Origin of the sequence: Streptomyces sp. NPDC059679 (assembly GCF_042734105.1) — a bacterium.
Classification (GTDB): domain Bacteria; phylum Actinomycetota; class Actinomycetes; order Streptomycetales; family Streptomycetaceae; genus Streptomyces.
Window position 1 is genome coordinate 1 of the sequence record NZ_JBHWES010000030.1, and the last position, 57,671, is coordinate 57,671.

The 57,671-nt window shown below is 73.4% G+C and carries 45 protein-coding genes and 3 pseudogenes (1 of these 48 running past the window's edge); 32 read left to right on the plus strand and 16 right to left on the minus strand.

The features are described 5' to 3' along the window. Nucleotides 1-133: 133 nt before the first annotated feature. Nucleotides 134-775, minus strand: coding sequence for an NAD(P)-dependent oxidoreductase (locus ACFV2X_RS28740; protein ID WP_385621771.1), 642 nt, complete (start codon nucleotides 773-775; stop codon nucleotides 134-136). 2 nt (nucleotides 776-777) lie between these two features. Beyond that, entirely contained in the window at nucleotides 778-1,719 is a 942-nt protein-coding gene (locus ACFV2X_RS28745) for an EamA family transporter (protein WP_385621773.1), read from the minus strand. A gap of 46 nt (nucleotides 1,720-1,765) precedes the next feature. On the opposite strand from ACFV2X_RS28745, the gene ACFV2X_RS28750 reads away from it, so the two are divergent. Next, nucleotides 1,766-2,263, plus strand: a complete 498-nt coding sequence (locus tag ACFV2X_RS28750; protein WP_089505435.1) for a MarR family winged helix-turn-helix transcriptional regulator — start codon at nucleotides 1,766-1,768, stop codon at nucleotides 2,261-2,263. 82 nt (nucleotides 2,264-2,345) lie between these two features. Here the strand turns inward: ACFV2X_RS28750 and ACFV2X_RS28755 are convergent, their stop codons facing one another. The 3 genes from ACFV2X_RS28755 to lxmK are packed head-to-tail and all read right to left on the minus strand — an operon-like array spanning nucleotide 2,346 to nucleotide 5,685. Beyond that, nucleotides 2,346-3,326, minus strand: coding sequence for a hypothetical protein (locus ACFV2X_RS28755; protein WP_385621775.1), 981 nt, complete (start codon nucleotides 3,324-3,326; stop codon nucleotides 2,346-2,348). A 38-nt stretch (nucleotides 3,327-3,364) separates the two neighbouring features. Beyond that, nucleotides 3,365-4,537: a T3SS effector HopA1 family protein gene (locus ACFV2X_RS28760; protein ID WP_385621777.1), complete on the minus strand. Its 1,173-nt coding sequence runs from the start codon at nucleotides 4,535-4,537 to the stop codon at nucleotides 3,365-3,367. After that, the gene (gene lxmK / locus ACFV2X_RS28765) at nucleotides 4,534-5,685 is read right to left on the minus strand and encodes a class V lanthionine synthetase subunit LxmK (protein WP_385621779.1); all 1,152 of its coding nucleotides are present in this window, start codon (nucleotides 5,683-5,685) and stop codon (nucleotides 4,534-4,536) included. Before lxmK ends, ACFV2X_RS28760 begins: the two co-directional genes overlap by 4 nt. A gap of 333 nt (nucleotides 5,686-6,018) precedes the next feature. Between lxmK and ACFV2X_RS28770 the strand changes: the two genes are divergently transcribed. Next, the gene (locus ACFV2X_RS28770; RefSeq protein WP_179284966.1) at nucleotides 6,019-6,189 is read left to right on the plus strand and encodes a hypothetical protein; all 171 of its coding nucleotides are present in this window, start codon (nucleotides 6,019-6,021) and stop codon (nucleotides 6,187-6,189) included. An 86-nt stretch (nucleotides 6,190-6,275) separates the two neighbouring features. Here ACFV2X_RS28770 and ACFV2X_RS28775 read toward each other — a convergent pair whose 3' ends face one another. Then, nucleotides 6,276-6,746, minus strand: a complete 471-nt coding sequence (locus ACFV2X_RS28775) for an XRE family transcriptional regulator (RefSeq protein ID WP_385621781.1) — start codon at nucleotides 6,744-6,746, stop codon at nucleotides 6,276-6,278. 164 nt (nucleotides 6,747-6,910) lie between these two features. Between ACFV2X_RS28775 and ACFV2X_RS28780 the strand changes: the two genes are divergently transcribed. After that, the gene (locus ACFV2X_RS28780) at nucleotides 6,911-9,643 is read left to right on the plus strand and encodes a LuxR C-terminal-related transcriptional regulator (protein ID WP_385621783.1); all 2,733 of its coding nucleotides are present in this window, start codon (nucleotides 6,911-6,913) and stop codon (nucleotides 9,641-9,643) included. Here ACFV2X_RS28780 and ACFV2X_RS28785 read toward each other — a convergent pair. Both ACFV2X_RS28785 and ACFV2X_RS28790 read right to left on the minus strand, forming a co-directional pair. Next, nucleotides 9,591-10,937: an MAB_1171c family putative transporter gene (locus tag ACFV2X_RS28785; RefSeq protein ID WP_385621785.1), complete on the minus strand. Its 1,347-nt coding sequence runs from the start codon at nucleotides 10,935-10,937 to the stop codon at nucleotides 9,591-9,593. The two genes, ACFV2X_RS28780 and ACFV2X_RS28785, sit on opposite strands and share 53 nt — an antisense overlap. Next, nucleotides 10,930-11,517, minus strand: coding sequence for a ParH-like protein (locus ACFV2X_RS28790; protein ID WP_385621786.1), 588 nt, complete (start codon nucleotides 11,515-11,517; stop codon nucleotides 10,930-10,932). Before ACFV2X_RS28790 ends, ACFV2X_RS28785 begins: the two co-directional genes overlap by 8 nt. A gap of 257 nt (nucleotides 11,518-11,774) precedes the next feature. Between ACFV2X_RS28790 and ACFV2X_RS28795 the strand changes: the two genes are divergently transcribed. The 9 genes and pseudogenes from ACFV2X_RS28795 to ACFV2X_RS28835 all read left to right on the plus strand — a co-directional run. Continuing rightward, nucleotides 11,775-12,284: a cupin domain-containing protein gene (locus tag ACFV2X_RS28795; RefSeq protein ID WP_385621788.1), complete on the plus strand. Its 510-nt coding sequence runs from the start codon at nucleotides 11,775-11,777 to the stop codon at nucleotides 12,282-12,284. Between the two features lie 396 nt (nucleotides 12,285-12,680). Next, nucleotides 12,681-14,021 (plus strand): beta-ketoacyl synthase N-terminal-like domain-containing protein, encoded by a 1,341-nt coding sequence (locus ACFV2X_RS28800; RefSeq protein WP_385621789.1) that lies wholly within the window; start codon nucleotides 12,681-12,683, stop codon nucleotides 14,019-14,021. Between the two features lie 130 nt (nucleotides 14,022-14,151). Beyond that, entirely contained in the window at nucleotides 14,152-20,718 is a 6,567-nt protein-coding gene (locus tag ACFV2X_RS28805; RefSeq protein WP_385621791.1) for an SDR family NAD(P)-dependent oxidoreductase, read from the plus strand. A 66-nt stretch (nucleotides 20,719-20,784) separates the two neighbouring features. Continuing rightward, nucleotides 20,785-22,227 (plus strand): polyprenol phosphomannose-dependent alpha 1,6 mannosyltransferase MptB, encoded by a 1,443-nt coding sequence (mptB, locus tag ACFV2X_RS28810; RefSeq protein ID WP_385621949.1) that lies wholly within the window; start codon nucleotides 20,785-20,787, stop codon nucleotides 22,225-22,227. Further along, nucleotides 22,224-23,537 (plus strand): glycosyltransferase 87 family protein, encoded by a 1,314-nt coding sequence (locus ACFV2X_RS28815; RefSeq protein WP_385621793.1) that lies wholly within the window; start codon nucleotides 22,224-22,226, stop codon nucleotides 23,535-23,537. The genes mptB and ACFV2X_RS28815 overlap by 4 nt, the downstream gene beginning before the upstream one ends. 45 nt (nucleotides 23,538-23,582) lie before the next feature. Then, on the plus strand, nucleotides 23,583-24,557 hold the full coding sequence (locus ACFV2X_RS28820; protein WP_385621795.1) for a YbhN family protein: 975 nt from the start codon (nucleotides 23,583-23,585) through the stop codon (nucleotides 24,555-24,557). Nucleotides 24,558-24,921: 364 nt separating this feature from the next. After that, entirely contained in the window at nucleotides 24,922-27,609 is a 2,688-nt protein-coding gene (locus ACFV2X_RS28825; protein ID WP_385621797.1) for a YfhO family protein, read from the plus strand. Between the two features lie 28 nt (nucleotides 27,610-27,637). Next, complete coding sequence (locus ACFV2X_RS28830; RefSeq protein ID WP_385621951.1) at nucleotides 27,638-28,603, plus strand: glycosyltransferase family 2 protein; 966 nt, start codon at nucleotides 27,638-27,640, stop codon at nucleotides 28,601-28,603. A 29-nt stretch (nucleotides 28,604-28,632) separates the two neighbouring features. Further along, nucleotides 28,633-28,986, plus strand: a pseudogene (locus tag ACFV2X_RS28835) (GtrA family protein); the annotation flags it as partial. A 560-nt stretch (nucleotides 28,987-29,546) separates the two neighbouring features. Here ACFV2X_RS28835 and ACFV2X_RS28840 read toward each other — a convergent pair. Beyond that, nucleotides 29,547-30,197: a response regulator transcription factor gene (locus ACFV2X_RS28840; protein WP_358642913.1), complete on the minus strand. Its 651-nt coding sequence runs from the start codon at nucleotides 30,195-30,197 to the stop codon at nucleotides 29,547-29,549. 1 nt (nucleotide 30,198) lies between these two features. Then, a complete protein-coding gene (locus ACFV2X_RS28845; RefSeq protein WP_385621800.1) occupies nucleotides 30,199-31,464 on the minus strand; it encodes a sensor histidine kinase in 1,266 nt (421 codons plus the stop codon). A 291-nt stretch (nucleotides 31,465-31,755) separates the two neighbouring features. Here ACFV2X_RS28845 and ACFV2X_RS28850 point away from each other — a divergent pair, with 291 nt between their 5' ends. From ACFV2X_RS28850 to ACFV2X_RS28905, 12 genes and pseudogenes are all read left to right on the plus strand, one after another. Next, complete coding sequence (locus ACFV2X_RS28850; protein ID WP_385621803.1) at nucleotides 31,756-32,667, plus strand: ABC transporter ATP-binding protein; 912 nt, start codon at nucleotides 31,756-31,758, stop codon at nucleotides 32,665-32,667. Further along, the gene (locus tag ACFV2X_RS28855) at nucleotides 32,664-33,455 is read left to right on the plus strand and encodes an ABC transporter permease (protein WP_385621806.1); all 792 of its coding nucleotides are present in this window, start codon (nucleotides 32,664-32,666) and stop codon (nucleotides 33,453-33,455) included. Before ACFV2X_RS28850 ends, ACFV2X_RS28855 begins: the two co-directional genes overlap by 4 nt. 54 nt (nucleotides 33,456-33,509) lie before the next feature. Continuing rightward, entirely contained in the window at nucleotides 33,510-34,085 is a 576-nt protein-coding gene (locus tag ACFV2X_RS28860; RefSeq protein WP_385621808.1) for a GNAT family N-acetyltransferase, read from the plus strand. A gap of 47 nt (nucleotides 34,086-34,132) precedes the next feature. Then, complete coding sequence (locus ACFV2X_RS28865) at nucleotides 34,133-35,629, plus strand: ABC transporter substrate-binding protein (RefSeq protein WP_385621810.1); 1,497 nt, start codon at nucleotides 34,133-34,135, stop codon at nucleotides 35,627-35,629. A 50-nt stretch (nucleotides 35,630-35,679) separates the two neighbouring features. After that, nucleotides 35,680-37,482: an ABC transporter permease subunit gene (locus ACFV2X_RS28870; RefSeq protein ID WP_385621812.1), complete on the plus strand. Its 1,803-nt coding sequence runs from the start codon at nucleotides 35,680-35,682 to the stop codon at nucleotides 37,480-37,482. Beyond that, nucleotides 37,479-38,758, plus strand: a pseudogene (locus ACFV2X_RS28875) (MDR family MFS transporter). The gene ACFV2X_RS28870 and the pseudogene ACFV2X_RS28875 overlap by 4 nt, the downstream one beginning before the upstream one ends. A gap of 123 nt (nucleotides 38,759-38,881) precedes the next feature. Next, complete coding sequence (locus ACFV2X_RS28880; RefSeq protein WP_353594285.1) at nucleotides 38,882-38,962, plus strand: putative leader peptide; 81 nt, start codon at nucleotides 38,882-38,884, stop codon at nucleotides 38,960-38,962. Nucleotides 38,963-39,179: 217 nt separating this feature from the next. Then, the gene (ssuE, locus tag ACFV2X_RS28885; RefSeq protein ID WP_385621815.1) at nucleotides 39,180-39,734 is read left to right on the plus strand and encodes an NADPH-dependent FMN reductase; all 555 of its coding nucleotides are present in this window, start codon (nucleotides 39,180-39,182) and stop codon (nucleotides 39,732-39,734) included. A gap of 69 nt (nucleotides 39,735-39,803) precedes the next feature. Beyond that, nucleotides 39,804-40,928 (plus strand): LLM class flavin-dependent oxidoreductase, encoded by a 1,125-nt coding sequence (locus ACFV2X_RS28890; protein ID WP_385621817.1) that lies wholly within the window; start codon nucleotides 39,804-39,806, stop codon nucleotides 40,926-40,928. 154 nt (nucleotides 40,929-41,082) lie between these two features. Further along, nucleotides 41,083-41,289 carry a hypothetical protein gene (locus ACFV2X_RS28895; protein ID WP_385621818.1) on the plus strand — a complete coding sequence of 69 codons (207 nt, stop codon included), beginning with the start codon at nucleotides 41,083-41,085 and terminating at the stop codon, nucleotides 41,287-41,289. A 90-nt stretch (nucleotides 41,290-41,379) separates the two neighbouring features. Beyond that, a complete protein-coding gene (locus ACFV2X_RS28900; protein WP_385621821.1) occupies nucleotides 41,380-41,853 on the plus strand; it encodes a DUF1348 family protein in 474 nt (157 codons plus the stop codon). A 127-nt stretch (nucleotides 41,854-41,980) separates the two neighbouring features. Continuing rightward, nucleotides 41,981-42,373, plus strand: coding sequence for a VOC family protein (locus ACFV2X_RS28905; protein WP_385621823.1), 393 nt, complete (start codon nucleotides 41,981-41,983; stop codon nucleotides 42,371-42,373). A 63-nt stretch (nucleotides 42,374-42,436) separates the two neighbouring features. On the opposite strand, the gene ACFV2X_RS28910 is transcribed toward ACFV2X_RS28905, so the two are convergent. The 5 genes from ACFV2X_RS28910 to ACFV2X_RS28930 are packed head-to-tail and all read right to left on the minus strand — an operon-like array spanning nucleotide 42,437 to nucleotide 47,672. Next, on the minus strand, nucleotides 42,437-43,195 hold the full coding sequence (locus ACFV2X_RS28910) for a DUF6182 family protein (RefSeq protein ID WP_385621825.1): 759 nt from the start codon (nucleotides 43,193-43,195) through the stop codon (nucleotides 42,437-42,439). Beyond that, nucleotides 43,192-44,430: a hypothetical protein gene (locus ACFV2X_RS28915; protein ID WP_385621827.1), complete on the minus strand. Its 1,239-nt coding sequence runs from the start codon at nucleotides 44,428-44,430 to the stop codon at nucleotides 43,192-43,194. Before ACFV2X_RS28915 ends, ACFV2X_RS28910 begins: the two co-directional genes overlap by 4 nt. Continuing rightward, nucleotides 44,427-45,287 (minus strand): SAM-dependent methyltransferase, encoded by an 861-nt coding sequence (locus ACFV2X_RS28920; RefSeq protein WP_385621829.1) that lies wholly within the window; start codon nucleotides 45,285-45,287, stop codon nucleotides 44,427-44,429. The genes ACFV2X_RS28915 and ACFV2X_RS28920 overlap by 4 nt, the downstream gene beginning before the upstream one ends. Next, nucleotides 45,284-47,041 carry a GH3 auxin-responsive promoter family protein gene (locus tag ACFV2X_RS28925; RefSeq protein WP_385621831.1) on the minus strand — a complete coding sequence of 586 codons (1,758 nt, stop codon included), beginning with the start codon at nucleotides 47,039-47,041 and terminating at the stop codon, nucleotides 45,284-45,286. The genes ACFV2X_RS28920 and ACFV2X_RS28925 overlap by 4 nt, the downstream gene beginning before the upstream one ends. Further along, complete coding sequence (locus ACFV2X_RS28930; RefSeq protein WP_385621833.1) at nucleotides 47,028-47,672, minus strand: hypothetical protein; 645 nt, start codon at nucleotides 47,670-47,672, stop codon at nucleotides 47,028-47,030. The genes ACFV2X_RS28925 and ACFV2X_RS28930 overlap by 14 nt, the downstream gene beginning before the upstream one ends. Nucleotides 47,673-48,281: 609 nt before the next feature. On the opposite strand from ACFV2X_RS28930, the pseudogene ACFV2X_RS28935 reads away from it, so the two are divergent. Further along, a pseudogene (locus ACFV2X_RS28935) lies at nucleotides 48,282-50,207 on the plus strand (BTAD domain-containing putative transcriptional regulator); the annotation flags it as partial. 29 nt (nucleotides 50,208-50,236) lie between these two features. On the opposite strand, the gene ACFV2X_RS28940 reads toward ACFV2X_RS28935, so the two are convergent. Further along, complete coding sequence (locus ACFV2X_RS28940) at nucleotides 50,237-51,064, minus strand: methyltransferase domain-containing protein (protein ID WP_385621836.1); 828 nt, start codon at nucleotides 51,062-51,064, stop codon at nucleotides 50,237-50,239. A 28-nt stretch (nucleotides 51,065-51,092) separates the two neighbouring features. Between ACFV2X_RS28940 and ACFV2X_RS28945 the strand changes: the two genes are divergently transcribed. The 7 genes from ACFV2X_RS28945 to ACFV2X_RS28975 form a co-directional block, all read left to right on the plus strand. Beyond that, nucleotides 51,093-52,577: a PLP-dependent aminotransferase family protein gene (locus ACFV2X_RS28945; RefSeq protein ID WP_385621839.1), complete on the plus strand. Its 1,485-nt coding sequence runs from the start codon at nucleotides 51,093-51,095 to the stop codon at nucleotides 52,575-52,577. A 24-nt stretch (nucleotides 52,578-52,601) separates the two neighbouring features. Next, a complete protein-coding gene (locus ACFV2X_RS28950; protein ID WP_385621842.1) occupies nucleotides 52,602-53,714 on the plus strand; it encodes a CapA family protein in 1,113 nt (370 codons plus the stop codon). 28 nt (nucleotides 53,715-53,742) lie between these two features. Then, nucleotides 53,743-54,516 (plus strand): DUF2127 domain-containing protein, encoded by a 774-nt coding sequence (locus ACFV2X_RS28955; protein WP_385621845.1) that lies wholly within the window; start codon nucleotides 53,743-53,745, stop codon nucleotides 54,514-54,516. Between the two features lie 89 nt (nucleotides 54,517-54,605). Beyond that, a complete protein-coding gene (opcA, locus tag ACFV2X_RS28960) occupies nucleotides 54,606-55,544 on the plus strand; it encodes a glucose-6-phosphate dehydrogenase assembly protein OpcA (RefSeq protein WP_385621954.1) in 939 nt (312 codons plus the stop codon). Between the two features lie 143 nt (nucleotides 55,545-55,687). Continuing rightward, nucleotides 55,688-56,785: an LLM class flavin-dependent oxidoreductase gene (locus ACFV2X_RS28965; RefSeq protein WP_385621847.1), complete on the plus strand. Its 1,098-nt coding sequence runs from the start codon at nucleotides 55,688-55,690 to the stop codon at nucleotides 56,783-56,785. Between the two features lie 86 nt (nucleotides 56,786-56,871). Next, complete coding sequence (locus ACFV2X_RS28970) at nucleotides 56,872-57,531, plus strand: FMN reductase (RefSeq protein ID WP_385621849.1); 660 nt, start codon at nucleotides 56,872-56,874, stop codon at nucleotides 57,529-57,531. Between the two features lie 25 nt (nucleotides 57,532-57,556). Further along, a protein-coding gene (locus tag ACFV2X_RS28975) for a tetratricopeptide repeat protein (protein WP_385621851.1) crosses the window boundary here: on the plus strand, nucleotides 57,557-57,671 show its beginning. The gene runs 311 nt beyond the window's last position; the window shows 115 of its 426 coding nt (coding positions 1-115); the start codon lies at nucleotides 57,557-57,559; the stop codon falls past the right edge of the window.

A 57,671-nucleotide genomic window follows, 5' to 3' on the forward strand; every position in this document is an offset into this window, starting at 1 on the left:
TTAATCTCCCACCCCGTTCCCCCCCCCCCACCACCCGCACCCAAACAACCCCCCCCGGGGGCCCCCCCCCCGCGGGGCCCCCCCCCCCCCCCCCCCCCCCGGCGGGCTTTCCCGCGAGAGCGGGAGAGCCCGGTCAGGGCTGTGCGACGGTGAATCGGGTCCGGTGGTGCCGGGGGTGCTCGGCCTCGTCCAGCAGGGCCACCGCGAGGTCCTCCATGGAGATACGGGATATGCCGTCGGCGTCGACCAGGAGCTCGTCGGTCCCCAGCCGGTAGGTGCCGGTGCGCTCGCCGGGTTCGAGCAGGGCGGCCGGGCTCAGATAGGCCCAGTCCGCCTCGGACTCCGCGCGGCACACCTCGAGTTGTTCGGCGCAGGCCAGCGCGATGCCCCGCCAGGCGGCCGGGAAGTCCGGGGCGTCGACGACCAGCGTGCCGCCGGTGCCGGGCACGGTCAGGGTCGCCGCGCCGCCGACGACCAGCAGCCGGACGCCGCCGCTCGCCACCCCGGCGAGCAGCGCCTTCGTGGCGGTGACGAGCTCGTCCTCGCTGCCGGGCGCGGGGCGGGTGGCGGTGATCACGAGATCCCGGCCGGTGGACAGCCGGACCACGTCGTCGACGTCGGCCGCGTCGCCGACCCGGGCCGTGGCGCCGGTGGGCAGATCGCCCAGCCAGCCCGGGTTCCGTACGACCGCGGTGACCTCATGGCCGCGGGAGAGCGCCTCGGCCACCACCCGGCTGCCCACGCTCCCGGCCGCTCCGAAGACGGTGATGCGCATTGTTATCGGTTTCCTTTCGGCTCGGCCGTCCGGCGGACGGCGAGATCGCTGAGCGGGCGGGCCTGCCGTACGCGGCCGTGATCGGCGCGGCGGGCCGGATGGGTCTGGGCCATGACCATGGCGGCGAGGACCACCGCCCCGCCCAGGGCCTGCCACGCGGTGAGTCGCTGGCCCAGTGCGAGCCAGCCGAGCACGGTGGCGACCAGCGGGCTGAGCAGCCCGAGGAAGGTGACGTCGGTGGGGGACAGGGCGCGGATGCCGCGGAACCAGAGGGTGTAGGCCAGGGCGGCGCCGACGAGGGAGAGATAGCCGTAGCCGGCCAGGTTCCCGGCGGTCAGCGTCGTGGGGGGCGGCCCTTCGGCGAGGAGGGCGACGGGAAGCAGCAGCAGTCCGCCGGCGACCAGTTGCCAGCCGGTGGTCGCCAGCAGCGGCGCGGGGGAGGTCCACCGCTTGCTGAGGACGACCCCGGTGGCCATGACGAGCGCGCCACCGGCCGCCGCGGCGACGCCCAGGGCGTCCAGGCGCGCGTCCGCCCGCAGGACGAGCAGGCTGACGCCGGCCACTCCCGCCACCCCGGCGAGCGCGGTGCGCCGGGACAGCCGCTCGCCGAGCAGGCCGGAGGCGAGGACGGCGACGAGAAGGGGCTGCAGGGCGCCGACGGTGGCGGCGACCCCGCCGGGCAACCGGTAGGCGGCGACGAACAGGAGGGCGAAGAACACCCCGATGTTGAGGGCTCCGAGCACCAGCGCGCGCCACCACCACGCCCCCCGCGGCAGCCGCCGCGTGAGCAGGACGAGCAGCAGGCCGGCCGGCAGGGCGCGGACCACCGCGGCGAGCAGGGGGCGGCCCGGGGGCAGCAGTTCTGTGGTGACGAGGTAGGTGGTGCCCCAGACGGCCGGTGCGAGCGCGGTCAGCAGGACGATCCCGATCCGATTACTTAGCACTAAGGAAAAGTATCTCACTGCTAAGAGATTGGCTAATCTGGGGGTCGTGACAGATCATGTGGACCTGGTGTTGGAGCAGTGGGGTGCGGAGCGCCCCGATCTGGATGTGTCGCCGATGGCGGTCATCGGGCGCCTGAAACGCCTCTCACGGCTGATCGACGCCGAGACGCGCCGTACGTTCGGCGCCCACGGGCTCGACCCCGCGTCCTTCGACGTGCTCGCCACGCTGCGCCGCAGCGGGCCGCCGTACCGGCTGACCCCCGCCGCGCTGATGCGGGCGGCCATGGTCACCTCGGGCGCCATCACCCAGCGCCTCGACCGGCTGGAGGCCCGCGGCCTGGTGACCCGTACGCCCAGCGAGTCGGACGGCCGGGTGGTGCATGTCGCCCTCACCGACGAGGGTGGCGCGCTTCTCGACCGGGTCCTGCCGGACCACCTGGCCACTGAGCGCCGGTTGCTCACCGCGCTCGGCCGGGCCGACCAGGATGCCCTCGCCGATACGCTCCGCAATGTCCTCGAGTCGCTGGGCGACACCAGGGAGTGAGCGGGCCGAGCCGGCTGAGCAGTGGGCTGAGCGGGCGCCGCACCCCTCGTGGCGGCCGCCGCGTGGATCGCCCGACGGCAGGTCAGCTGATGCGGATGCCGAGCGAGTAGGCGGTGAGCGACGAGGGGTCCGACGCGAGGTGGTCCTTGGCGGCCGCGCTGAAACTCGGCGTCTGGGTGGTGGCCGGTTCGAGCTTCCAGAGCAGGTTGCCCGCGCCGTGGTAGTGCACCTCCGCGCCGCCGCCCGTCAGCGCGTACCCGGGAGCCACCGAGGCCACGGCCGCCGGGTGCGCGGTCTGGGTGGAGTCGGACCTGGAGATGCCGGTGAGGACCCGGCCGACCGGGAGGTTTCGCTTCAGCGCGATCGCGTACACCCGGAGATTGGCCGGATCGGGGGCCAGATGGTCCTTCGACCGCGCCTTCCACGAGGTCTCGGTGGCGGGGAAGGAGGCCGTGGCCAGATTGCCCTGGCCGTGCCACTCCACCTTGAAGCCGCCGCCGACCAGCACATAGTCGTTCGACGACGGAATTCCGGCCTCGGCCTCCGGGTGCGGGGCGGTGCCGCTGTCCGCGCGCGACACATACACCGACCGCAGCAGCTCGTCGCGGCTCATCCCGGCGATCTTCAGGCCGATGACGTACGACACCAGCTCATGCGGCTGATCCGCGCGATGGTCCTTCGAGCCGACGGTCCAGCCCGACAGGTCGTCGGTGGGGTACGAGGCGGTCAGCAGCGCGCCCTCGGGGTACTCCAACGCGGTGGCGCCACCCCCGATGGCGATCATGTCTCCGTCGCCGACCAGCACGGTCTCGTCGATCCAGTGCTGCTGGGGCGGACTGCCACGGTGCGAGAACACCGACACCGTCACCAGGCCCGAGGCGTCCTGGAAGGTGTTCAGCCGCGTCCCGACGGTGTTCATCACCCGTCTCGGCCCTGTCGGCGAGGCCGTGGGTGTGGCCGTGGGTTCGACCGAGGCCGCGGCCGCTCCACCGCCCATGGCGCCGAGGGCGGAGGCCCCCGCCACGGCCGACACCGCCCTCAGTAAGTCTCTTCTGCTCCGCATCGGTTCTCCGCTCGTCGAAGGTCACGTATCACATGGGGTCAGGACGGAAAGGACGCCGCCCGCGAGGTCAGCAGGGTGGCGGTGAGCAGGCCGGGGGAGGAGCGGTTGCGGGCGGGCTCTTCGGGGTCGGCCGCCGCGCCGCGCAGCGAGGCCGCGATCTCCCGGGCCAGGTCGGTGCGTTCGCGGTCCGCCGCGTACTGTACGACGCCCTCTGCGACCGCCGCCGCGCGGTGCTGCCCGAAACTCTGCCCGCCCCACCCGGGCCGGGTGTCCCGCGGCTCCCAGGCGACGGCGAGGCCCGGGAGCAGGCGTTGCGCGAAGACGGAGGTGTCCGCGCCGATGCCCGGCAGCCGGTGCACGGCCGCCGCCAGCGGGAACACCACGTCCGCGAGGTCCGCGTCGAGGTAGACCACGATGGCGTCGCGGCGCGGATACGCCCACGGGCGCGAGAGGACCTTCGCCCGGTACGGCACCGACCGCGCGGCCAGCTCCGCCAGCAGGGCGCCCCACACCCGCGGGGCGGCGTCCGGGTACCGCAGATGGACATACATCCGCAGCAGTTCGCGGTCCGCCCCGTCCGTCGGCCGCCCGTGGACCCCGTCCACCAGCAGGAACCCCGGTGACAGGGCCGGCCGTACGGCGGGCAGTTCCGCGACCACCCGCGCGCCCGCGACCGGGGCCGCCCCCTCCGCCGACGCCACGGGCTCCGAGGCCTCAGCCGCCGACGTCGCAACAGCCGGTATCGCAACGGCTGATGGAGCAGCCTCGTGGGTCACCCGGGCCGGGCCCCGTACCGCCTCCGGCGGCAGGCTCACCCGCACCCGCCCCAGCTCCACCGTGAGCAGGCCGCCGCCGCGCGGCGCGGTGGTGTGCACCACCGCCTCGGCGGGGGTGTGCGCATGTGGTGTCGCGGCGATCAGACGGGCCTCGAAGGCGTGGTCGCGGCGCGGCAGTCGGGCCGGGGCGTCGGGTGCGAGCCCCGTTCCCGCGTGCCATCGCTCGTACAGCGCGGTGGCCAGGGCCAGCCGTACCTCCCGCGCGGTGTCGCCCGGGATACGGCGATCCGCAAGCCATACGTCCGGCACGCCGTCCGGCCGAAGGCCGGGCAGGCGCAGATCGGTCAGCGCGGCGCGCAGGGCGGGCGACAGCGGGCCCGGCCCGGTCCGCCCTGTCGCGTCCGTGGTGTCTGTGGTGTCCGAGGTGCCCGTCATGCGTCGTTCCCCAGCCCGAGTACGTCGACGAACCGCCGGGGCGCGAGCAGCGCGCCGCGGCCGATGCCCGCCGTCCCCCGCTGGACGGCTGTCAGGCGGGCGCTGTGCGTGGCGGTGGCGAGCACCCGGTCGAACAGATGCCACCCGGCGTAGGCCACGGCCCGCTCCGCGAGCCCCGGCTCGGCCGTCGGCCGGGCCTCGCGGTACCCCCGCCAGAACGCGGCGATCAGCGGCCGTACGGCGCCGAGTTGGTCGGCGCCGCCGCGTACCAGGGACGCGTGGGTGCCGCCGTCGGCACCGGCCGCGTCTTCCTGGCCATCGGGTTCGAACTCGGTGAACATCAGCGTGGCCGCGCGGAACAGCCACTGTCCGACGAAGCCGCCGATATCGCGGGCCGGATCGGCGAGGCGGAACTCCTCCCAGTCGCACAGATGCAGCTCGTCCCCGTGCAGCAGAAACTGATCCAGCCTCAGATCGCCGTGGGCCGGTGCCGGCTCGGCGGCGCCGGAGCGCTCGCCGAGCACTCGCAGCGCGGTCTTGAGGTCGTCGTCGTGCTGCAGCAGCGCCCAGAAGGCGAGCTCGGCCGCGCTGCTGCGGGTGTACTCCGCCACGGTCAGAGTGGACAGCCGGGAGGCCAGGCCGCGCCCGTGGTGGGCCGCCGCCGCGGGCACACCGGCGGGGTGGAAGCCGTGCAGCTCTCCCACCGCCCGCCCGGCGCGGCGCGCCAGTTCGGCGTCGAACCGGCCTTCCTCCGCCAGCGCCGCCCCGGACACCGCGCCCTCCAGCAGGGCGTAGACCATGACCAGCGCCTCACGGTCGCCGCCGAGGAAGACCGGGGCGCTCCAGCTGAACGGCCCGGCCGCGGCCCGCACCACCTGGAAGGCGTACGCCCGGTCGAAACGCGCCGTCGCGTCGGGCGCCCGCCGGTCCAGCCGTTTGACGAAGACCTGCTGGCCGTCCTCGGTGCGGCCCGCCCAGTTGTCATTGCGGCCCGGATGGCTGACGAGCCCGTCCGGCACCAGCGGTGGGAGGCCGAGCCGCCTCAGCGCGCGCGCCACTTCGGGCGCCTCCGAGAGCGGTACGGGGGCCAGATCGTGCCGTGAGGCGTCCGGTGCGCCGTACACATCCTCCGGAATCGTCGCTGTCATATGCGAAACGCTAGGCATGGCCGCGAACAGGCGGAAAGTGGCAGGACTTCGCCTGGCAGACCTCCGCACGGACAGCCGCGGAGCCGTGCCAGGGGCAGGAATCTGTCAGTTTCGCGCCGTGGCGGGCGCCCCCGGCCGGCGCCGCCGGGCCGACTGCCCTCGGCCCCTCGGGGTTGGGCCAGTTTCCTGCGGGTGCCCGGGCCGACCGACGGCTGCTGGGATCGAGGGGACGGACGGGAGGCGGGCCGGGGGGAGGGCCGGGGGCCGGACCCGCACCCGTCCGTGCGTACTCGACACCGCCCGCGCCATCAACGACCCGAGGAGTCAGCAGTCATGAGCGCCATCGACCTGATGGGCGGCTACGCCGCCTACACCACGCCCGACGCCGCCGTCGCGGAGCTCGCCACCACCCGGACCGTCCACGACCCGGACGCCTCCGCCATCACGACCATCATCATCACCACCACGCTCTCGCTGCTGACCACCATCACCAAGGGCGACTGACCCGAGAGGCCGAGAGGCCGAGAGCCGGAAAAACCAGGGCCCCGCCGACGTTCGCGTCGGCGGGGCCCTGCCGTGTCACGCCGCCGTCAACCGCGCTCGCGGCGCCGCTTCGCGCTGCCCTTCTCCGCCTTCGTCTCCGCCGCGGCCTCCGCCTCGCGCCGGGCGATCGCGTCGATCACATCGCTGATCGTGCCAAGACCCTCGGGGGAGAGGTTCACCGCGCGCAGCGCCACGTCCCGTACGCCCGCGTCGCGCAGCGCGCCGAGCAGTTCGAACTCGCGGGCGATCTCCGCGCCCTGCTCGTCGTCGAAGAAGTAGGCCGGGGGGACCTGGAAGAACTGTGCCAGCGCCTCCAGATGGCGCTTGGTCGGGTTGTCCCGCCGCCCGGTGCGCAACTGCCACAGATAGGTGGCCGAGAAGGTCTCGCCGGTGGCCTCGCGGCAGGCTCGGGCCACTTCCTCATGGCTGTGCTGCTGGCGGTCGGGCCGGCGCACGACCTTGAAGAGAGTGTCGATCTTGTCGGCCAGCGCCGACGGCGTGGGCTCCTCCCCTGTCACGGCGCACCCCTCTCGTTCGCGCCCGCCGTGGCTCTTCGGCGGGCGACAGCAGACATAGGTCCTCAACGCGTCGCCATTCATTCTAGTTGACAGGTCGTCCAGCTGGTGTGCAGGATTTTCCACATAACATTCATCTCAGCTCACACACCTCCGTGGAGCCGTCCATGACCGATCCGCCCGACCGCGAGATCTTCGGACGGGACCGTGAGATCTCCGAACTGCTGGCGCTCCTGACGGACACGGCCACACTGGGTGTGGTGCTCTCCGGCGGGCCCGGCATCGGCAAGACACGGCTGGCCCGAGCGGTCGCGTCCGCGTACGCGTCGGTGAGCGGGGCGGAGACGATCGGCTTCGACGGCTCCGCGTACGAGGACCCCGGCGCGGCGCTCATCCGGCTCGTCGCGCGCCTCCGTGAGCGCCCAAGGGCCGTCAGGGGCGGGGGACCTGGCGGCGTCGGCGCGCCGCCGCTCATCCTGGTCGAGGGCTTGGCCGAGAGCTTGGCCGAGGGCTTTGCCGCGGCCGATCACGGGGGCGTGCGGGCCGCGGTGGCGCGCGCCGGCGTCAGGCTGATCGTCACCGCCCGCGAGCCCCTGGCCGCCGCGGCCGCTGCGTCCTCCGCGGGCTTTGCGGCCCGTACGGTCGGGCCGCTGCCCGTCCCGTTCGACTGCTCGGCGCTCGACCTCGACAGCATGTGCCGCATCCCGTCCGTGCGGCTGTACGTGGCCTCCTTACGCGCCCTGAACCCCGCGTTCCGCGTCCAGCACGACAACCAGGAGGCGGTCGCCCGTACCTGCGCGGAACTGCGCGGCATCCCTGGCGCCCTGGTGCTGGCGGCGCGGATCGCCGCCCTGGAGGGGCCCGAAGTGCTCTGGGCCGCGCTGGACGGGCGCTTCGACCCCGGCCCCGAGGGCCCCGCGGGGGCCGGTGGCGACAGCGGCAGCCTCGCGCGGCTGCTCGACGCGTACGGCGGCCCGGCCCCCGCCACGCCCTCGCCCCGCGCGGCGGCCACGGACCCGGACGCGTCCGTACGGGCGCGGCGCCACCCCGAACTGGGCGACGCCGAACGACGGCTTCTCGCCTGCTCCCGGCTCTTCAGCGGCGGGGCCGGGCCCGAGGCGCTGAGACGGATCGCCGGCGTCCCCCTCAACGCGTTCCCGGCTGCGCTCGAGACCCTGCTCGGCCGCCATCTGCTGAGCGTGTCCGCGCTTCCGTCCGGCCGTCTCGACGGGTTCACCCGCACCCGGCTGCACATCCCCTTCGAGCCATCCCTCCCCATCGCCGGGCCGGATTCCGCCCCCGCCCACGACAACCCGCGCCTCTCGCACGCCCGTTACTACGCCGAGCTGGCGCGCACCGCCGCCCGCCGCATCGCCGAAGGCGACCAGTACGCCGGGATCACGGCCTTCCGCAGCGAGGAGCGCAACATCCGCTGCGCCCTGGACACCCTGATCGGCGTCGGCGCGGCGGACGAGGCGATCGCCCTGGTCGACCATGCGCGTACGTACTGGTACGCCTCGGGCGCGCCGTTCACCTGGGCCGAGCGGCTGACCGCCCTGCCGGAGACCCCGGCCGATACGCCCCGGCGGACCCGGCTCAACCTGCTGCTGGCCGAAGCGGCGATCCGGGCCGGGGAGCCGGAGGCGGCCCTGGCCCTCCTCGGCCAGGCGGACGCGGACCGGGCCGGCGTGGTGGGGAGGGCGGAACGGGGGGACGAGGCCGCCGACGATGCCGAAGAGGCCCTGCTCGCGGCCCGGTTGCTGCACCTTCGAGGCATCGCCGAGGCTCCGCACCGGCCGCGTGAGGCGCTGGCCGCCCTGCACACGGCGGTCGCGGGCCACCGGTCGCACATCGGCGACGGACACGCTCTCCACCGGGTCATGCTCGACGCCTCGCTCGCGGAATTCCTGCACGGCAGCCCGGCGAAGGCCATGGCCCTGGCGGTGGAGGCGCTGTCGGGCGGAACCCGCCGCCGCGACGCGCTGGTCTCCGGCACCGCCCTGCTCCAGCTGAGCGTCTTCGCCGCCGCGCGGGGTCGGGAGGCCGAGGCGGACGGCTACTTCGACCGGGCCGTGGCCGGTCTGCGTACCCTCGGCGCCCCCGCCGTGCTGGGCGCCCTGCTCTCGGTGCTGGGCACGCCCCTGCTGCCCAGGACCACGGCCCGCGCCGCCGACGTGGTCAGATGCCTGGGCGCCTGCCACGCGGCGCGCGGCGCCGGCGGGCTGCTCGACGAGCCCGGATACCCGGACTTCACGGTGGGGCGGCTGGAGGGGCATATGCGACGCCACCTGGGCGAACGGGGCTTCCTCGAGGCTCTGTCGGACGGGGCCGGGACGCCGCTGCCCGACTTGGTCAAGGAGTTCGCGGCCCGTTGCGGTCGCTTACAGCCGGCGCCGGACCCCAACCCGGGCCGGAACTCGAACGTGACCCGGAACCCGAACGTGACCCGGGACCCCTTGATGTCCGCGACCTCCGACCGCGACGCGGCCACGGCGCCCAACCGCTCCCTGGCCACGGCCCGTCCTGAGCCCCGAGCATCCGCGAAGCCGCGCCCCCGCCCGGACCGCACCGCCCATCCGTACGCGGGGCCGCCCGACGCCGACCGGCCGACGTTCCCGCCCGCGCCCGGGTGCGGCGGCCCGCCGCCCGGTGATCCGCTCACTCCCCGGCAGTCCCAGGTCTCCGCCCTGATCACACTCGGGCTGAGCAACAAGCAGATCGCCCGACGGCTGCAGATCTCGGAGTGGACGGTGGTGAATCACATCAGGGAGACCATGCGGAAACTGGGCTGTTCCTCGCGGGTCGAGATCGCCAACTGGGTGCACCATACGACGGACGCCTCCGCGCTCAGCCCTTCCGCCCCGGCGCCGACGCGGGTGCCCGCTCCCGCCCCCGGCTGAGCCGGAGTTCGGCGGGCACCCGGGAGCGTACGGGCCGTTCGCCCGCGGACCGGGCGAACGCGTCGGCCACCCGTACCAGCCAGGCCGCCTCGGCGTCGACCGTGCCCCGGATCGGCAGAACGGCGGGACCGGAGAAGGGACCGGAGGCGGGGCTGGAAGCGGGACCGGGAGCGTTGCCGGTCGGGTCCGGGTCGCCGGGGCGTACGCCGCTGCTCGCCGCCACGATCGCCGCCGCGACGGCGGCGGCCTCCGCCTCCGCGGTGCGGGCCACCTCGGCCTCGACGCCCACGCCCATGTCCTTGCAGGGGCCCTCGCGGTCCGCAGCCGTCCCGGCCCCCTCCGCCGCGCCCCGAGGCGCGGCGTACGGGTGCAGCGCCAGGTAGCCATCGCGGATCTCGATCACCCGGCGGTACAGCGCGAACTCCGCGCTGCGCGGCGGCAGCCACGACAGCCGGCGGGTCCGGGTGCGCAGGGCGATCCCGGGGGCGGCGGCGTGGAGCGCCGACCAGAGCGGTTCCAGCGCGCGGTAGCGGCGGTACGCGCGCAGCCAGCGGGCGGGCGCCGTCACGGCGCCGCGCCACCAGGCGGCGGTCGCGCCCAGGCAGGCCAGCACCAGGCAGGAGGCGGCCAGCACCATGGCGACCGGGTCCGTGCCCGCGCCCTGACGGCCGGTGCGCGCCATGTTCTCGACGCCCGTCAGCCCCCACAGCGCCCACAGCCCGCCGACGCACGCGCTCGCGGTGACCAGCCGCAGCCCCGTACGGAACGGGCCCGGGCCCGAGCGCCGGATCTGGGCGTGGACCGGCAGCGCGAACAGGGTCAGGCTCCACAGGCTGTACAGCGTGAAGAGCACGTCGAACGCGACCAGCCCGGCCCTGCCGCTCGCCCCGGGGGCGACCACCTCGCCCGCCTCGACCACCGCGCGCGAGGCGAGGAAGCACACCGCGGCCACCGCACACACGGCCACCGTGACCCGCACATGCCACCGCGGCGGGATGTGACGGGCGTCGGGCAGATCGAGGGCCATCGCCGCCAGCGCCAGCCAGGCGAGCGCGGCCATCTCCAGTTCACGGCCGACGAAATGGGGCCACGCCTCGGCCGCGGCGGGCAGTACGTGGCCGGCCGCCGTCACCGTCGCGGGGGCGAGGACCGCCATCGCGGCGCCCATGCACACCCCGAACAGGCACAGTTGGCGGGTGCCCGGGGCGAACCGGCGTCTGCGCGCCAGCCGGAGCTCGTACCAGCCCACCGCCATCGCCGCGGCGGCGGGCAGGTAGCCGAGCAGGTCACCCATGGCCGTGGTCGGGTTTCGGGGTCGGCGCTGTCCCGGCCCGTCCGCCCGGCGGCGCGCCACGTCCGCCCGGCGGCACGAGCCGTTCCGGCGGCGCGCCGACGAGCGAGCCGAGCGGGGCCTGGCCGGGGCTCGACGTGCTCGGCCCCCGGTCGTTGCGCAGGGCCCGCTGCAGAATCAGGGAGGCCAGGAACTCGGCTTCCTGCTCCTGCGGCTGGGTGTACACGGTCCGGCCGAGCACCCGGCGCACCAGGGAGCCCGACAGATGGGGGGTCAGCAGGCCGAGCGAGGCCGGGTCGGCCGTGCCATCGTGGCCCCACAGCAGATGGGCGGTCTCGTGCAGCACGATGTGCTGCCGGTGGAGAGCGGTCGTATCGGCCGCGTAGAGGATGTAGTCGGCCCGGTCGGTGGTCGCGAGCAGACCGCAGGGGAGGGAGTGGCGTACGGTGACCGGCAGCAGTTCGATCGGGCGCCCGCGCCGCTCGGCCAGCAGCGCCACGAAGGCGGCCGGGTCGAAGGGGCTCGGCAGTTCGAGACCGTCGGCGACCCGGCGGCTGCGCCACCATAATCGCGCTCGGTTCACCGGCCGCCCACCAGCGCACGCATAAGCCGCCCCCTTCAACTGCCCCGCGATTGCGGGGCACTGGCGACTGTACCGGCATCCGGCGGATCCACAAGCGCGAGAAGTGGCCTTACTCCCGACCGCCGCGCGCGCCACTGGGCGTGGCGCGCGACGCCGTTAAATCCGCATGCTAAATTCCAGTTATCAGCGGAACCGTGCTCGTGAGGTATGCGTCTCACGGTCTTGTGGGAGGAACGGGAAGGAGCGGTGGGAAGCCGATGCCGGCGGTGTCTGGTGTGCTGGGAAGGCTGTCGGAGCTGATGCGCGAGGTGACTGCGGACCGGGGCGGGGCGCTGTGGCGGCTCGCCGCCGAGGGGCGTCAACTCGACTCCAACGTGATCCGGTTGCCCGCCGAAGCCCGGGTCGACTTCCATGTGGAGCCGGACCTCGACGTGCTGCTGTACGTGGCCGACGGCAGCGGGTGGCTCGACGTGGCGGATACCCGGCAGGAACTGGAGCCGGGCTGTGTGGCGTGGCTGCCGCACGGCGCCCGCCGCGCGCTCTCCGCCGGCGCGGACGGCCTGGTCTACCTCACGGTGCACCGCCGCCGCCCCGGCCTCGCCATCCGCGCCGCGGCCCGGGAAGCCGCGGTCCAGGAAGCCGCGGCCCCGGAAGGGGGCGAGCCGGCCTGCCTGCTCCACCGGGTCTGTACGGAGTGCGGCCGCCTCGCGCAGGAGCGCGACGCCCGCTACTGCGCCCGCTGCGGCACCCGCCTGCCGACGGACTGACGCGCCCGCCGTCTTCTTATCGGCGCGACCGGAGGGGCATGGCGGCGGCCGGGGGTGGCGGCGCCCTGCCGGGGCGGTGGCGCCCCTGATCGCGACGGTGTGCCGCACGACCGCCGGGCGCGCGAGGCGGAGCGGGGGAGGTGGGGCTGTCCGCCGTTCTGCCGGTGCGCCGTCTTCGGGATTCAATTCAACGGCGTACCAACTTCCCGCGACCTGTACCACCTTGTGTTTCGGCGCTCCCTTTCTCTTCCCGACGCCGCGGCGTAGCGTTGTCTATTCCACAAAACGTTGAAGCGTGATGTGGCTCTCTCTCGGCCGACGGAGTCAAGAACTCGCGGCTGACCCCCATCGCATTGGATTCACAGACATGACTGTGCTCAGCTGCGGCAGGGCGTCATGAGCCCGCCGAACCCTTCCCTCGAAGTCCGCGGAAGCCCCAGGGGCGCCGTGGTCACCGGCCTGGGATTCTGCCTGCCGGGCGACGACGGACCGGCCTTCACCGCCGGTCAGGTGTGGAACGTCGCCTCTCGGGGCGGCTGCTGTCTCGGGCGGAACGGGAGGTATTACGGCTCGGTCGACCTGTCCGACGGCAGGTTCGCGGAGCGCGTCCCTGATATCCCGGAATTCTTCTCCCGCCACTTCACCGACGCGCACCGATTCGGGCTGGTGTCGCTGGTGGAGGCGTGCGCGGATGCCGAACTGGACATCCACGCCGGCGACCTGGGGGAGGCGGCCCTGCTCGTCGGGCGAGGCGGGGTCGACAGCAACGTCGAGAGTTATCTGGCGGCGCTGCGCGCCGACCCCGCGCACACCGCACCACTCGAAGCGCTGGAACTGTTCATCGCGGGCGGGCAGGCCGGCACCGCCTCCGATGTGGCCGTGGTGCAGGGGGCGTTGACCCGTACCACCGGCCCGTGTTTCACGGTGGCCTGCGGCTGCGCGTCCGGATCCGTGCAGCTCGGCCATGCCCGGCGCATGATCGCGGCGGGCGAGATCGAACTCGCCGCGGTGACCGGCGTCGACGTCTTCAACAGAGAGGTCATCCGGACGGCGGAACGCCTGCTGGGGGGCGCCCGACGCGCCTATGAGGCGCTGGGCGGCGAGCCCGGCACGCTGGGGCTCACCCCCTCGTCCGACGCCGCGATGCGACCGTACGACCGGCGTTCCGAGTGCATCAACTACGGCGAGGGCGCGGCGACCGTCATCGTGGAGAGCCGCGAGCGCGCCCACCGGCGCGGCGCGCACATCTATGGCCAGGTGCTCGCCACCGCCCTCACCCGCGACGGGCTGGCGAACCCACTGGGAGCCGATGACACCGGCGCCCAGCTGGCGGACGCCGCGCGCCGGTGCCTGGGGGAGCGGTGGCGGATCGAGCAGGTGCCGTACATCCACAGCTGTGGCCACGGGGACTCGGCCGTGGCCGCCGTAGAGGGGGGCGCCGTTCGGACCCTGTACGGGGCGGCGGCGGGCCCGGTGCTGCTCACCTCGCAGGACGCGTGCTTCGGCCACCACGGGGCCCCGGCCGGGTGCCTGGGCGCCGGCCTGACGCTGATGATGATGGAACAGGGCGCGGTGTGTCCTACCGCGAACTGCGAACAGCCCATGGACGGGCTCCCCTTCGACCCGGTGCCCGGAACACGCACGCGGCCGCTCGACTTCGACTACGCGCTGTGCTTCAGCTACCAGACCGGCGGCGTCAAGCACGCCATGCTGCTGGGCAGCCCGGAAGCCGCCTAGCGCCCCCCGGCACCTGGCGCCCACCCCCGGCACCTGGCGCCCACCCCCGGTGCCCAGCGCCCACCCCCGGCGCGGAACCACCCCTCACGGCCGACCCCGCCGTGCCCTCGCACAACCTTCGGAGAACCCGATGAGCAAGAACACATACGCATCCGGACGGCCGCCCGGCCAGAGTGCCGACCGTATCGCCGTGGTCGGCATGGGCTGCCGGTTCCCGGGAGACGTCGACTCGCCCGCCGCGCTGTGGCGGCTGCTGATGGACGCCCGGGAGGCGCTGGGGGATCCCCCGGCCGAGCGGGCGGAACTGTGCGCACCGCGCGGTGCGCGGGCCCCCGGCCCGCAGACCCTGTCGGACGGCACCCCCGTATCCGTACGGGGCGGGTATCTCCGCGATGTCTCCGGCTTCGACGCCGACTTCTTCGGCGTATCCGGCCGTGAGGCGGACATCCTCGACCCCCAGCACCGACTGCTGCTCGAGGTGGCCTGGGAGGCCCTGGAACACGCCGGGATGCCACCCGAGCGGCTGGCCGGCACCTCGACCGGCGTCTTCACCGGGCTCAGCTACCACGACTACCTGGACTGCCTCGACTGGCAACCCCATGAGAACGAGGGCTCGATCCTGGCGAACGGGCACTGCGTGGCGGCGGGCCGGATCTCCTATCTGCTGGGGCTGCACGGCCCGTGCGTCGCCCTGGACACCGCCTGCTCCTCGTCGCTGGTCGCCGTGCACCTCGCGGCCCAGGCGCTGCGCGCGGGCGAGTGCGACCTGGCCCTGGCCGGCGGGGTCACCCTGATGTTCGACCCCAAGATCACTCGCTCGTTCACCCGGATGGGCATGCTCTCGCGCCGTGGGCACTGCCACGCCTTCGACGCCGCCGCCGACGGCTTCGTGCGCGGCGAGGGCTGCGGGATCGTCGCCCTCAAACGCCTCGCCGACGCCGTACGGGACGGCGACCGGATCCTGGCGGTGCTGCGCGGCTCCGCCGTCAACCAGGACGGCCGGTCCGACGGACTCGCCGCGCCCTCGGCCGCCGCCCAGCGCGCCCTGTACGAGGAGGCGCTGGCCCGGGCCGGGGTCGATCCGCGCGATGTCGGGATGGTCGAGGCGCACGGCCCCGGTACCCCGGTGGGGGACCCGGTGGAGTTCGCCAGCCTCGCCGCGGTGTACGGGAACGGCCCCGGCCGATGTGCCCTGGCGTCGCTCAAGACCAACCTGGGCCACCTGGAACCCGCCGCCGGGGTGGCCGGGCTGGTCAAGGCCGTGCTGTGCCTGCGCCGGGGGACGATACCGCCCAACCTGCACTTCACCCGCTGGAACCCGGCCATCGAGAACGCCGCCGCGACGCGGCTGTTCGTACCCACCGAGCCGACGCGCTGGCCGATGCTCACCACCCCCCGGCTGGCCGCCGTGTCCTCTTTCGGGTTCTCCGGGACCAACGCGCATGTGCTGCTGGAGGAGCCACCCGCCACCTCGGCCCGCCGGCGCGCGCGGCCACCGAGGCGGGAGCGGGACGCCGCACCCCTGGTCTTCCTCGTGCCGGCCGGCTCCCGGGCGGCCCTTCCGGCCGCTGCGGGGCGCCTCGCGGACTGGCTGGAAGGCGACGGCGCGACCGTACCGCTGCGCGACATCGCCCACACGCTCGCGGTGCGGCGCAGCCCGGGCCGTGGGCGGCTCGGTGTCGTCACGGCGTCGCGGGGCGAACTCGTGCGAATTCTACGCGCGTCACAGGCCGGGCGGGCCCATCCGGCGGCGGTGATCGGGGAGGTGGGAGCCGCGGTGTCCCGGCGCCCGGTGTGGGTGTTCTCCGGCCAGGGCTCGCAGTGGCCGGGTATGGGTCGCGGACTGCTGAACGTGGAGCCCGCCTTCGCCGCCGCGCTCGCCGAGGCCGATGAACTGATCGCCGCCGAGGCCGGGTTCTCGGTCCTCGACGTGGTGCGCTCCGGCGAACCGGTGACCGGCTGCGCACGGGTCCAGCCGGTGCTCTTCGCCCTGCAGACCGCGCTTGCGGCGGCCTGGCGCGCCCACGGCGTGGAACCCGCCGGGGTCATCGGACACTCCATGGGCGAGGTCGCCGCCGCGGTCGTGGCCGGGGCGCTGTCCCTGGCCGACGGGGTACGGGTGATCTGCCGCCGCTCCGCGCTGCTGACCCGGGTCGCGGGGCGGGGCGCGATGGCGACGGTGGGCCTGGGGGCGGACGACGTACAGGCCGAACTCGACGCGGAACGCGGGGCCGAATCCGGCGCTGAACCCGGGACTACGGGGGCCGCGGCCGGGGGAGCCGGGGCGGTGGGAGCCGCCGTCACGGTCGCGGTCATGGCGGCGCCCGACGCCACGGTCGTGGCCGGGGACGCGGCACACCTGGAGCGTCTGGTCGCCGGCTGGGAGGCGCGCGGCATCCCGGCCGCCCTGGTCGCGGTGGACGTCGCCTCGCACTCCCCCCAAGTGGACCCGCTCCTGGCCGATCTGCGCGACGCCCTCGCCGATCTGACACCCCGCACACCGAGCCTGCCGTTCTACACCACCGTGCTGGACGATCCGCACACCGTCCCCGCCTTCGACGCCGACTACTGGTGCGCCAATCTGCGCCACCCGGTCCGGTTCGCCGCGGCCGTCGCCGCGGCGGCCGCCGACCGCCACCTCGTGTACGTCGAGATCGCCCCGCACCCGGTCGTCACCCACTCCGTCGGCCGCTGCCTGGAGGCCATGGGTGACATGGGCGGCATGGGCGGCGGACACGTCGTGCTGCCCACGCTGCGCCGCGACGAGGACGAGACAGCCACCTTCCGCACCCAACTGGCCGCCCTGCACTGCGCGGGCGTCCCTGTGGACTGGACACGGCTGTATCAGCGGCTGTGCCCAAGGGCTGCCCTCGTCGACGTCCCCACCATCACCTTCGACCGCAAACACCACTGGACCCGGCCCACCCTCTCAGCCCTTCCGGGAGGGCCGCCGGGCCCCGCCGCCGGTCCGCTGCCCGGCAGCCACACGGAGGTGCCCGGCGATCCGGTCCGGCACACCTGGCTCGGCGAGACCGGGACCGCCGCGCTGCCCTGGCTGGACGACCACAAGGTCCACGGCGCCCCCGTACTGCCCGGAGCCGCCCACTACGCCATCGCGCTCACCACCGCCTGCGAGGTCTTCGACGCCCTGCCCACCGAAGTCGAGGTCACCGAGGTGCACTTCCGCGAGCCGCTGAGGCTCGCCGAGCACACCGACATCACCACCACGCTCACCCTGGCCGCCGCCGACCGCGCCGACTGCGAGATCTTCGGACGCGGCGACGACGGCACCTGGATACGGCAGTCCACTGCGGTGGTGCGCCGGCTGGCCGTACCCCCGAGGCCGCGCGCCGCGTCCGTGGAAAACCTCGCCCTGCGCCACCCGGTCCCCGTCGAACCCGCCTCCCTGTACGCCAACATGCGGGCCCGCGGGCTCCACCACGGGCCGGCGTTCAACGGGATCACCCAGGCGTACGCCTCCCGCCGCGGCGACAGTTTCTGGGCACGGGTCGAGATACCCGAGGCGGCGCGCACCCCCGAGCACGCGCTGCGCGTCCACCCCGCCCTCGTCGACCTGTGCGGTCAACTCCTCATAGCGGGGCTGCTGCACGAGACCGACCCCGGGCTGATCCTGCCGGTCCGGATCCGCTCCGCACGGGTCCTCGGCGATACCGCGACCGCGGCGTACTGCCACGCCCGCGTCGTCGAGGCCACGCCCGACACGCTCATCGGCCACATCCGGCTGCTCGACGAGGCGGGCACCCCGGTCCTGGCCATCGACGGGCTGCGGCTGGCGCGCCGCGCCGTCCCCGAGCCCGCCGAAGTCGACCACTGGTTCCTCGAGACCGGCTGGCACCGCGCCGAGCGGCCGACACCCGCGGCCACCGGCCCGGCGGGAGACTGGCTGGTCGTCGGCGAGGGCGGGACGGACGCCCCGGCGGGGGAACTGGCCGACGCGCTGCGCGCGGCCGGGGCGCGAGCCGACACCTGGAACTGGCCCCCGGACGCCCGCCGCCTCGACGCCTTCCGTGAATCCCTGACCGCCCGCCTGGCCCAGCGCGCCACCACGGCCGTGGTCCTGCTGAGCGGTGCGGATACCGACGCGGACCCGGCCACTGAAGCCCTCGCCCGCACGTGCAGGGCGCTCGGCGCCGCCCAGGCGATCGCCGCTTGCGGCGCCGAGCCGCCCCGTCTGTACGTGATCACCCGCGGCGCCCGTGCCGTGGCATCCGGGGAGGTTGCGGACCCGACGCAGAGTTCGCTCCGCGGGCTGGTCCGAGTGCTCGCCCTCGAACACCCGCGCATGCGGGCCACGCTGGTGGACACCGCACCCATCGGCTCCATCACGGATCGCGCCGGGGCGACCGACCTCGCCACCCCCGCCCCCACCTGGTTGTCGGACCTGGCCGCGGAACTGCTCGCCGACGCGCCCGAGGACGAGGTCGCCCTGCGCGGCGCCGCTCGCCACGTCGCGCGGCTGGCCTACGCGCCGCTGACGGACGCCGAACGCTCCGCGGCCGTCGCCCGCAGCGTGCGCTACGGCGTGGACGGCTTCCGGCTGCGGGCAGGCCGGCTCGGGGATCTCGGCAGCCTGGAGCTCGCCGCGACGGGGCGGCGGCGCCCGGGGGCGGGGGAGGTGGAGGTGCGGGTGGCCGCGGCCGGGGTGAACTTCCGGGACGTTCTCACCGCCATGGGGCTGCTGCCCGGTGACCGCGACATCCGGTACCGGATCGGCTTCGAGTGCGTGGGAGAGGTGACCGCGGTCGGGGCGGGTGTCACCGAGTTCGCCGTTGGCGACCGAGTGCTGGCCGCGGATGTGAACGGTGGGGCGTTCGGTTCGTTCACCGTCGTACCCGCCGAGGTGGTCGCACCCGTTCCGGACGGTCTCGACGCGGTCACCGCCGCCGGATTGCCCATCGCGTTCCTCACCGCCTGGTACGCGCTGCGCCATGTCGCCCGGCTGGCGCCGGGGGAGCGGGTGCTGATCCACTCGGCGACCGGCGGCACCGGGCTGGCCGCCGTCGCGGTGGCGCGGCTGCTGGGCGCGGAGGTGCTGGCCACCGCGGGCAGTGAGGACAAGCGGCGGTTTCTGCGCGGCATCGGCATCGCCCACGTCATGGACTCGCGCTCGCTGGACTTCTGCGCGCAGGCCCGGGCGGCGACCGGCGGGGAAGGGGTCGACGTCGTCCTCAACTCACTCGCCGGCGCGGCGATCAGGGCCGGGCTCGAAGCGCTGCGGCCGTTCGGCCGGTTCGTCGAGCTGGGCGTGCGCGACATCCTCTCCGACGCCCCGCTGGGTCTGGCGCCGCTGCGCCACAACATCACGCTGAGCACCGTGGACCTCGGCGAACTGCAGCGCGACCGGCTGGCGGTGTTCGGCGCGGCGCTGCGCGAGGTGGTCGCCGAGTTGGCCGAGGGGCGGCTGGCGCCACTGCGGTGTACGGAGTTTCCGCTGTCGGCGGCCTCCGACGCGTTTCGGCTGATGGCGGGTGCGGGCCATATCGGCAAGTTGGTGCTGACCGTGCCGGAACAGGGCGAAACCGGCGCCGTGCTGCCCGATGGACCGCGGCCGGTGCGCGAGGGCGGGGCTTATGTGATCACCGGCGGTCTGCGCGGCCTGGGTCTTGCCACCGCGCGCTGGCTGGCGGCCCGGCGCGCCGGACATCTCGTACTGAACGGCCGCACCGCCCCCACGGCCGCCACCGCGCGGGAACTCAATGAACTCTCGGCAGCCGGGACCCGGATCACCGTGGTGCTCGGCGATATCGCCCGGCCGGGCACGGCCGAGCGCCTGGTGGCCGCCGCCACCGCGGACGGGACGCCGCTGCGTGGGGTGGTGCACAGCGCCATGGCGCTGGACGACGCGACGGTCACCAACATCCGTGACGACCAACTGCGGCGGGTGTGGGCGCCCAAGGCCACCGGTGCGTGGCGGCTGCACGAGGCCACCGCCGGGCAGCCGCTGGACTGGTTCGCGGTGTTCTCCTCGATGGCCTCGCTGTTGGGCAACCCCGGCCAGGGCGCGTACGCCACCGCGAATGCCTGGCTGGACGGGTTCGCGGCCTGGCGTTCCGCGCGCGGGCTGCCCACCCTCGCGGTCAACTGGGGCCCGTGGGGCGAGACCGGCGTCGCCACCGGCTTCGCCGACCGCGGTTACGAGACCATCCCCACCGACCGGGGCCTACGAGCGCTGGGCGCCCTGCTGGCGCACGGCCGGGTGCAGACCGGGGTGATCCCCGGTGAGCCGGGCACCTGGATTCCGGCGGCCGGGCGGCAGTCGGCGCTCTTCGGCCCGCTGCTTCCCAGCGGAACCGACGGCACCGACGACGCCGATGGCACACAGAACACAGGCGACGCAAGGGACGGCGACGACATCCGCGCCCGGCTGGCCGCGCTCCCCGCGGGCTTGGCCCGCCGCTCCGCCCTGGAGGCGTACTTGGGCGACCACATCCGTACGGTCCTGCGCCTCAGCGGCTCCACGCTGGACCCGCAGACCTCCCTGAAGGCCCTCGGCTTCGACTCCCTGCTGGCCATGGAGTTGCGCGTGCGGCTCGAATCCGGCCTGGGCGTCAAGCTCGCCGCCAACTTCGTTTGGCAGCACCCGACGGTGGCGGAGCTCGCCGTCGGACTCGCCGAGCACATGGGTCTTGACATCGCCGGGGGTACGCCAGGCGGCCGACACCTGGCCGCCGACTGACGGTGACCGCAGCGTCAATTTTCGGACACACGGCGGGCCAATTCTGGTCAGGTGCTGGTCCGCCGTGTGTTCCTGAGCCGTGTCGCCCATGTCGCCCTTGTCGTCCATCCGCACCAGTGCGTGCTGCTCGGGCTCGCGGGCTCGTTGGCGCTGGCGGCGGGAGGAAGGACGGCCGGCGCGCTGCCCGTGGCGGACGTCCTGGTCCCCGATTCCGGGGGCGCCGCGCTCGGCCTGGTCAGTACGTACTTCGGCCTCGTACTGCTGGTCGGGGCCTGGCTGTTGCTGGGCCGCGCGGTACGCGGCCCCCGGCCGCCGGACCCGCGCGACCTGCTGGTGACCCTCGCCGTCTGGGCCGCCCCGCTGCTGGCCGCGCCCCCGCTGTTCAGCCGGGACGTCTACAGCTATCTCGCCCAGGGCGCCATGGTCGACGCGCGCATCGACGTGTACGTACACGGCCCCGCCCGGCTCGGCGGGCCGCTGGCCGCCGAGGTGGCGCCCCTGTGGCAGCACACCCCCGCCCCCTACGGCCCGGTGTCCCTGGCCTTCGAGACGGCGGTCGTGGGCGCCTCACGCACCGAGGTGTCCGCGGGGGTGTTCGGCATGCGGCTGGTCGCGCTGGCCGGCGTGGCGCTGATGATCCTCGCCCTCCTCGCGCTCGCACGCCGCTGCGGCACCGATCCGGCCGCCGCCCTGTGGCTGGGGGCGCTCAATCCGCTGTTGCTGATCCACCTGGTGGGCGGGGCACACAACGACGCCGTGATGATCGGGTTGCTCGGCGCCGGGCTGGTGGCCGCGACCGGCCGGTGGCCCGCGTGCGGCGCCGTGCTGGTCACCCTGGCCGCCCTGGTCAAGGCGCCCGCCGCGCTCGGGCTGCTGGCCGTCGCCGCGCTCTGGGCGGGCCTGCTGAGGGGGAGATGGCGGCGTACCCGGGCCGTACTGGCCACCGGCGCCCTGGCGCTGGGCACCACGGGCGCGGCGACGGCCGTCGCCGGCACCGGCTATGGCTGGATCACCGCCCTGACCACCCCGGTCTCCCCGGACAACTGGGCGTTGACCAGCGCCCTCGGCCGCGCCACCGGCGCCGCCCTGGACGCCCTCGGCAGCGGTCTGGCGCCGCTGGCCACCCCGGCTTGGCATGCGCTCGGCCTGCTGGCGACGGCCGTCACCGTCGCGGTCGTCTGGCTGCGCGCCTCCCGCTCCCGCCCCGTCTACGCGCTGGGGCTGAGCCTGATGGCGGTGGCGGCGCTCGGCCCCGCGATCCGCCCCTGGTATCTGCTGTGGGGGCTGTTCCTCATCGCCGCGGCAGCGCCGAGCGGACCGGTGCGCCGGGCGGTCGCCGCCGCGAGCGGGGTGCTGGCCCTGGCCGTACTGCCCAGCGGATTCGCGCCGGACCGACAGCAGCTGACCCTCGCCGTATGCGGCGGGGCGCTGGCCCTGCTCACGCTGTGGTGCGTCAAATTGGCCCCGAGACTCGCCGCAGGCGACCACTGGACGGAGCACGCGGCATGACGGGCCCCACCACCACGCGCGGCCGACTGCTGCTGACGCTCGGGCTGACCGGGGCCGTGGCGCTCTTCCTGGCCACCGTGCCGCTCCACCGCGACTGGTTCGACCTGAGCGTCTACTACGGCACCGTCGACCACTGGCTGCACGACGGGGGCCGCATGTACGACTACACGGTGCCCGGCGCGGACGGCACCGCCTACGGCTTCACCTACCCGCCGTTCGCGGCCCTGTGCATGCTGCCGATGGCCCTGGTGAGCTGGTCGGGCGCGATCACCATCTGCATGCTGCTCAACCTGGCCGCCTCGGCGGTCGTGCTGTACTGGCTGACCGGTCCCCTCGTACGCCGCCACGCCCGGCACCGGTGGTTCGCCTTCGCCATGGCGGCCTGCCTGTTCGCCCTGCTGGAGCCGGTCCGGGACACCTTCAGCTTCGGCCAGGTCAACCTGGTCCTGCTGGCGCTCGTGCTCTTCGACGCCTGGCTGCTGTCCACCGGCCGCGGCAAGTACGCGGGGTTCGCCATCGGCATCGCCGCCGCGATCAAGCTCACCCCGGCGATCTTCATCTGCTGCCTGGCCGTCACCGGGCGCCGGCGCGCCGCCGGAACGGCCGCGGGCACCGCGGCGGCCGCGACCCTGCTGGCCGCCTGGGTGGCGCCGACCGCGTCACGGGACTACTGGACCGAGGACCTGTGGGACACCGACCGCATCGGGGTCGCCGCGTATGTCTCCAACCAGTCGTGGCGCGGAGTGCTGGCCCGGCTCACCGACCCCGTCCCGCCGAGCGGCGCCATCTGGGCGCTGGGGGCGCTCGCCGTCATGGCACTGTGGGCCCATCGCGTACGGCGCGCGGCCGCCGCGGGGGACGAGGCGGCGGGGTTCGCGCTGACCGGCGTCGCCGCCTGCCTGGTCAGCCCGATCACCTGGGTGCACCATCTGGTGTGGCTGATCCCGGCCCTGACGGTGCTGGTCGACACCGGGCTGCGGTCCGAAACGCCGCCCGCGCGCCGCCGCCGGCTGCTGTCCACCGCGGCCGCGGTGTATGTGATCCTGTGCAGCAGCGTGGTGTGGCTGTGGCGCCTCCACCCCACCGGTGTGGACGGCTTCCTGGGGAGCAACGCCTACGTATGGATCTGCCTCGGCCTGCTGCTCGCCCTCCCGGTGCGCGAGCCGGATGTCCCGGTGTGCGAGCCGGACGCCCCTACGCGTGGGCCGGACGTCCCCGTGCGTGGGCCGGACGTCGCCTTTTCGCCACCGCCGCGCCGACCGGATGTCGATCCGAGTACGTCTCGACGTCTCCCACGATGGACACCCTGACCACACCGCCCCGGTCTCTCCGCCCCCGAGCACCTGTGAGCGCACATGCCCGCGACGATGATGCCCGAGCGGCAGAGCCTCCCCGCCCGCCGGCGGCTTCCGCTGCGTCAGATCCTGTGCCTGCTGCCGATCGCCGTCGTCGCCGTATGGGTGATCGGGCACTGGTCGCTCATCGGCTCCGGCGCCCGTCAGCTCCTTGACGCCAACCCCTACTGGCTGCTCGCCGCGGTCGCCACGACGGGTCTCGGCTGGGTCGCCGTGTCGTTCGCCCGGCAGGGCACCGTCCTGGAACGGCTGCCTCCGGGGCGGCTGTTCGCCACCCAGTTCGCCGCGGGGGCGGCCAACCACCTGCTGCCGTCGGGGATCGGCGCGAGCGCGGTCAACATCCGCTTCATGACCGGCTGCGGCCTCCCCGCCGCCCGCTCCTCGGCCGCGCTCGCCCTGTACTTCCTCGCGGAGGCCACCGCCCGCATCGGGCTGCTGCTGGTCCTCCTGCTCGCCTTCCCCGAAGCGCTCAGGATCGGGCCGCTGCTCCCGGACCGGATCGGGGCGGCGCTGCCGTTGACGGCCGGGGCGGTGGTCTGCGCGCTGGTGGCCGCGGTTCTGGCGATCCGTCCGGTGCGCCGGATCGTCCGCACCTTCCTGGTCACCGCGCTCACCGACGCCCGCTCGCTGCACGCCCGGCCGTCCAGGGCGCTTGCCCTGTGGGGCGGTGCGGTGGCCTTTCCCGTGCTGCAGGCGGCCGGGCTCGCGGCGGTCGCCGTCGCGGTGGAGCTGGACGTGCCGCCCGGGCATGTCGTACTGGCCTATCTGGCCGCGACGTGCCTGGCCGCGGCCATCCCGTCGCCCGGAGGCATCGGCTCCGTGGACGCCGCGCTGGTCATCGCGCTCGTCGCGACCGGGGCCCCGGCGGACGCCGCCACCTCCGCGGTGCTCGCCTACCGCTTCATCACGGTCTGGCTCCCGTTGATCCCCGGAGCGCTGGTGTTGGGAACCCTGGTGCGCTGGAAGATCGTCTAAGCGACCGCGGCCGGGCCGCCCAACTGCCGTCCCCTGACGCCTCGTACGTTTCCTCTCGCCGCCCAAAAGGTGAACACAGCAAATACGAAGGATTAATTCCGGAAGTCGCCCCATCGTTTTGTAAATTCCGCAGACAGCGGGGCAACCAATCAAGGATTCGCGGGGTCAAACAGGCCGAGTGAGCGCGCCGCGCATTCCACTGGGGGGAGTCGTGCGACGTCCATTCGAGCTGCCCGCGTACGCGGCCGTGAAGTGTGACCCACGCCATGGGAACTCGTCCGCGTCGCCGGACAAGTAATCGGCGTGAAGTCAAAATTCACGCCGTCTATCGGAATTGGATCCTGACGAATTCATGCGATCGCTCATGACCGGCCAACCGGCCCGCACCCGGCCGGATGACCAGCCGCGCGAAGCCGCCGCGCCGCCCGCGTCCGACGCACCGCCGGTCGCGCTGCCGGACGCGCTTCCGGACGTCCCGCGCGGCGTCCGCGCCCGGGCCGCCGCGCTCGCCGCCCTGGTCACGGTGGCCGCCTTGTGCCTCGGCGACGCCGTGGCCCGCAGCTACCCCTTCGGGTTCAGAACCCGCAGCGTGAACGACCTGGGCAATCAGTTCGTGCCCTTCCACGCCCATCTGTGGGACCTGCTGCACGGCCGCGGGGACGGCGGCCTGTTCCTCAACTGGCAGTCCGGCTATGGCGCCAGCTTCCTGCCCGACCTGGGCACCTACCTCGGCAGCCCGTTCGCGCTGCTCGTCGCCCTCTTCCCGCGTGACCGGATCGACCTCGCGGTGTATGTGATCACGCTGCTGAAGATGGCCACGGCCGGTGCGGTGATGGCCCAACTGCTGCTGACGCTGCGCCCCGGCCGGTGGTGGGCGGCCGGGGCGCTCGGCGCCTCGTACGCGCTGTGCGGCTGGTCCGTGGCCGAGGCCTCGTACAACCCCATGTGGCTGGACGGGCTGATCGCGCTGCCGCTGTTGTGCCTGGTCGGCCACTGGGTCCTGGCGGGGCGGCGGTTCGTCGTGGGCGCGCTGCTGGTCGCGCTCATGTGGATCGCCAACTTCTACACCGCGTACATGGCCACCCTCGGCGCCGTACTGCTGCTGCTCACCCGGCTCCTGGCGGCCGCCCCCACCGGCGTCCCCCTGCGGCAGCGGCTCGCGCCGCTGTGGCGGCCCGTGGCGCGGCTGGCGGGCGTCCTGGCGGTCGGCGTGGGCCTCGCGGCGCCCATGGTCTCGGTCATCTACTTCGGCACCAAACACGCCTACCCGGGCCGGGTCATGGAGTTCACCCCCAAGCCCTGGACGGACGTCCTGGCCCGGCTGCTGCCGGGCACGTACAACTTCAGCAGCCCGGCCGTCTACGTCGACACGGTGGCGCTGCTGCTCGCCCTGACGCTGCCGTTCAACCCGGCGGTCCCCAAGCGGCTGCGAAGCGGCTGGACGCTGCTGGTCGCGGCGGTGGCGCTGTCCTTCCAGTGGGGGCCGACCCAACTGGCCTGGCACGCCTTCAGCGTCCCCAACGGCAGCCAGTACCGGGAGACCTTCGTACTGTGCGGGCTGCTGGTGACCGCCGCCTGGCTCTCCTTCGCGCACGGCACACCGGGCCGCCGCCCGCTGCTGGCCGCGGGCGCGCTGCTGGCGGTGATCGCGGCGGGCGCGTCCCGCTCCACCGAGCTGATGCGCCCCTGGACCTATCCGCTCCTGCTGGTCGGGCTCGCCGCCGTCGCGGTCGCCCTCCTGCTGGCCCGGTACGCCAGGCGGCACCACCGTCCGCTGCTCGCCGCCCTCGCCGTCGTCCTGCTGATCGGCGCCCAGGTGGGCCAGTCCGCGGCCACCATGGCCGTCGCCGACCGGCTGCGGCTGGGGCATCTGGACGACTACGCGCCCTGGGGCGAGCGCCAGCGGAAGCAGCAGGAGTTGATCGCGGACGCGAACGGCTGGCCCCGGTACCGTACGGACCCGGGCCGCGAACAGACCGTCGGCAATGACCCGCTGCTGGTCGGCGGACAGGGCGCGCAGTACTACAGCAGCCTCACCGCCGATGTGTTCAGCCGCACCCTCACCGCTCTCGGCGGCGGCTGGTACTCGCGCGGCCGGTCCCTGCAGAGCCTGGACAACCCGGTCACCGACGCGATCTTCTCGGTCGGCGCCCGCGTCCACTCCCCGCCCGATCCGCACCGGGACCCGAACGCGACGATCGACGTCGAGCCGTACGTCACCCGCGCGTCCGTACCACCCCTGGTCACCGTCCGGCCCGCCGTCAAGAAGGCGCCCGCGTTCGGCTCCTCGCCGTTCCGCAACCAGGAACTCCTGCTCGGGGCCCGGGTGTACACCATGGCCGACAAGGTCGCGATACGCGGCGCGGGCGGCGGCCCGGCCGCCCGCACCCCCGAGCACGGCTACCGACTGCCCCCCGGCCCCACCAAGCACTCCCGCCCGAAGGCGCTGCTGACCGCCACCTGCCCGGGCGGCTCCCAGGTGTTCCTGTGGGCGCCGCACTACTGGGGGGTCGCCGCGCTACGCGGCGCCGACCGGCCCCCGGTCGGGTTCCGGGGCGACAACCCGGTCACCAAGATCGCCCCCATGCAGCCGCTGGGGAAGGCCCCGGCCTCCGGGCGCGTCGAGGTGGATCTGACCATCCAGAAGGGCGGCACCGTCCCCGCCGATTCCATCGGCTGCCTGGACACCGGACGGCTGCGCACGGCCGTCGACCGGCTCCGGTCCCACGGCGCCACCTCCGTGCAGGTCACCGACACCGGCATCCGGGCCGAACTGCCCGCCGGCTCCCGCGGCCTCGCCGTGGTCGCCGTCCCGCGGATCGCGGGCTGGCAGTGCGCCGCGGGCGACGGAGAGCACCGCCCGGCCGACAGCCACCTCGGCCTGATCGCCGTGGAGCTCGACGGCTCCGCCACCTCCATCGACTGCACCTTCCGCCCTCCCGGCCTGCGCCTCGGCTCCGCCGTGGGAGCCGCCGCACTGCTGGCCCTGACCCTCCCGGCCGCCTTTCGGCTGCTGCGCAACCGACGGGAGAGCCGCCATGTCCATCACTGACGCCCGCGAATTCCGCACGGGGGAGACCATGCTCATTTCCATCGTCGTACCCTGCTACAACGAAGAAGCCGTGATCGATCGTTTTCATGAACACCTCACACGAGAACTCAGGGCGATCGACCACGACTGTGAATTCGTTTACGTGGATGATGGCAGCAAGGACCGTACGCTTTCGCTGCTGAAAAAACTGGCCGAAACCGATCCCCGGGTCCGCTACGTTTCCTTCAGCCGCAATTTCGGCAAGGAAGCCGCGATGCTGGCTGGGCTGCGTTATGCCTCCGGCGACGCCGTCGTCATCATGGACGCCGATCTCCAGCACCCCCCGGAGCTGGTCAAGCGCATGGTGGAGCTGCATGCCCAGGGCCATGACCAGGTCATCGCCAAGCGCACCCGCGACGGCGACCGGGTCACCCGGGTCCTCACCGCCCGCGCCTACTACCGGCTCATCAACCGCTTCGTCGATGTGGAGCTGGCCGACGGCGTCGGCGACTTCCGGCTGCTGTCCCGGCGCGCGGTGGACGCCGTGCTGGGGCTGACCGAGTACAACCGCTTCTCCAAGGGGCTGTTCGCCTGGGTGGGCTTCCCGAGCGTGACCTTCGAGTACGAGAACGCCGTACGCGAGGAGGGCCGCAGCAAGTGGACCTTCGGCCAGCTGCTCAACTACGGGGCCGACGGGCTGATCTCCTTCAACAACAAGCCACTGCGCGCCGCGGTCTACCTCGGCCTGCTGCTGCTGTCGGTGGCCGCGCTGTACGCGGCGTGGATCGTGGGCAGCGCGGCGGTCAACGGGGTCGACACGCCCGGCTATGTCACCCTGCTCGTCGTCATCACGGCGCTGGCCGGCGTCCAGATGGTCATGGTCGGCGTGATCGGTGAGTACATCGGCCGTATCTACTATGAGGTCAAGCGGCGCCCCCACTTCCTGGTGCAGTCCACCAACGCCGTCCCCGCCGCCGCCCCGCTCAAGGACCAGCTGAAGGATTTCGTCCGGTGACCTCTCGTACCAGGCCCGCGCGCCGGGCGATGCTCGGCCAGGCGGTCAGATTCGGCCTGGTGGGCGTCGTCAACACCGCCACCTACTACGGTATGTACCTGTTGTTCCTGCGCCGGCTGCCCTATCTCGTGGCCCATGTCGCCGCCTTCGCCCTCAGCACGGTCGGCTCGTTCCTGCTCAACTGCTGGTTCACCTACCGCACCCGCCCCACCTGGCGGAAGTTCCTGCTCTTCCCCCTGACCACGGCCGCCAACTTCGTCATCACCACCGGCGGGGTCTACGTCCTCGTCGACCTCCTGCACACCGGCGATCGGGCGGCCCCGCTGATGGCCGCCGCGGCGGCCGTGCCGATCACCTTTGTCCTCTCCCGGACGATCATGCTCGGGCAGGGGTCCCAGGGCTCCCAGGAGCCCGCCGAAAACCCGGTGCGGCGGCGGGCGGTGGCCACTACCGTGCCAGGCAGTCACCTGGACATCGAGCACGGGAGTGGTATGGCGGTCGGAGAAGAGCCGCGCGTATACGAGATCCGCGTGTACGGCTGCGCGGACAGCGGGGAGGCCATCGCGCTGCAGGGTCCGATCGCCCACCTGCTGTGTCCGGAGGAATGGCACGACGGGCCGTGCGACGTCCCCTGGGGCTTCACCCTCGACAGTGACCGGCGGGCCGACGGCGACGAGGCCACGGTGCTGGTGCTCGGCGTCTACACCTCCGGCGCGCGGGCGGCGGAGGTGGCCGACCAGGTGCGCGCCGCCATCGGCGAGAGGGGTCCGGTCGAGCTGGGGGAGGGCGACCCCGAGCAGTTCGAGACGCTGGTGGCGCAGTACCGGATCGAGAGCGGGGCCCGTGGGGTCTGAGCGGGTCCTGCGGGGTCTGCGCGCGGCCCGCCGGGTCTGAGCAGGTCCCGCGGGCTCTGAGCGCCTCCGGCCCGGGCCAGTCGGCCGGGTCAGCCGGTCGGGCCCGCGTCGCGCACCAGCAGGGCGGCCTGGACCCGGTTCGAGCAGCCCAACTTGGCCAGCACCCGGCTCACATACGTCTTGATGGTCTTCTCGCTCATATGCAACTCCCGGCCGATCTCGGCGTTGGACATCCCCTCGGCCACCAGGCGCAGCACCTGCGACTCGCGCTCGGTGAGCGCCGTCAGCCGCTCTGCGGCCTCCCGGCGGCGCCGGGCCGCGACCGGGGTGATCAGGTCCAGCACCGGGCGGGTCACCGCCGGGGACAGATAGGCCTCGCCGCCGTGCGCCGCGCGCACCGCGCGGATCAACTCGTCGGGCGTGCAGTTCTTCAGCACGAACCCCGCCGCGCCGCTCTGCAGCGCCTGGAGCACATTCGGCTCGGCCCCGAACGCCGTCAGCACCACCGTGCGCAGCGCGGGCGCCTGCCGCCGCAACTCCTCCAGCGCGCTCAGCCCGTCCAGCAGCGGCATGTTGATGTCGAGCAGGGCCACATCCACGCGGTGCGCGACCGCCTCGGCCACGGCCGCCCGGCCGTGCTCCGCCACCGCGACCACCTCGATATCGGGAGCCGACTCCAGTACCGTGCGGATACCGGCCCTGATCAGCGGCTCGTCGTCGGCCACCAGCACCCTGATCACCTCAGCCCACCCCCAGCAGCATGCCGACCGGCAGCACCACGAACATCACGGCGGCGGTGGCGAATCCGAGCGCGACGGTGCGCAGGCCCCCGACCCCGGCGACACCCTCATCGCCGTCAAGGTCGCGGTCCGAGACGGGTTTGGTGTCGGAGGCCGTGTCCGGGGCAGTTGGCACCATCGCCACCAGCCGGAAACCGCCGTCCGACAGCCGGTGATCCACGAACCCGCCGACCTGTCGCATCCGTTCGTCAAGACCCCGCAGCCCGTGTCCACCGCCCGCCGCCTCTGCGAGCTCCACCTTCCCGCCCGCGACCGGGTTGACCACGGTGATCAGCAGCGCATCCGGCTCCCAGGTGACGGACGCCGTCACCGGGCGGCCCGGGGCGTGCTTGGCCGCGTTGGTCAGCCCCTCCTCGACCACCCGGTACACCGCCTCCCCGGCCGCCGGAGGCAGCGGGCGGGGCTTCCCGCCGCCGCGCCGCAGTGTCACCGGCACCCCGGCCGCCCGGAACTCCGCCACCACCTCGTCGATGGCCTCGGCCCCGGGCGCCCGGGCGGCCGTCTCGTCCGTCCCCCGTAGCGCCCCGACCAGCTCGTGCAGCTCATCCATGGCGCCGCGCGCCGTCCCGGCCAACTGCCGGACGGCGTCCCGCTGCGCCGATGGCAGCTCCGCCACCTCCAGAGCCGCGGCCTGCACCGACACCAGGCTGAGCCGGTGGCCGAGGGAGTCGTGCATGTCCCGGGCGATCCGCAGCCGTATCCGCAGCCGCTCCCGCTCGGCCAGCAGCTCCCGCTCCCGGCGCAGCCGCCGGTTGCGCCGGCCCAGCTCGGCCACCAGCCGCCGATGCTGCGCCAGATACCGGCCCACGAGCAGCGGCAGCGCCACGAACACCACAAAGATCGAGACCAGTTGCGGTACAGCGGGCGCGTCCGCCGGCCGGGCCAGGAGCCGTACCGCGAGCCAGCCGAGCACGGCACCCGCCACCTGGGCCGTGTCCCGCCCCATCGGCGCGCGGGATCCGGCCCCGTAGGCGGCCCACAGCAGCAGCACGTACGAGCCTCCGGTCAGCGCCGCCAGCAGCAGGGCCGCTGTGAAGGCTGCCGCCGGGGCCCGCTCGCCCAGCACCACCACACCGGCCACGGCCAGCGCGTACGCCACGGCGGCCCAGGGGAGCGGACCGCCGTGGCGCGCGGCCACGAACAGCGCGGTGTCCGCCACGACCACGGCGGCGGCCGGAAAACTTCGGCCCAGGGGCAGCAGGCTCATGGCAGCAGGCTAAGGCCCAGGGCCTGTCGTCAAAGGGGGCGCCCTGCTCCCGACGCCTGGCACGGCACCTCGCCGCGTTGTCGCACCGCCCGAGTACGCCCAGTACGAGGGCGACGCTCCGCCTTGCGATGCGCCCCCAGCTACCGCTGGGAGGTGCCCCCGGCCAGACGCCGCTCGCGGCCGGACGCCCCCTTTGACGACAGGCCCTGACAGGAGTGTCGACTTTGGTCCCGACGACGGGCGACTTTCGCCCACAGCGCGGCACCTGGCCCGGTTCCTAGCGTGAGCGGTGTGATCGAAGTGCGCGACCTCAGCAAGAAGTACGGGACCACCACCGCGGTCGACCGGCTGTCCTTCACCGTGCGGCCCGGCCAGGTGACCGGGTTCCTCGGGCCGAACGGGGCGGGAAAGTCCACCACGATGCGGATGATGCTGGACCTCGACCGCCCCACCACGGGCCATGTCCTCATCGACGGCGACCGCTATCGGCGCCTGCCTGATCCGCTGCGCCGGGTCGGGGCGCTGCTGGAGGCCAGGGCGGTGCACGGCGGCCGCAGCGTGTACGACACCCTGCGGTGGCCGGCCCGCAGCAATCGGATCCCCGAGGCGCGGGTGCGCGAGGTGCTGGAACTGGTCGGGCTGGCGGGCGTGGCCCACCAGCGGGCCAAGGGCCTCTCACTCGGCATGGCCCAGCGGCTCGGCATCGCCGCCGCGCTGCTCGGCGATCCGCCGGTGCTGCTGTTCGACGAGCCGGTCAACGGCCTTGACCCCGAGGGGATCCTGTGGATCCGCAACCTCATGAAGGACCTGGCCGCGGAGGGCCGGACGGTGTTCGTCTCCAGCCATCTGATGAGCGAGATGGCGCTCACCGCGGAACACCTCATCGTCATCGGGCGCGGCAGGCTGCTCGCGGACACCACCGTAGCTGCGTTCATCGAGGCCAACTCCCGCTCCTGCGTGCTGATCCGCACGCCCGACCCGGATCGGATGCGCGCCGCGCTGGCGGGCATGGGCGTCCGGGTGGAGCGGGCGGCCGATGGGGCGCTGGAGGCGTACGGGACGCGGGCCGCGGCGGTCGGCGAGCTGGCGGCCGCCCAGGGCCTGACGGTGCACGAGGTGAGCACGCGGCAGGCCTCGCTGGAAGAGGCGTTCATGCGGCTCACGGGCGAGGCCGCCGAACACCGGGCGGGAGGTGCGCGATGAGGGACGCGGCCCGTATGCGGGCGGCCTTCGCCGCCGAGTGGATCAAGATCCGTACCGTCCGCTCGACGCTGTGGACCCTGCTGCTGTCCCTCGTCGTCAGCGTCGGCCTCGGCATCCTCGTCGGCCACTCCATGAGCGCGAGCTTCGCCGGCATGGACCGGGAACGGCAGGAGAACTTCGACCCCGTCGAGGCGGGCTTCCTCGGCCTGACCGTCGGCCAGATCGCCCTCGTCGTGTTCGGTGTGCTGCAGATCGGCGCCGAGTACACCAGCGGCACCATCCGCGGCTCGCTTCTCGCGGTGCCGCGCCGGGGGCTGTTCTACGGGGCCAAGGTGTCGGCCACGATGCTGACCGCGCTGGTGTTCTCGCTGTTCACCGTCTACATCACCTTCTTCGCGGCGCAGTGGGCGCTCGGCCCGCAGGGCGTGTCCCTCGGCGACCCCGGCGTACTGCGCGCGACCTTCGGCGCCTGGGCGTATCTGACGCTGATGTGCGCGTTCTCGATCGGGGTGGCAACGATGCTGCGCAGTACGGCGCTCACGCTCGGAATCATGATCCCGCTGCTCTTCCTCAACTCGCAGGGCCTCGGCAATGTGCCGAAGATCCGGACGGTCGCGCAGTTCCTGCCCGACCAGGCCGGGGCGGTGATGATGCGGGTGGTCACGGTGGACGAGTCGTTCATCACGCACCGGGGCTTCGGCCCGGGGACGGCGCTGGTGATCCTGCTGGCCTGGACGGCGGCGGCGCTCGTCGGGGGCCTCATGGCGCTGCGCCGCCGCGACCCCTGATGCACCACGACTGTTGATGCATAAGATATGCAAGTGCATAGCTACCGCATCAGGATGGCCACGCCCGAAGACCTCGACGGTGCCCGGAGCGTGATGCTCGACACCGTGTACCGGGACTTCGGTACGGGATACGTGCCGCGCTGGCACGGCGACATCGTCGATCCGGAGGGCGCCTACCTCCGGTCCGCGCGGCACACCCTGCTCGTCGCCGTCGACGAGCGCGACGGGCAGGTCGTCGCCACGGGCGCGCTCGACGCGCGGGGGCCCGCGCATCCGCCCAACCCCCGTGCCCTCGCCGAGCGTTACCCCTCCGGGCGGACCGCGCAGCTCCGCCGGGTGTACGTACGGCCCGAACACCGGCGGCGTGGGCTCGCCCGGCGGCTGGTGGGCCGGTTGCTGGACTTCGCGGCGGCGGACGGCGGCTATGGCGCGGTCTATTTGCACACCGACCCCGCCGTGCCCGGCGCCGAGTCCTTCTGGCGGTCCCTGGGGAAGGTGGTGTGCGACGAGCGGACGGCGCCCGGCGGCGGGCAGAGCGTCGTGCACTTCGAGGTGCCCATGCGGGTGGTTCCTCGCGGCGGCACTAATGGAAATGATAATCATGTAGCCTGTGCGGCGTTCCGCTCGTAAAGCCCGCTCGCACATCCCGCTCGTTGAACTCGTGGAGAACGAGGACCATGCGCCACGCCCGCCGCCGTCAGCTGGTCTCCGCCCTGCTGCTCGCCCCGCTGCTCTCCGGCTGCTTCGCCGCCGACGACAACTCCTCCCGGTCCGGCTCCGGAGCCGACACCCGGCTGCGCGTCGCGCTCGCCTTCCCGCCCGCCGAGAACTTCTCGCCGTACGGCAGTGACGCCACCCTGCTCAGCCGGCTCGGTGTCACCGAGGGGCTGACCCGGCTGGACGGCAACGGTGCCGCGTCCCCCGCGCTCGCCGAGTCATGGCGTCAGGAGAACGAGCACACCTGGCTGTTCACCCTGCGCGAGGCCCGGTTCCAGGACGGGACCGACCTCACCCCGGCCGCGGCCGCCACCGCCCTCACTCACGCCGCCCAGGCCGATCCGGCCCCCGCCGCGCTCTCCGGGGTGAAGCTCGCCGCCGAACCCGCCGGGAAGCGGCAGGTCCGCGTCACCACCGCCGACCCCGACCCCGCGCTGCCGCTGCGGCTCTCCAGCCCGAGCCTGGCCGTGCTGTCCGCCAAGGCGTATCGGGAAGGGGGCACCGTCGATCCGGCGTCCACCGCCACCGGGCCATTCGCGCTCACCAAGGCCGGCGGCGGCAACCGGGCCGCCCTGAACCGCTTCGACGACTACTGGGGCGGCCGGGCCCGGGCCTCCGGTGTCGACGCGCGGTTCATCGCCGACGGCACGGCCCGCACCAACGCGCTGCGCACCGGCGAGGTGGACATCGCCGAAGCGGTGCCGGTCGCCCAGACCTCCTCCCTCGACAAGGACATCGCCCGCGAACTGGCCACCACCCGCACCACCAGCCTGCTGCTGAACACCCGCTCCGGCCCCTTCAAGGACCCCGAGGTGCGGGCCGCCGCCCGGGCGGCGGTCGACACCTCGGTCCTCGCCGAGGACGTGTACGAGGGCCACGCCGACCGCGGCCAGGGCGTGTTCGGACCCGCCCTGACCTGGGCGGCCGGCAAGCGCGTGGCGCCGGAGGGGCGGGCACGGGCCGAGCGCGTCCACGGCACCGCCATCACCCTCGCCACCTACGACAACCGGCCCGAGTTGCCCGAGGTGGCCCAGGTGCTGCAACAGCAGCTGAAGAAGGCCGGGTTCACGGTCGAGGTGGAGGTGCGTGAGTCCTCGCGGATCGAGGGCGACGCGCTCGCCGGCAAGTTCGACGCGTTCGTCGGCGCGCGCAACACCATGCTCGACACCGGCGACCCGGTCTCCGTCCTCGCCAGCGACTTCACCTGCGACGGCAGCTACAACCTGGCACTGCTGTGCGACAAGCGCGTCGACCGGGCCGTCGCCGAGGCCGAGTCCGCCGCCGAACCCGCGAAGCGCCAGGCCGCGACGATGGCCGCGGAGGCCGAGGTCCTGCGCACGGACGCGACCGTCCCGCTCGTACACCAGCGGATCGTCCACGGCGTCCGCACCTCGGTCCACGGCGTGCTCCTCGACCCGTACGAGCGCACCCTCATCGGCCCCGGGACCCGGCGCTGAGCGCCATACGCCGCGGCGCCCCGGCGGCGGGAGCACTGTGGCGCGTCACCGTGGCCGCGGCCCTGCTGTGCGGCATCGGCCTGCTGCCGTGGCTCTCCCGCACCGACCCCGCGCGCACCGTGCTGGAGGCGCGCTCGGCCGAACGCGACCCCGCCCCCGAGGTGCTGGCCGCCGTACGAGATGAACTCGGCCTCGACGCCGGGCCCCTGCACCTGCTCGGCCAGTGGCTCGGCGGGCTGCCGCGCGGCGACGCCGGCCACTCCTGGATCTCGGGCGAGGCCGTACTGCCCGCCGTCACCACGGCCCTCGGCGCCTCGCTGCTGCTCATGGCCGCGGCCCTGGCCGTGGCCATGGTCACCGCCGCCGCGGTGTGCGCCCGCACCCTGAGGCTCGGTCCTGTCCGGGCGACGCCGGCGGGTCGGCCCGTGGTGTCCGGCGGCGTGGCGGCGATGCTCGCCGCGCTGCCCGAGTTCCTGACCGCCTCCGTCCTGGCCACCGTGGTCGGGGTGCAACTCGGGTGGCTGCCCGCGCTCGGCTGGTACGGGCCGCGCTGGCTCGTCCTGCCCGCGCTGGCCATCGGCCTGCCCACCGGAGCGCTGCTCGGCCGGATGCTCGACGACGCGCTGCCCGGCGCCTTCGCCGAGCCCTGGGCGCGGGCCGCCGCCGCCCGGGGCATCCCGGGCCGACGCATCGCCCGGCACGCCCTGCGCCGGTGCGTCCCCGGACTGCTGCCCAACTTCGGGCTCTTCGTGGTCGGCCTCACCGGCGGCGCGGTCGCCGTGGAGCAGATCTTCGACATCCCCGGGCTCGGCCGGCTCACCCTGGAAGCCGCCGTCGCCCAGGACCTGCCCGTGCTCCAGGCCGGCACGCTCGCCCTGGTGGCGCTAGCCGCCGCCGTGGGCGGCCTGGTGCGGCTCGCGGGCCGCGCCCTCCTCGGACCCGCGCTGCGCGACGGCGCGCTGGTCACCCTGCACCGGGCCGCCGCCCCGGAGCCCCGTGCGCTCCCCCTGTTCCACGGCGCGCTGCTGCTCGGCGTCATCGCCCTCGGCCTGACCCGCGACCCGCTGGCCCTGGACACCGCCGCCCGGCTGCAACCCCCTTCCTGGGCACACCCGTTCGGCACCGACGCCCTGGGCCGCGACCTCCTGGCCCGGATCGGCCACGGCGCGCTCACCACCCTCGCCCTCGCGCTCGCGGTCAGCGCGGCCGCGCTGCTCGCCGGAGTGGCGCTCGGGCTGGTGCCACGGGTGTCCCAGGCCCTCGTCGACACCGTCAACGCCGTACCGGCCGTACTCGCCGGACTCCTCGTCACCGGCGTCACCGGCGGCGGCCCCGCCACGCCCGCGCTCGCCGTGGCCGCGGTCGCCTGGGCCCCGCTGGCCGCGCACACCTCCGCCCTGCTGCGGCAGGAGCTCGCCACCACCCACCTCGCCGCCACCCGCGCGCTCGGCGCCGGACGGCTGCATGTGCTGCGGCGCGCCCTGCTGCCCGCCGTACTGCCACCGGTGACCCGGCACGCGCTGCTGCGACTGCCCTCGGTGGCGCTCGCCCTCGCCTCCCTCGGCTTCCTCGGTCTCGGCGCCCAGCCGCCGTCCCCCGAATGGGGTCTGCTGCTGGCCGAGAACCACCCGTACGCCGAACGCGCCCCCTGGGCGGTGCTGGCCCCCGCCGCGATGCTCGCCGTCCTCGGAGCGCTGGCGGTCACCGCGGCCGGCGGGGTGCGGTGGCCGTGGTTGTGGCCGGGCCGCGCCCGGCGCGCCGATCGGGCGCCTTCCGCGCTGCGGGAGCAGGCCCTGCCTTCCGTGGTGGGGGAGCAGGCACAGCCCACCGCCGTGCGGGAGCAGGCCCCATGACCAGCACCCGGACGCTCGCCGGTACGGCCCGCCCCTGGCGGCGCGCCGGGCTGCCGGCGCTGTCGCCCCTGCTGCGGCTGCTGATCTGGACCCAGCTCGCCTTCAACATCGGCTTCTACGCCGTCCTGCCCTTCCTCGCCGAACACCTCGGCACCGCCATCGGCATGGCCGGCTGGCTGGTCGGCCTGGTGCTCGGCCTGCGCACCTTCAGCCAGCAGGGGCTGTTCGTGGTGGGCGGCGCCCTGGCCGACCGCTACGGCATCCGGCCGGTGGTGCTGGCGGGCTGCGCACTGCGGATCGTGGGTTTCGCGTGGCTGGGCTGGGCGGAGCGCACCTGGGCGGTGATCGGCGCGGTGTTGCTGATCGGCTTCGCGGCCGCGCTGTTCTCGCCCGCCGTCGAGCCCGAGGTGGCCCGCCAGGCGGCGGTCCGGGAGAAGGCGGGCGGTGGACCCCGCACCCGCGTCCTGGCGCTGTTCTCCGTCGCCGGGCAGGCCGGGGCGTTCATCGGACCACTGCTGGGAGCACTCCTGCCGACCGTGGACTTCCGCGCCGTCTGGCTCGCCGGGGCGGCGGTCTTCGTCCTCGTCCTGGCCGGACATCTGCGGCTGCTGCCCCAGCACATCCCCGGCCGGGTGGCTGCCGCCCCGGGCTCGGACCGCACCCGGACCCGGGGCGGGGTACGGGCGCTGCTGCGCAACCGGCGATTCTCGCGCTGTGCCTGGCGTACGGCGTCAACTTGCTGGCGTACAACCAGCTCTACCTCGCCCTGCCCCTGGAAGTGGAGCGCGCGGTGGGCTCGCAGGCCCCGCTGGCCTGGCTGTTCGCGCTCTCCTCGGCGCTGGTCGTGACCGCCCAACTGCCCATCACCCACTGGGCCGCCGCCCGGCTGGACCTGCGCCGCTCCATGGCGGCCGGGCTGCTTCTGCTCTCCGCGGGCTTCGCCGCCGTGGCCGCCGCCCGCCCCGCCGACCGGACGGGCGCCGCAGGGCTGCACCCGTCGGCGGCCCTCGTCGTACTGCTCACCCTCGGCCAGATGCTGCTCGCCCCGGCCGCCCGAGCCTGGGTGCCCGACCTTGCCGACGAGGGCAGGCTCGGCCTCTACACCGGCGCGCTGTCGTCCGTCTCCGGCCTGGTCGTCCTGACCGGCAGCGCGGCGACCGGCTCGCTGCTCGACGCGGGCCTGCCGCCCGCGGTTCCCTGGCTGGTGCTCACGGCGCTTCCGGTGGCGGCGGTCGCCCTGCTGCCGCGCCACCGGGACGCCGGGCCCACCCGCTGAACGGCCCACCCGCTGAACAGTCCGCCTGGCGAACGTCGGGAGCCGCGTCGGCCATGTCCGGGATGTGGAAACCCGCTTGGCCCTCCTTGACCGGGTGTACGCGCCACTGATTTGATCGAGGGCATGAAGCGACAGGACCTCACGCGACGACGCCACGTCGATCTCGCGCGTGTCTCCAGCGCGTCCTGTCCCTGTCGGGCCTGAGCGAGCCCGCTCCCACCCTCTCCGCATCCTCCTCGCGCCGCCTTTGACCCACCCCGGCCGCGCGTGTTCCGGCTGTGCGTTCTTCCACGCCGCGATATCACCGGCGTGAACGCGGCGCCGCGCCCGTACGCCTTGATGCCTCGTCAATTCGCTCCCGCGCCCTGTCCGGCCGACCGGCCGGACCACCGCATCGCATCACCTCCCCGAAGGGTCCGCCATGGCCACCGTCCTGTCCGTCTCCGGAAGCCCCTCCGCCACCTCCCGCACCGCCCGGCTGCTGCGCCACCTGGACGCGCGGCTGGAGCGCCATGGACACGAGGTGATACCCCTGGACGTCCGTACGCTCCCGGCCACCGCCCTGCTCGGGGCCGACTTCGCGCATCCGGCCATCGTCCGGGCCACCGCCCTGTTCGCGCGCGCGGATGGCGTCGTCATCGGTACGCCCATCTACAAGGCCGCCTACTCCGGCCTGCTCAAATCCCTGCTCGACCTGCTCCCGCAGTACGCCCTCGAAGGCAAGACCGTACTCCCGCTGGCCACCGGCGGCACCACCGCACACGTCCTGGCCATCGACTACGCGCTGCGCCCGGTGCTCAACTCCATGGGCGCCGGACACATCGTCCAGGGCTGGTTCACCCTCGACAAGGACCTCCAGACCGGGCCGGACGGCGCCCTCACCGTCACCCCGGGCTCCGCCGAAGCCCTCGCCCAGGTCGTCGACCGGTTCTCCCTCGCACTCGGCGGCACCCCGCTGCTCGCCGCCGCCGGCTGACACGCCCGAACGGCTCCGGCGCCCTCGTTGTCTGTGCCGGCCGCACACCACCTTGAACGGAGTTCCCACGTGAGTCTCGCCTTCCACTGGTTCCTGCCCACCAACGGCGACAGCCGCCATGTCGTCGGCGGCGGCCACGGCTCCCCGGCCACCGCGACCGGCGGTGACCGGCCACCGACCGTCAACTACCTCTCCCAGATCGCCCGTGCCGCCGAGGACCTGGGGTTCGTGGGGGCGCTCACGCCGACCGGCGCCTGGTGCGAGGACGCGTGGCTGACCACGGCCATGGTCAGCCAGCGCACCGAGCGGCTGAAGTTCCTGGTCGCCTTCCGGCCCGGCTTCCTGTCGCCCACCTTCGCCGCGCAGATGGCCTCCACCTATCAGCGGCAGACCGGCGGACGGCTCATGCTCAACGTCGTCACGGGTGGCGAGAGCCGGGAGCAGCGCGCGTACGGCGACTTCCTCGACAAGGACGCCCGGTACGCGCGCACCGGTGAATTCCTCGGCATCGTCCGGGACCTGTGGGACGGCAAGACCGTGGATCTGGCAGGTGAGCATCTGCGGGTGGAGGACGCCAGGCTGGCCCGGCTTCCCGACCCCGTCCCGCAGGTGTACTTCGGCGGCTCCTCACCCGCGGCTGGAGTGGTGGCGGCCCGGCACGCGGACGTCTACCTCACCTGGGGTGAGCCGCCCGGCGCGGTGGCGGAGAAGATCGCCTGGGTGCGGAGGCTGGCGGCGAAGGAGGGGCGGAGCCTGCGTTTCGGCATCCGGTTGCATGTCATCACCCGGGACACCGCGGAGCAGGCATGGGCCGAGGCGCGACGGCTGCTGGACGGCTTCGACGAGGCGACCGTACGCGCGGTGCAGGAGGGCCTGGGCCACAGCGAGTCCGAGGGGCAGCGGCGGATGCTCGCCCTGCACGGCGGGGGCCGTGACGGCCTGGAGATCCACCCCAACCTGTGGGCCGGTATCGGGCTGGTGCGCGGCGGGGCGGGAACCGCGCTGGTGGGCAGCCACGCCGAGGTCGCCGACCGGATCGCCGAGTATCACGCGCTGGGCATCGACGAGTTCATCCTGTCCGGATACCCACACCTGGAAGAGGCGTACTGGTTCGGCGAGGGTGTGTTGCCGATCCTGCGTGAGCGGGGTCTGTGGAACCACCCCTTCCGTGGCGAGGGGCGGATCGCGGCGTAGATCCACTTCGCGGTGTCCGGGAGATCGTGAAAGCCCTGGCGCGCAGGTAACTGTCCCCCAACTGCCGCAGGACGAGCGGCAATCAATGGGGGACTGACGTGGGAACATCGGGGGATACGGCGCTGCGCGCACCTCTGGCCGAGGTGAGCCGCCCGTGGCCGCCACCGCGGTCCGGGGTGGCGGCCGGCTCGGGCGGGGCGCGGCGGCCCTGGCGGGCAACTATCGGGCCCGGGCCGAGGAGTACGCGCGGATGTCCAGCCCCCGCCCGACGTACGACGACTGGACCTTCCTGTGCGTGGTGGCCGGTGACCTTTCGCGCGCGCTGGCCGCCACCGCGATCAGGAGCGCTTCCGGGGCCTGACCCACCCTGCCACGCTTGCATGAGAACCATCGTTCTCGTAGAGTCCTCGGTAGAGGCGAGAACGATGGTTCTCTCCCGTGAGGAGCTGATATGTCCCAGGAATCGCGTCCCCCATTTCCTCCCTTCACCAGGGAATCCGCCAGCGAGAAGGTCCGCGCCGCCGAGGACGGCTGGAACACCCGCGACCCCGAGAAGGTCGCCCTCGCCTACTCGGTGGACTCCCGCTGGAGGAATCGCGCGGAGTTCGTCAACGGCCGCGACGAGATCGTCGCCTTCCTTGCCCGCAAGTGGCGCAGGGAGCTGGACTACCGGCTGATCAAGGAGTTGTGGGCGTTCGACGGCAACCGAATCGCCGTGCGCTTCGCCTACGAGTGCCACGACGACTCGGGCAACTGGTACCGGTCGTACGGCAACGAAAACTGGGAGTTCGACGAGAACGGGCTGATGACGCACCGCTACGCCTGCATCAACGACCTGCCGATCAAGGAGTCGGAGCGGGTGTTCCACTGGCCGCTGGGGCGCCGCCCGGACGACCACCCGGGGCTGAGCGACCTCGGTCTGTGAGGGCTTTGGCGTGCACTCGACGTGCTGGGTGGCCACCGACTAGGCTCGGGGGTGCGGCATCGCGTGTCGGTCACCGGCTGGGTGAGACATGGAGGTGTCGGGACATGCCTTGTGGAGGCATTCCAATATGTCAGTCGAGTTGAATCACACCATCGTGCACTCCCGGGACAAGCGGGAGTCCGCCGAGTTCCTGGCGAACATCCTGGATCTTGAGGTCGGTGCCGAATGGGGCCCCTTCATCCCCGTGGGCACCAGTAACGGCGTCACCCTGGACTTCGCCACGATCCCGGCCGAGTCCATCACCACGCAGCACTACGCCTTCCTCATCTCCGATGAGGAGTTCGACGCGGCCTTCGGGCGGATCAAGCAGGCGGGGATCACCTACTACGCCGATCCGCACGGAAAGCAGCCGGGCGAGATCAACCATCACCACGGCGGGCGCGGCCTGTACTTCCACGATCCGGCCGGCCACGGCATGGAGATCATCACCCGTCCCTACGACAACCCCGAACAGGGCTGATCGTCGGCATCGTGAGTGACGCCACCGGCAGGGGCGACGCCCCGGCCGGTGCCGTAAACGGGTTCACCGCGCCGTACCCACGGTCTCCGCGGTCTCCTCGGTCAGGCAGGCATACGCCCGCAGCCGGTCCGGGTGTTCCCGCTCCGCCCCGACCCGCAGCGCCGCGTACGGCCCGGACAGCCCGGCAAGGCGCGGCATCTGACGGATGACCAGGGTGTCCCCGGGGGCGATCAGACCGTCCAGGACCGCCTCGACGAGCAGATGGTTGAGGTGCACCAGGCAGTCGGCGACAGTGATTCCGGCCGTGGCCACGTACAGCTCGCGCCGCACCGGCGGCCGGTGGCGGGGGCCGATGGCCTCCGGGATCCGGACCGGTGTGTCGGGGCGGGGTGGCAGGCCACGGGAGCCGTCGAAGAGCTTGAGCAGTCTGCGCAGCCCGGCGGAGGCGCCCGCCGCGGCCGGTCCCGTCCATGCGGCCGAGCCGTCCTCGGCGATGTGGTCGAACCGGACCCGGTCGCCGAGGTTGTCCGGGTTGCCGGCCAGGAAGATCGTACGGGAGAACGAGCCCCGCCACGCCGCCAGCCGCTCCGGCGCCAGGCCGATGGCGAACTCGCAGGTGGCGCGCGCCCATTCGGCCAGCTCGAAGCGGCGTACGACGGACACGGCGAGCAGCCCGTCGGTCTCCGCGGACTCCTGGATCCGGGCGTGCACCTCCGACAGGGCGGTGGCGGTGGACAGGTCCACCTCCTCGGCCAGATCGGGGCGGGCGACCCGGATGCGCCGCACGGCCTCGGCCCGCAGCAGGTCCTGGGAGAGCTTCACAGGAACACCGCCGGCAGCAACTCGTGGACCGGGGCCGGGCGGTGTTTGGCCAGCAGCCCGGAGGTCAGGCGGTACGGGTCGACGTACGTGTGGTCGCCGCGTTGCCGCTCGAGGAAGCCGGTCAGCCCGGCGTCGGCCACCGCGTCGGCCGGGGCCTCGTACGACGCCAGCATCCGCTCGGCGCGCACCACGCACTGGCGCAGCAGGTCCGGGCGGAACGACTGCCGGTTGCCAGGCCCGAGCGTGGCGATGAAGTACAGCCGCATGCCGAGCCGCAGCGCCGGTCCGTCGTGGTCGGCGCCCAGTGCCTCGAGCAGCGCGCCCGCCGAGTGGCCGCGCCAGTCGCCGTGGCGCGCGGACCGGATCCGGCCGTCGATCGGCACCCGCCCCACCGGCACCCGCCGCACCACCGGGCCGAGCTCCGACAGCACGCGCTGCAGCAGCTGGTAGTCGGGCTCCAGCTCGCGGTCGTAGAGCAGCACCACCTCGTCGTAGCCGGGGACGAGCGGGACCAGCTCGCGCAGCGCGCACGCCAGGTAGTTGGGCCGCCCCTGCGCCGTGGCGATCTGCCGCAGCGGCAGCCCGTACCGGGTGGCGTCCAGATAGACCGGCCCGCCGTACTCGCGCATGTCCAGGCACAGCCCCAGCGGCACCAGGCGGTCGAGCACCTCGTCGAGGGTCATCCCGGGCGGCTGGTGTCCGGTGAGGCCGGGGTCGTGCATCCCCAGCCGCGCGTACTGCGCCGACCACAGCTCCAGGACCCGGGCGCTGGACGGATGCACCCAGCCGTGGTGCTCGATCGCGTCGAGGTACGGCCGCAGCGCGGCCACCGGGGCCTGACGGCCGTCGGCGCGGTAGCCGACGTACAGCTCGCCGATCTCCTCCTCGGACAGCTGGGAGTAGTCGGTGTCACCGAGCGTGTGGTCCAGATACTCCCAGAAGCCGAGGGTCTGGTCGGTGGGGTGGTACGTGGTGGGGCTGTAGCGGTAGGTGACATCGGCCAGCCGCGCGGTGGCGCGGTACATCACATCGACCCAGAAGAGCCCCTTGAGGTGGCTGGGGGTCAGCGGTTTGCCGGGGGTGACGGTGACCGGTGCGAGCAGCACCCGGGGCCGGCCGTGGCGGGTCGCGGCCGGGGCGTCGGCGCCACCGGGCAGTGGCGCCGGGGCGTACGATCGCCCGGGGTCGCCGCAGTCGCCGCGGAGCAGCGGTATCGGTTCCACGGTCCCCGTCATGCGGTGCGGCTTCCGTGGACCAGGAACACCCTCTCGGCGCCCTCGGCCGTGCGCGGTGGCACGGGGTCCCGCCACCGGCCGTAGTGGGCCGACGGCTCCCCGGGCTGCACCGCCTCGACGGCGAAGCCGTGCCGCCCGAACAGCGCCTCGGGCCGGTCCGTGCCGAACACCCACGGACAGCCCCAGTCGGCGAACACCTTCAGCAGGCCACGCATGTTCGGCGCGGTCAGCGCCACGTCGTTGACCACGTCCGCGCCGATGCGGCTGCCGGGCGCGGTCACCGCGGCGACCCGCCGCAGCAACCCCTCGACCTCGGCCTCCGCGAAGTAGTACAGCAGCCCTTCAAAGAGCCAGGTCGAGGGCAGACCGGGGTCGTAGCCCGCCTCCAGCAGAGCCTCCTCCCAGCCGGGGGCGAGCAGATCGGCGGGGACCGGGCGGCGGTCGGCGCCGGGCGTCTCGGCGGCGAGCAGCTTCTCCTTGACCTCCAGGACGGACGGCCGGTCGATCTCGAAGAAGCGGAGGTGGTCCGGCCACTCCAGCCGGTAGGCGCGCGAGTCCATGCCCGCCGGGGCCAGCACGATCTGGGTCATCGACGGGTCGGCGGCCGCGCTTTGCAGCCAGTCGTCGAAGAACCGGGTGCGGATGGGGTTGAAGTCGAAGGTGCTCGGCACCGTGCGCGGGACCTCGCCGTCCGGGAAGGTCGCCGATCGGATCTCGGCCAGCAGCTCGGGGCCCGCGTCGCCGACGAGCGTTTGCGCGTACGGGTCGTGGTAGAGCCGGTCGTCCCTGCGGCTCTCCCCGGCCCGGAGCGCGGCGGTGAGCAGACAGGTGCGCTCGATGGCGTCGAGTTGCGTCATGATCGATCTCCTTGCCGGGCGGCCGCGCCGGTGAGCTGCCGCCAGTTCTCCGGGTCCTGTCGGAAAAGCCGGTCCTTGACCTGGGTGGGGCGCACCCCGCGGCCGACCGATTCCTGCCACTCCTCCAGGAAGGCGTCGCGGTCGAGCCGGATCAGCTCGGCGGGGCCGAGCCGGCCGGCGTCGCGGGCCGCGCGGTAGTCGGCCGACTCCCGGGTGAGCTCGGTGTCGAGAGCCGCGGTGAGCCGCCGTGTCTCGTCGGTGCTCCACGCCGACTCACCGGCCAGGGCGAACACATAGCGGGGCGGCCGGCCGTCGGGGGTCTCCACATGGCATGCGGCGTTGCGCACGGCGAGGCCGGCGCCGCCCAGCGCGGACTGCAGGGCCCGGACGACCTGTGCGTCGCGCAGCCGCTCCCCGGCCACGTCGGAGCGGTTCTTGCGGCCCGCGTACGACACCCGCGGCACACCGTCCACCGTGTCCACCACGCGGACCACATCGCCGCCCGCGTAGCGGTACAGGCCGCCGACATGGCTGTAGATCGCGTGGTACTCCCGGCCCGGCTCCAGCTCGTGCGGTGCGAGCGTTTCCACATCGGGGCCCAGGTCGCGGTCGGCGTCCACGAACTCGTACACGGAGGCCGTGACGACCAGGCTGCCCGCCGTCGGGTGCCGGTCAAGCGCCACGCCGACCGGGCCCTCGGAGGCCGCCACGGGCGCCGGCAGGGCCGTCACCGAGGGGCCGAACTCCTCGCGGAGCCGGGGCAGATAGAGCGAGGCGAGGCCGGTGGTCCAGCAGAACAGCAGCCGCATGTTCGGCCAGATGTGAGCGGGCCGTACGGTGCCGAAGTACGCGGCCAGCCGCTCCAGTTCGGCGGCGCGCTCCGGGTTGGGGGAGCGGAACGGATGGCCGCCGAGCGTGCCGTCGCGGACGTCCTTGACGATCCGCGGCCACCACAGCCTCAGCTGGTACGGCACCGCGGCGACCATCGCCGGATTGATCCCGATGACACAGCGGACATCGCTTTCGACGGCCATGCGCAGCCGCAGATACATCTTCTCCACGTGGTCGTCCGGCGCCACCGGCACCGGCAGGGTGGCCCAGGGGGCCGCGGTGCCGGGCTCGGCCGACAGATGCTCGCCGAACATCTTCCCGAAGTCCACCTGGCTGGCGCCGACATGGGGGCGTCCGGAAGCGGTGGTGGCGGGCGCGACGACGGGGTCGTGCTTGAGGTTGAGCACCGCGTCCGGCCGGGTGAGGACGTCCGGGAAGTGTTCGGCCATCGGGGCCCAGGCGGCGTAGTAGAAGGGGAAGAAGGTGGTGTGCATGAAGCGCGGGGTGACCGGGATCTTCTTATGCGCTCCGGTGCTGCCGCTGCTGGTGAAGAACACCGCGGGCTGGTCGGCGGTCAGGACGTTGGGCTCGCCCTCGGCCATGCGCTCGATCCACGGCGAGAGCGCCGTGTAGTCCTGGACCGGAACCGCCTTGCGGAGGTCGTCCAGGGTGCGCAGCCGGTCGAAGCCGTGGGCCTTGCCGTAGGCCGTTCCCGCGTTGAACGTCAGCAGGTCGGTGAGGACTCCGCGCTGCCGCGCCGCCGGGTCCGAGAACGCCCGCCGCAGCCGTTTCCGCTCCTCGAACACGCGGGCCCGGTAGCTGTCGAGCCGGCCCTCGGTGGCCGGGGGCTCGGTGCTCCGGGGCTCGGTGTTCTGTGCCCCGGTGTTCGGGGCCTCCGCGGCCTGGGGCTCAGCGGTCTTCATCTGACAACACCTTTCGTATGGCCTGAGCGGTCTGGGCGATATCGCCCTGCGCCCGGATCACCGTGACCGGCAGATGGCTGATCTCGTCGAGCATCAGGCGCCGCAGTTTGGTCTGGTAGGCCGCGAAACCCTTGGGGTCGGGGCGGTCGCCGTAGTACTCCAGCCGGTTGGTGGCCGCGCCGTTGCCGGAGCGGCGCCAGGCCGTGGCGGTGGACACGTCCAGGAACACCACGCGCCGCGGCTGCGGAAAGGAACGCCACCACGTGAACATCGGGTTGTCCCGCAGCCCGGCGAGCCGGCACTTGGCCAGGATCTTGTAGTAGTACGAGTCGACGAGCGTGGGTGACGACGGGTCGCTCGCCTCGATGCGGTCGCGCAGATGCACCACGGCCGTCTGGAGCAGACTGGCCGTGAATTCCGGCGAGTAGTCCGTCCCCAGGGACGGCAGCACATCCACCGCCACATCCCTGCGCAACCGGCCGATCAGCGCGTGGGCGGGCTGAAGAAAACGTTCGTCCGTGGAGATGAGCCGCCAGGCCGGGGACGAGCTGGCGAACTCGGACATCACCGAGGACTTTCCGGCGTAGTCCGGCCCCAGGAGGACGGAGAAGCCGGGATGGGTCGTCCGCACGATCGGCACTCCTTACGTAGTTCCGGTGCTCGCCACCGCGGTCCGGGCCGCGGTGGCGGCCCGCCGATCGGCTGCCGGGGGTGCCGTCCCGGCTGGGTGGGGAAAGTCAACATCGCCGGGATAGGCATTCGATCAGGAGAAATTGGGATGCGAGCGGGTGTTCGGAAGTCGCGGGCCGGAAAGTGGAGCGGCGGCCACCAGATCGGCGTTGACGTCGAATAACACGCCGCACGCGCGGGCCCGCTGGGCGAAAGTTGATGTCCATATCCTGGTCCGCCTCTCGGCGGGGGCGGGCGGAAGGCCGGAGGACCGGACTTTTCTCCGGACTTTTCTTGCCACGCAGAACACTGCGGCCCGTAGGCCCCGGCGACTAGAGTGATCGACGAGCGTCGGGGGACAAGGCTCGGAGGCGAAGGAATGCGGGGGACGGCCTTTTCGCGCGCGTGCGCGGAGCGGCAGTGGGAACGGCCGGCGGTCTTTCTCATGGTCTACGCGACGGCGGCCGCGCGGCTGGGGGAGCCGGCGGAGGTGACCGCGCGCCAGTTCCACCGGTGGCGGCAGCCCGGGCCGCCCTGCCCTCAGCCCTCCGCGCAGCGTGTCCTGGAGGAGATGTTCGGCACCCCGCTGCACCACCTCGGCTTCGACCTGCCCGAACACCGCCGACGGGACACGGCGGCACCCCCGGTGGCCGTGGCCGAGCCGTCCCCGGCCGCCCTGCGGTTCGCGGTCCTGGGGCCGCTGCGGGTGCGGCGCGGCGACGAGACACTGGCCGCGGGGCGGCCACAGGAGCGCGCCCTGCTGGGCGCGCTGCTGATGCGCCGCGGCCACACGGCCACCGCCCAGGAGCTGATGGACGCGGTGTGGGGCGGCAAGCCGCCGCGCCGCGCGCTCGCGACCCTGCGGACGTACGCCTTCCAACTGCGCAAGACCCTCGGCCCCCGCGCCCTCGTCTCCGACTCCGGCGGATACGCGCTGCACATGCCGCCCGAGGCACTGGACCTGGTGGTGTGCGAGGGCTACGAGGCGCAGGCCAGGATCGCGCGGGCCGCGGGCGAACTGACGCGTGCCCGGACACTGCTCCGCAAGGCCCTGGACCTGTGGGACGGCGAACCGCTCGGCGGTGTCCCCGGACCCTACGCCCAGGCGCAGCGCGCCCGCCTGACGGAGTGGCGGCTCACCCTGTTACAGACCCGCCTGGAACTCGACCTGGAACTGGGCCACCACACCGCGGCCATCGCGGAGCTCACCGCGCTGTCCGTCGAATACCCGCTGCGGGAGCGGCTGCGCGCGCTCCAGATGCTCGCGCTGTACCGCGGCGGCCGACAGGCCGAAGCGCTGCGGGTGTACACCGACACCCGCCATTTGCTCGCCGAAGAGCTCGGCGTCGACCCCGGCCCCGAGCTGACCGAGCTCTACCAGAACGTCCTGTGCGCCTCCCCGGCCCTCGCCCGGCCCACGGCCTCGCGACGGCGCCCGCCCGCCAAGGACACCGTCCCGTACGCCGCACCGTGCCCCGCACCGCTCCCCGCGCAGCTCCCTGCCGAATCAGCCGACTTCACCGGACGGGCCACTTTCGTACACCGGCTGGCCGAGCAACTGCCACGCGCCCAGAGCGCTGTGATGCCCGTCCTCGCCGTCCGCGGGCTCGGCGGAGTGGGCAAGACCGCGCTTGCGTTACGCGTCGCCCATACGGTCCGCGGCCACTTCCCCGACGGACAGCTCTACGCCGATCTGCTGGGCCACGGCCCCGGCCCCGCCCGGCCCGGAGCCGTCCTCGCCGCATTTCTGCGCGCCTTGGGCATCCCCGCCGCCGCCGTCCCCGAAGGAACACCCGAACGGGCCGCGCTCTACCGGTCCACCCTCGCCGGCCGCCGGGTGCTGGTCCTGCTCGACAACGCCCACGACGGACCCCAGATCCGCCCCCTGCTCCCCGGCACCCCCGGCTGCGCCGCCCTGGTCACCAGCCGCGCCCGGCTGGCCGACCTCGACGGCGCCCGCCCGCTGGACCTCGACGTCATGACCCCGGAGGAAGCCCTCACCCTGTTCACCCGCGCCATCGGCGAGGAGCGCGCCGGGGCCGAACCCGTGGCCTGCCGCGAGACCGTCGCCGCCTGCGGCTTCCTCCCGCTGGCCATCCGTATCGCCGCGGCCCGCCTGTCCGCCCGCCCCGCCTGGACCGTCGCCGCCCTGGCCGCCCGGCTGGCCGACGAGCGCGGCCGGTTGGACGAGCTGCGGATCGGCGACCTCACCGTCGCCTCCTGCTTTGCCTCGGCGTACCGCCGGCTCCGCCCCGATCAGGCACGCGCCTTCCGGCTGCTGGCGCTCGCGGACGGCCCCGACCTGTCCCTGCCCGTGGCCGCCGCGCTGCTCGGCCGCGACCGGCATGATCCGGACGTCGAACCCCTGCTGGATTCCCTCGTCGACAGCGGCCTCCTGGAGTCACCCGCCCCTGGCCACTACCGCTACCACGCCCTGATCCGGCTCTACGCCCGCCGCCGCGCCGATGCCGATGCCGAGGCCGAAGCCGACACCGAGGCCGATGCCGCCGTAAGGGACGGGGGAGATCAGCTCCTCACGGCCACCCCCTTGAAGAACGTGTAGTGAAACGTCCCGCCGTCGTCCGCCGTCCGGCGCAGATCGGCGATGCCCCGGTCCCAGTCGCTCCGGGTGATCAGGCCCGCGGCCAGCGCGTCGTCGCGGACGGACTCGACCATGGCGATGAAGGTGTTGCGGGTGAAGCCGTCCACCAGGGCCGGGCGGGTCCGGTCGGCGTAGACGGTCCGCGGGCGGACGACCACGTCCTCGTACCCGGCCTCGGCCAGCAGCGGCTGCAACCGCCGGCCGATCAGGGCGTCGCCGCCCGCCGCCGACTGGAGCTGGATCTGGCGGTCGATCGCCGCGTGGGCGTAGGGGCTGGAGGGATGGAAGAACGCCGAACCGTGGTCCCCCTCGATCACGGTGATCGTGCCCCCGGGCCGCAGCACCCGCCGCAGCCCGGCCAACGCCCGCCCCGGGGCCCGCAGATGCTCCAGCACGAAGCACACGAAGACATGGTCGAACGACGCGTCCGCGAACGGCAGGCCGAACACATCGGCGTGGCACCACTCCACCCGGGCGTCCGGTGCGTGCGCCGCCACGCTGGCGCGGGCGCGGTCGAGGGAGGCGGCGGAGACGTCCGCCGCCACGATGTGGGCTCCGGGGCTGGACGCGACCAGATGGACGGTCTGGGCGCCCACCCCGCAGCCCACTTCCAGCACCCTGCTGCCGGCCGGGTAGGCCGTGTCCGCGTGCAGCAGTGCGGCGAGCGTGTCCGCCTGGTCGCCGAGGCGGCGGGCCTCGTGGCGCGAGTAGCCGTGTACGTAGCCGGGCGCCGTGTCCGTGTCCGTGTGCATGCCTTTACGGTGTCGCCATAATGGCCCGGTGAACAGGTCCAATGAGGGGCCCGCTGACCGGTCCATAATCTCCGGCTCCGACTTCCTTCAGCTGAACACCGAGGAGGCCCCGCCGGGCGGCCTCGCCGACTGGCTGGCCCGGAGGCTGCGGGCCGCGATCGCGGACGGACGTCTGCCGGTCGGCAGCAGGCTGCCGGCCACCCGTGTGCTGGCCGGGGAGTTGCGGGTGTCCCGTGGCGTTGTCACCGAGGCCTACCGGCGGCTGACCGAGGACGGGCATGTCGCCGGGCGCGGGCGGGGCGGCACGGTCGTGGTCGCCGCCCCGGTGGCGGCGGCGCCGACGCCGGACACCCGTGAACCAGCGGGTGGCCGCCCGCCTGCCGACGCGCTGTTCGCCACCCCGCCCGGCGCGGACATCTTCGACGCGCTGCGCACGGCACCGGCCCGGATCGACCTGTCGCCGGGCCTGCCCGACCTGGCCTCGTTTCCGCGTACCGCGTGGCTGCGCGCCGAACGCTCCGTACTCACCGGCCTCTCGGCCGCCGACTTCGGATACGGGGATCCCCGCGGGACGCCCGCGCTGCGGCTGGCCGTCGCCAACTGGCTGGCCCGCAACCGCGGGATCAGGGCGGACCCGGACGACGTCCTCGTCGTGGCCGGTACCGCCCAGGCGCTCGGGCTCATCGGGCAGGTGTTCCGGGCCGACGGGATCCACCAGGTGGCCGTGGAGGATCCCGGCTCGCTGGGGGCCCGGCAGCATCTTCGCCACTGCGCGCTGGACACCCCGCCGGTCCCGGTCGACTCCGAGGGCGTACGCGTCGACGCGCTGCGCGCCACCGGCGCCCCGGCCGTCCTGCTCACCCCGGCACACCAGTTTCCGACCGGGGTGGTGCTCGGCGGCGAGCAGCGGCGCGAGCTGATGCGGTGGGCCGGCGAGGGCGGGCTGATCGTCGAGGACGACTACGACGCCGAACACCGCTACGACCGGCCACCCGCCCCCGCCCTGCGGTCGATGCTCGCCGAACACGTCTGCTACGCCGGAAGCGTGTCCAAGCTGCTCGCCCCAGCCCTGAGGGTGGGCTGGGTGCTCGCGCCGCCCAAGTACCGGGACGCGCTGGTGGCCGCCAAGCGGTTCGCCGACCTCGGCAACGCCGCGCTGCCCCAGCTGGTGCTGGCCCATCTGATGGAGTCGGGCGAGCTGGAACGGCATCTGCGCCAGCTGCGCCGCCGCCACCGTCGCCGCCGGGACGCGATGATCGGCGCCATCCGCACCCGGCTGCCGGGCGCGGTGGTGCACGGCGCCGCGGCCGGCCTGCATCTGATGGTCACCTTCGACGGCGACTTCTCCGACACCGACCTCGCCGCCGCCGCGCTCGCACACGGCGTGAAGACCCAGCCCCTGTCGTGGCACAGCATCCGTCCCGGCCGCCCGGGGCTCGTCCTGGGCTACGCCGCGAGCACGCCGACCGCCATCGCGGAGGGCATCGCGCTCATCGGCGAGGCGCTGCGCTGATCAGGACTGCACTAGTTTGGGGGTGTGGGCGGCGATGCGACGACGCTGTTCCTCTGCGGCGATGTGATGCTCGGCCGTGGCGTCGACCAGATTCTCCCGCACCCCGGGGATCCGGAGCTGCGGGAGCCGTACATCCGGGACTCCAGGGCGTATGTCGAGCTGACCGAGGAGGCACACGGGCGGGTGCCGCACCCGGCGGACTACGCGTGGCCGTGGGGCGACGCGCTGCGGGTGCTGGAGGAGACGGCGCCCGACGCCCGGGTGGTGAACCTGGAGACCAGCGTGACCCGGAGCGACGAGTTCGCGCCGGGGAAGAGCGTGCACTACCGGATGAGCCCGGCCAATCTGCCCGCCCTGGCCGCGGGTCGGCCCGATGTCTGCGTCCTGGCCAACAACCACGTGCTGGACTTCGGCCGTCACGGCCTGGTGGAAACGCTCGACGCCCTGGCCGGGGCACGGCTGCGGGTGGCGGGCGCGGGACGGGACGCCGCCGCGGCGCGGCGGCCCGCGGCTGTGCCGGTCCGCGGTGGCCGACGTGTGCTGGTCTTCTCCTGCGGCACGGGGTCCAGCGGTATCCCGTACGGGTGGGCCGCCGCCGAGCACGACCCCGGCGTCGACTTCCTCCCCGAGCTGTCGGAGGCCCGCGCGGCCCGGTTCGCCCGCCGGATCCGGCAGCTGAAGCGGCCGGGCGATATCGCCGTCGTCTCCATCCACTGGGGTGGCAACTGGGGGTACCGCGTCTCCGACGATCAGATCCGCTTCGCACACGCGCTGGTCGACGGCGGCGCCGATGTGGTGCACGGCCACTCCTCGCACCACCCCCGCCCGCTGGAGGTGTACCGCGGCAAGCTCGTCCTCTACGGTTGTGGCGACTTCATCGACGACTACGAGGGCATCACCGGCTACGAGGAGTACCGGGACGATCTGCGGCTGATGTACTTCGTCGCGGTGGCCCCGGACACCGGTGAGCTCGTCGGGATCCGGATGGTGCCCATGCGGGCCCGGCGCATGCGGCTGTGCCACGCCCCCCTCGGCGACGCACGCTGGCTGCGGACGGTGCTCGACCGGGCCGGCGCCGACTTCGGCTCCCATGTCGTCCTCGACCGGGACGGCGCCCTCTCCCTGGAGCCGTCCTGACGGCCGGCACCGGAACGGAGCGCTGAGCGTGAAGATCGACTGGAACCGGCGTACCTGCGCCCGGCGCGGCCATGTCACCTACGCGCCGACCGAGGGTGAGCTGCGCGAGCGGCTGCGCGCCGCGACCGCGCTGGGCGAGGCCTGGCGCTGTCTGCGCTGCGGCGACTTCGCCCTCGGCACGCCGCACGGCTCCGGCCCCGCGGCAGACGCCCCGCTCGTCACGCGCGGCAAGGCGCTGCGGGACCTGATCGTGATGCGCTTCATCGCCGCCGAGCGGATCGTGCGCGGGCTGTTCGTGCTGCTGGCCGCCGTCGCGGTGTGGCGGTTCAGCAACAGCCGGGCCGCGGTGCGCCAGCTCTTCCAGGAGGACCTGACCGTCTTCCGGCCGGTCGCGCGCCACTTCCACTACGACCTCGACCACTCGCCGGTGGTCGACACCATCCGCAAGACCTTCGAGTACCGGCACTCCACCCTCGTGATCGTGGCCGTGGCGCTGGCCGCCTACGCGGCCCTCACCCTCGTCGAGGGCGTGGGGCTGTGGCTGCTCAAGCGGTGGGCCGAGTATCTGGCGGTGGTGTCCACCGCCGCGTTCCTGCCGTTGGAGATCTACGAGCTGACCGAGAAGATCAGCTGGCTGAAGATCGCCACCTTGGTGGTCAACGTCCTCGCGGTGCTCTACATCCTGTTCTCCAAGCGGCTCTTCGGGCTGCGCGGCGGCCGTGCCGCGTTCGAGGCGGAGCGGCACAGCGCCTCGCTGCTGGAGGTGGAGGCCGCGGCCGATCATCCGGTCATCCGGCCTTGATCGTTCGCCCCGGCTGTGCGGGGGAGTGACGATACGCTCGGGCCGCGGACGAAACGCTGATGCGAGAACGGCAGGAGCTGGCGCGGGCCATGAACACCGACCTGACCAACACCACATCGAGCAAGATCAACGCGGCCTTGGTGCAGGCCCGCAGGGCGATCGGCAGTCCGGCGGTCGGCATGGTGCTGACGCTGGTCATCGTCACCGATGAGGCCAACCACTACGACGCCCTCAAGGCCGCGGGCGAGGCATCCCGGGAACACCCCTCGCGGATCCTCGTGGTGATCAAGCGGCCCGGCCGCACCCCGCGCGAGCGCGGCAGCTCCCGGCTGGACGCCGAGGTGCGCGTGGGCGGCGGCGACGGCAGCGGCGAGACCGTACTGCTGCGGCTGCGCGGTGAGATCGCCCAGCACCCCGAGTCGGTGGTGCTGCCGCTGCTGCTGCCGGACGCCCCGGTCGTGGTCTGGTGGCCGGTCGACGCCCCGGACCACCCGGTCAGGGATCCGCTGGGCAGGCTGGCGCAGCGGCGGATCACCGACGCGTACGCGGTCGAGCGCCCGCTGCGGGAGCTGGCGGCCCGCGCCGCCTCGTACGCGCCCGGCGACACGGACCTGGCCTGGACCCGGCTCACGCCCTGGCGGTCCATGCTGGCCGCCGCGCTGGATCAGGCGCGGGCCGCGGTGACCTCGGCGGTGGTGGAGAGCGAGGCGGACAACCCGAGCGCCGAGCTGCTGGCCCGCTGGTTCGCCAACCGGTTGAAGGTGCCCGTCGAGCAGGTGGTCACCGACGGCCCGGTGGTCACCGGGGTCCGGCTGCGCACCGCTGCCGGGGACATCCACATCGACCGGCCGGACGGCCCGGTGGCCACGCTGTCCATTCCGGGTCAGCCCGACCGTACCCTCGCGCTGAAGGTGCGCAGCACGGCCGAGCTGATCGCCGAGGAGCTGCGCCGGCTCGATCCCGACGAGGCGTACGCCGCCGCGCTGCGCGCCACCGTTGCATCCACCGCGCTCGGACAGCTCGGCTGACCGTCTCACGACCCCTCCCACCAGGCACGACGGCCGATCTGAAACGATGCCCTTCCCTCCGCCGCGAGCGGGGGAATAGGGGCGGCGGGTGTCACGTTCCGGGGATATAGTTGAATCGTAAACATCCTAGGAGGGTGAGACCGGTGCAGTTCGGGATTTTCACGGTCGGCGATGTCACGACGGACCCCACCACGGGTCGGGAGCCGACCGAGCACGAGCGGATCAAGGCGATGGTCACCATCGCCCAGAAGGCGGAAGAGGTGGGCCTCGACGTCTTCGCGACCGGTGAGCACCACAACCGCCCGTTCGTGCCCTCGTCCCCGACCACCATGCTGGGCTGGATCGCGGCCCGCACCGAGCGGCTGATCCTGTCCACCTCCACCACGCTGATCACCACCAACGACCCGGTGAAGATCGCCGAGGACTACGCGATGCTCCAGCACCTGGCCGACGGCCGGGTGGACCTGATGATGGGCCGCGGCAACACCGGCCCGGTCTACCCGTGGTTCGGGCAGGACATCCGCCAGGGCATCCCGCTCGCGATCGAGAACTACGCGCTGCTGCGTCGGCTGTGGCGCGAGGACGTCGTCGACTGGGAGGGCAAGTTCCGCACCCCGCTGCAGGGCTTCACCTCCACGCCGCGGCCGCTGGACGGCGTGCCTCCGTTCGTCTGGCACGGCTCCATACGCTCGCCGGAGATCGCCGAGCAGGCCGCCTACTACGGTGACGGCTTCTTCGCGAACAACATCTTCTGGCCCAAGCACCACTTCCGGAAGCTGGTGAACCTCTACCGGGAGCGGTACGCGCACTACGGGCACGGCACGCCGGAGCAGGCCGTCGTCGGCCTCGGCGGGCAGGTGTTCATGCGCCGTAACTCGCAGGACGCCGTCCGTGAGTTCCGGCCGTACTTCGACAACGCGCCCGTCTACGGCCACGGCCCCTCCCTGGAGGAGTTCACGGCCGAGACGCCGCTGACCGTCGGCAGCCCGCAGGAGGTCATCGAGAAGACGCTGACCTTCCGGGACACCTTCGGCGACTACCAGCGCCAGCTGTTCCTCGTCGACCACGCGGGCCTGCCGCTGAAGACGGTGCTGGAACAGCTCGACCTGCTGGGCGAGGTCGTCGAGGAGCTGCGCAAGGAGTTCGCCAAGAACCGCCCGGCCGAGGTGCCGGACGGCCCCACCCACGCGTCGCTGGTGGCCCAGCGCGACGCCAAGGCCCTCGAGGAGGTCGCACCGTGAGCGACGCGCACGCGGCCGCCGGGCCGCAGATGGCGGCGATGCCCGCGCCTTCGCCGCGTGGGCGGAGAAGCGAACAAGGAGACACAGTGAACGTACGGATTCCGCAGCAGGCCGGCGCCCCGCGGCCGGTGAGGCTCGCGGTCGTGTCGGCCGGGCTGAGCGTGCCCTCGTCCACCCGGCTGCTGGCCGACCGGCTGGCTGAGGCCACCCGGCAACGGCTGGCGGCGGACGGGCGCGAGGTCGAGGTGCACGTGGTCGAGCTGCGCGACCTGGCCGGTGACATCGCGAACAACATGGTGACGGGCTTCCCCTCGGGCGCGCTGGAGGAGGCGATCGAGACCGTCACCGGTGCGGACGGGCTGATCGCGGTCACCCCGGTCTTCTCCGCCTCCTACAGCGGGCTCTTCAAGTCGTTCTTCGACGTGATCGAGAACACCGCCCTGGTCGGCAAGCCGGTGCTCGCCGCCGCGACCGGTGGCACGGCACGCCACTCGCTCGCGCTGGAGCATGCGCTGCGGCCGCTGTTCGCCTACCTGCGGGCGATCGTGCTGCCCACCGCGGTGTACGCCGCGTCGGAGGACTGGGGCGGCTCCGGTGATCCGCTCACCGACACCCTGCCCACCCGCATCGAACGCGCGGCGGGCGAACTGGCGGACCTGGTCGGCGGCCGCCGGGGCGCCGCGGCCCTCGAAGCCGAAGCCGTCGTGCCGTTCGAGCAGCAACTAGCCGCTCTGCGGCCCGAATGACCGCTCACCTCAGGAAGGAGCTCACATGATCGACAACTTCAACAGCTACCAGCCCGACGGTGAGCCCACCGCCGACCGCTGGGTCACCGCGCTGAGCCTGTTCGACGACAAGGAGCGCGAGGAGACCACCGCGGAGCGCT

Coding starts and splice junctions, on each gene's coding strand:
- ACFV2X_RS28740 (WP_385621771.1), bottom strand. CDS start 775: ATGCGCATCACCGTCTTCGGAGCGGCCGGGAGCGTGGGCAGCCGGGTG.
- ACFV2X_RS28755 (WP_385621775.1), bottom strand. CDS start 3,326: ATGCGGAGCAGAAGAGACTTACTGAGGGCGGTGTCGGCCGTGGCGGGG.
- ACFV2X_RS28760 (WP_385621777.1), bottom strand. CDS start 4,537: ATGACGGGCACCTCGGACACCACAGACACCACGGACGCGACAGGGCGG.
- lxmK (WP_385621779.1), bottom strand. CDS start 5,685: ATGACAGCGACGATTCCGGAGGATGTGTACGGCGCACCGGACGCCTCA.
- ACFV2X_RS28770 (WP_179284966.1), top strand. CDS start 6,019: ATGAGCGCCATCGACCTGATGGGCGGCTACGCCGCCTACACCACGCCC.
- ACFV2X_RS28780 (WP_385621783.1), top strand. CDS start 6,911: ATGACCGATCCGCCCGACCGCGAGATCTTCGGACGGGACCGTGAGATC.
- ACFV2X_RS28785 (WP_385621785.1), bottom strand. CDS start 10,937: ATGGGTGACCTGCTCGGCTACCTGCCCGCCGCCGCGGCGATGGCGGTG.
- ACFV2X_RS28795 (WP_385621788.1), top strand. CDS start 11,775: ATGCCGGCGGTGTCTGGTGTGCTGGGAAGGCTGTCGGAGCTGATGCGC.
- ACFV2X_RS28800 (WP_385621789.1), top strand. CDS start 12,681: ATGAGCCCGCCGAACCCTTCCCTCGAAGTCCGCGGAAGCCCCAGGGGC.
- ACFV2X_RS28805 (WP_385621791.1), top strand. CDS start 14,152: ATGAGCAAGAACACATACGCATCCGGACGGCCGCCCGGCCAGAGTGCC.
- ACFV2X_RS28815 (WP_385621793.1), top strand. CDS start 22,224: ATGACGGGCCCCACCACCACGCGCGGCCGACTGCTGCTGACGCTCGGG.
- ACFV2X_RS28820 (WP_385621795.1), top strand. CDS start 23,583: ATGCCCGCGACGATGATGCCCGAGCGGCAGAGCCTCCCCGCCCGCCGG.
- ACFV2X_RS28825 (WP_385621797.1), top strand. CDS start 24,922: ATGACCGGCCAACCGGCCCGCACCCGGCCGGATGACCAGCCGCGCGAA.
- ACFV2X_RS28830 (WP_385621951.1), top strand. CDS start 27,638: ATGCTCATTTCCATCGTCGTACCCTGCTACAACGAAGAAGCCGTGATC.
- ACFV2X_RS28845 (WP_385621800.1), bottom strand. CDS start 31,464: ATGAGCCTGCTGCCCCTGGGCCGAAGTTTTCCGGCCGCCGCCGTGGTC.
- ACFV2X_RS28855 (WP_385621806.1), top strand. CDS start 32,664: ATGAGGGACGCGGCCCGTATGCGGGCGGCCTTCGCCGCCGAGTGGATC.
- ACFV2X_RS28860 (WP_385621808.1), top strand. CDS start 33,510: ATGGCCACGCCCGAAGACCTCGACGGTGCCCGGAGCGTGATGCTCGAC.
- ACFV2X_RS28865 (WP_385621810.1), top strand. CDS start 34,133: ATGCGCCACGCCCGCCGCCGTCAGCTGGTCTCCGCCCTGCTGCTCGCC.
- ACFV2X_RS28880 (WP_353594285.1), top strand. CDS start 38,882: ATGAAGCGACAGGACCTCACGCGACGACGCCACGTCGATCTCGCGCGT.
- ssuE (WP_385621815.1), top strand. CDS start 39,180: ATGGCCACCGTCCTGTCCGTCTCCGGAAGCCCCTCCGCCACCTCCCGC.
- ACFV2X_RS28900 (WP_385621821.1), top strand. CDS start 41,380: ATGTCCCAGGAATCGCGTCCCCCATTTCCTCCCTTCACCAGGGAATCC.
- ACFV2X_RS28905 (WP_385621823.1), top strand. CDS start 41,981: ATGTCAGTCGAGTTGAATCACACCATCGTGCACTCCCGGGACAAGCGG.
- ACFV2X_RS28915 (WP_385621827.1), bottom strand. CDS start 44,430: ATGACGGGGACCGTGGAACCGATACCGCTGCTCCGCGGCGACTGCGGC.
- ACFV2X_RS28920 (WP_385621829.1), bottom strand. CDS start 45,287: ATGACGCAACTCGACGCCATCGAGCGCACCTGTCTGCTCACCGCCGCG.
- ACFV2X_RS28925 (WP_385621831.1), bottom strand. CDS start 47,041: ATGAAGACCGCTGAGCCCCAGGCCGCGGAGGCCCCGAACACCGGGGCA.
- ACFV2X_RS28940 (WP_385621836.1), bottom strand. CDS start 51,064: ATGCACACGGACACGGACACGGCGCCCGGCTACGTACACGGCTACTCG.
- opcA (WP_385621954.1), top strand. CDS start 54,606: ATGAACACCGACCTGACCAACACCACATCGAGCAAGATCAACGCGGCC.